Raw genomic sequence first — 55490 nt, 5'->3', positions numbered from 1 at the left:
ACCTCCGCCGACCAGGCGCCCACGCTGGCGCGCCAGCTGTCGGCGTCGCTGCAGCAGTTCCTGGGCGACAACTTCAGCGTGCAGGCGACCGCGCCCATGGAGCAGGTCACGATCGGCCCGGTCACCGGGCTGCCGGCCACGGCCCAGCACGACTTCACGCAGGCCATGCACACCGTGCTGCGGGTGATCCGGATCCCGGTGGCGCCGCAGGGCGGCGCGGTGCGCGCCGACGTGGCCGTGGCGCTCGGCCCGAAGCAGCCGTCCGGCCGCCCGGTCACGCTGAAGGTCACCCTGCTGGGCGGCGGCGGCCAGAAGGTGTTGCACACCGCCGAGATGAATTCCATGCTGGTCGAACCGGTCACGGCCGACCAGTGGCAGGTGCTGGGGGAGGCCGCCGTGTTCCGCGTGGCCGACCACCTGCGCGAGCTGCTGGGCGGGGGCCTGCAGGCCTCCGCGGCCGCCGACACCCTCGCCCTCACCCAGGGCAACACGCTCAAGCTGGATCGACGCTGGACCGGCCCGGCGCCCTCCACGGCCCAACCTTGAACGGCATCCGAGAGTCAACCCCGATACCCATGTCCAAGACTGTCATCACCCTGCTGCGCGGCGCCCTCGCCGCCATCCTGCTGGCGCAGGGCGCGCTGGCCTTGGCGCAAGCCGCTCCGGCCGCCGCCCCGGCCGATGGGCCGCACGGCGCCGCACCTGTCCGCACGCCCGCGCCGGCGGCGAATGCCGTGGCCAGCGACGCCGGCAGCGTCCGCGCCCTGATCGTGGCCGACCAGGAAGCCACCATTTCCTCGCAGTTCGCCGGTCGCATCACCAGCATGCCCAAGCAGGTCGGCGACACCTTCGCCGCCGGCGAGCTGCTGGCCGGCTTCGATTGCCAGGAGCGCCAGGCCAACGTCAAGGCGGCCCAGGCCGAGGTGCTGGGCGCGCGCGAGACGCACCTGGCCAAGCTCAAGCTGCAGAGCCTGGGTGCGGTCAGCGAGCTCGACGTCACGCTGGCCGCTGCCGCCGCCGAGAAGGCCAGGTCGCAACTGGCGCTGGCGCAGGCCCAGGAGAAGTACTGCTTCGTGCACGCGCCGTATGCCGGCAAGGTGGTGCGGGTGCGTGCCAAGGCCTTCGAGTCGGTGCAGCTGGGCCAGCCGCTGCTGGAGATCGTCAACCTCGCCAGCCTGCGCGCGCAGCTGTTCGTGCCTTCGTCCTGGGTGCGCTGGATGAAGCCGGGCAAGGCCTTCACGCTGGTGGTGGACGAGACCGGCCAGTCCTACACGGCGCGCGTCAGCAAGATCAGCGGCCGCATCGATGGCGCCAGCCAGACGGTGGAGGTGCTGGCCCGCTTCGACAAGCTGCCGGCCAACGTGCTGCCGGGGATGATCGGGAAGGCCAGCTTCCCGGAGGCGAGATAGCGGCCGATGGAATCCCTGGATCCGGCCCAGGCCCTGCTTCGCTACGAAGCCGAGCTGGTGGCCGCAGGGTCGGCCGCCGAGGCCGCCTTCGTCGCCGTCAACCGGCTGGGCAGCATCCTGCCATTCCGGTTGGCGGTGCTGCTGCGGCCCGACCCCGTGCGCCATGCGCGCGTGGCGGCCGTCTCGCACCTGTACGAAGTCGACGAGAACGCCCCCTTCGCGCAGTGGCTAGGGCGCCTGGCCCGGCACGCGGGCCGGGAGGAACTGGCCGTGCTCGACGCCGCCGGACTGCCGCCCGACCTGGCGCAGGACTGGGGCGAATGGCTGCCCGAGCACGCAGTGCTGTGCCGGCTGGCCACTCCGGCCGGCGCGCTGGTCGGCTGGCTGCTGGTGGCGTTCGAGCGGGCACCCCAGGAGGCCGAGCAGGCGCTGCTGCAGCTGGCGTCCCGGCAGGTGGCCCTGGTGCTGGGGGCCTGGCAGGCCCGCCGCTGGTTCGGCATCGGGCAGCTGCGGCGCGTTTTCACGCCCAAGGTGGCGCTGGGCGTCGCGCTGGCGATTGCGCTGCTGATGCTGGTGCCGGTGCGGCTGTCCTCGCTGTCGCCGGCCGAAGTCTCGGCGCTGGTGCCGGCATCCATCGCGGCGCCCACCGAAGGCGTGCTGGCGAAGTTCCACGTGCCGCCCAACACCCTGGTCAAGGCCGGCGACCTGGTCGCCTCCATGGACGACACCGTGCTGCGCAACCGGCATGCGGTGGCGCTCAAGGGGCTGGAGATCGCGCGCGCCGAACTGGCCCGCGCCGGCTCCAAGGCCTTCGGCGATGACCAGAGCCGGGCCGACCTGCTCACGCTGAAGGCGCGGGTGGACGAGAAGCAGGCCGAGGTCGCCTACACCGAGGACCTGCTGGACCGCATCCAGCTGCGCGCCCCGCGCGCCGGGCTGGTGGTGTATTCCAACCCGGACGAGTGGATCGGCCGCACCCTGGTCACCGGCGAGCGCGTGGCGACCGTGGCCGACCCGTCCCAGGCCGGGCTCACCATCCACGTGCCGGCCGAGGACGCCATCGCGTACGAGCGCGGCGCCGAGGTGCGCTTCTTCCAGAACGTGGCGCCGCTGCAGGCGCTGGATGCGCGCGTCACCGAGATCGGCTACGAGGCCGAGCAGACGGTCGATGCCGGCCTGGCCTACGTGCTGCGCGCGGAATTCGAGCCCGGCACCGAGCTCCCGCGCCTGGGCGTGCGGGGCACCGCCAAGATCTATGGCGAGCAGGTGCCGCTGGGCTACTACCTGCTGCGCCGGCCGCTGGCCTCGCTGCGGCGCCTGGTGGGGGTCTAGGTGAGCGCCGTTCCCGCACTGGCGACGGGCGGCGCGCCGCCCGATCCCGCCGACCTGCCGCTGCCGCGGCTGCGCAGCGACCTGCACATCCAGCGGGTGGGGAGCTTCCGCGACGGCTCGCCGCGCTTTCGCATCCACGACCCGCTGCGCAACCGCTACTTCGAGCTCGGCCTGGTGGACGTGGACATCCTCACCCACTGGCGCGCCGGCGAGTCGCCGCGCGAATTGGCGGCGCGCATGGAGGAGGAGGGCGCCACGGCGGTCGATGCCGACGAGGTGGTGGCGCTGCGCGCGCTGCTGATGCGCTACCAGCTGGTCGCCGCCGACGACGGCGGTGGCTTCATGATGCTGCGAGACATGTGGCGGCGCAGCCGGGTGCACTGGCTCAGCTGGCTGCTGCACAACTACCTGTTCTTCCGCATCCCGCTGGTGCGGCCCGATGCCTGGCTGGTGCGGCAGCTCCCGTGGGTGCGCGCGCTGGTCTCGGCGCCGGCCCTGTGGCTGCTGGCGGCGCTGGCGGTGGTGACCCCGGTGCTGCTGGCACGCGAATGGAACGCCTGGACCGAGTCGCTGGCCGGCATGCTGACCTTCGACGGCATCGTGGCCTCGGCGGCGGCGGCCTTCTTCGCCAAGATCCTGCACGAGCTGGGCCATGCCTTCGTCGCGCGGCACCACGGCGTGCGGGTGCCGGTGATGGGCGTGGCGTTCCTGGTGCTGCTGCCCATGCTGTACACGGACACCAGCGACAGCTGGAAGCTGCAGGACCACCGGGCGCGCTTCCGCATCGCCGCCGCCGGCATGGCCATCGAGCTGGCCCTCGCGCTGCTGGCCCTGTTCCTGTGGACGCTGACACCGCCGGGCGGCCTGCGCTCGGCGCTGTTCTTCCTGTCCACCACCTCGCTGCTGCTGACGCTGTCGATCAACGCCAGCCCCTTCCTGCGCTTCGATGGCTACTTCCTGCTGTCGGATGCGCTCGATTTCCCCAACCTGCACGAGCGCAGCGGCGCGATGGCGCGCTGGTGGATGCGCCGCGTGCTGTTCGGGCTGCGCGTGCCGCCGCCGGAACACCATTCGCGCGCGATGGCGCGCTTCCTGGTGGTGTTCGCCTACGTCACCTGGCTGTACCGGCTGGTGGTGTTCCTCGGCATCGCGCTGCTGGTCTACTACGCCTTCTTCAAGCTGCTGGGCATCGTCCTGATGCTGGTCGAGCTGGGCTGGTTCATCGCGCGGCCGGTGCTGAGCGAAGCCGGCGAGCTGTGGAAGATCCGCTCGCAGCTGCGCCCGCGCTGGTGGCGGCTGGGCGGCCTGCTGCTGCTGCTCGCCGGCGGCTTCACCCTCTGGGCCTGGACTGCCGAATCGCGCTCCTCGGGGCTGTTCATGGCGGCCGAAGAGACCCGGCTGTTCGCGCCCTCGCCGGCCCGCATCGCGCAGGTGGCGGTGGAGCCGGGCCGGCGCGTGCAGCCGGGCGACCTGCTGGTGCAGCTGGAAGCGCCCGACCTGGCCTTCCGGGCGCAGTCGGCCCAGGTGCGCATCGAGCGGGCCCGGGGCGAACTGGCGCGCATCCCGGCCAGCGAACGCCAGCGCGAGCGCAACCAGGTGCTGCAGGAGGAACTGGCCCAGGCCCTGTCCGAGCTGCAGGCGATCCAGGAGGAATCCGCGCTGCTCACCATCCGCGCCGGCCACGCCGGTCGCGTGGTGGACATGGCGCCCGACCTGCTGCCCGGCCGCTGGGTGCATCCGCGCCGGCTGCTGGGACGCGTGGTGGCTACCGGCCACGGCCAGGTGCGGGCCTGGGTGACCGAGACGCAGGTTCGGCGGCTGTCGATCGGCGAGGAGGTGCGCTTCGTTCCGCGCCTGCCGGAGCACGAGCGCGTGACGGGTCGCATCGTGCGCATCGACCGCACCGGCTCGCGCATCCTGCCGCACGCGATGCTGGGGAGCCAGCACGGGGGCGACCTGGTCGCCAGCCAGAACACGCGCGGCGAATGGGAGATGCGCCAGGCGCTCTACCAGGTCGACGTGGAGACCGATGCGCCGGCGCCGCGCCGCCTGCTGGCCGGCCACCTGCACGTGCCGACCGGGCCGGGCGAGGCGGTGGTCGCCTCGCTGCGGCAGTTCCTGACGGTGCTGGTGCGGGAGTCGGGCTTCTAGCGCGCGGCCTGCCGCAGCTTGAAGCGCTGCAGCTTGCCGGTCTCGGTGCGCGGCAGGCTGGGCAGGAACTCGATCTCGCGCGGGTACTTGTAGGGCGCGATGGTCGCCTTCACGTGGTCCTGCAGCGCCTTGACCAGCTCGGGGCCGGGTTCGTGGCCCGGCTTGAGCACGCAGAAGGCCTTGACGATCATCCCGCGGTCCTCGTCCGGCTTGCCGACCACGCCGCATTCGGCCACGGCCGGGTGCCGCAGCAGGGCGTCCTCGACCTCCGGCCCGCCGACGTTGTAGCCGGCCGTGATGATCATGTCGTCGGCGCGCGCCTGGTAGAAGAAGTAGCCGTCGGCGTCCTGCACGAAGGCGTCGCCGGGGAAGTTCCAGCCGCCCTGCACGTAGTTGGACTGGCGGGCATCGTCCAGGTAGCGGCAGCCGGTGGGGCCGATCACCGCCAGCTTGCCGACCGTGCCGCGCGGCACCTCCTGGCCCTCGTCGTCCACCACCTTGGCCTGGTAGCCCGGCACCACCTTGCCGATGGCGCCCGGGCGCACGTCGGCGCCGGCCGAAGAGATGAAGATGTGGAACATCTCGGTGGCGCCTATGCCGTCCAGCATCTCGATGCCGGTGGCCTGCTTCCACAGCTGGCGGGTGGCGTCGGGAAGGCCCTCGCCGGCGCTCACGCACTGGCGCAGCGTGGGCACGCCGTGCTGCCTGGCGAAAGGCGCCATCTGCCGGTAGAAGGTCGGCGCCGTGTAGCAGATGGTGGCGCCGACCTCGCCGATCAGCTTGACCATGGCCTCCGGCGTGTACGGGATGTCGGGGAAGTAGACCGAGGCGCCGGCCCACATCGGAAACACCAGCAGGCCGCCCAGGCCGAAGGTGAAGGCCAGCGGCGGCGAGCCCATCACGATGTCGTCCGGCGTGGCCTTGAGCACGTGGCGCGGCCACGCCTCGCAGGATGCCAGCACGTCGCGGTGCGAGTGCACGGCAGCCTTGGGCTTGCCGGTGGTGCCGGAGGTGAAGGCCAGCAGCGCGATGTCGTCGGCGGCGGTGGGGCAGGCGGCAAAGTCGCCCGGCTTCTGCGCCGCACGCACCGCCAGCGAGCCGGCCTGGTCGGGGGCGTTGAACAGGACGATCTCGCGCAGCCCGGGCCGCCCTTCGCGCGCCAGCTGCAGTTCGTCCACCAGCTTGGCGTCGCACAGCGCGACCGCGGGCTGGGCCTTGTCGATGATCTCGCCCAGTTCGCGCGCCCGCAGCAGCGGCATGGTGGCGACCGCCACCATCCCGGCCTTGACCACCGCCAGCCAGGCCAGCGCCATGCCGATGGAGTTGCCGCCGCGCAGCAGCACCCGGTTGCCGGGCACCAGCCCCAGGTCCTCGACCAGCACGCGGGCGATGCGGTCCACCCGCTCGCGCGCATCGGCGTAGGTCAGCGTGATCTTGGGCGAGCGCAGCATCGGCCGGTCGGCCCAGCCCTTATCCGCGGCCTTGTCGAGCAGTTCCTCGACCAGGTTCAGGCGGTCGGGCAGGCGCAGCTCCGGCAGGTCGTAGCGCATCTGCGGCCACTGCTCGCGCGGGGGCAGGCGGTCATGGACGAAACAGTCGGTCTGGGCGGACATCGGTCTTTCCTGTGGCAATCACTGCGGCTGCTGGCCGCTGTCGAGCGCGTGCTCCTTCACCTTGCCCAGCAGCCGGTACAAGGTGGCGAGGTCTTTGTCGGTCAGCGAGGAGAAGGCCTGCACGATCCATTCCTCGTGCTGCCGGGCCATCTCGTTGAACAGCTTGCGCCCGCGGGGGGTCAGGCGCACCCGGTAGGCCCGGCGGTCGCCCTCCACGTCGACCCGGTCCACCAGCCCCTCCTGCGCGAGCTGGTCGGTGATGCCGGTGACGTTGCCGCCGGTGACCATCATGCGACGCGACAGCTCGTTCATCTTCAGGCCCTCCGGGGCGCGCTCGAGCTGCGCCATCAGGTCGAAGCGCGGCAGGGTGGTCTCGAAGCGCTCGCGCAGGCGGGTGCGCAGTTGCTTTTCCACCAGCTGGGTGCAGGTCAGCAGGCGCAGCCACAGCCGCAGCGCCTCGGGGTGCTCGCTGTGCGCCCGCGCTTCCATGTCCATGGGCGTGTCGAAGGAGTGGAGGTCTAAATAGTTTAAACCTCAACTAATTGCTGTCAATGGAAAGATGCGCGGCCGTCCTACAGCTGAGCAGTTGACCGTGGCGTTTTCGGGTGGCAAGGTCCGGTCCGTGCCCATCTGCCAGGAGCTGGAACCATGGAACCCCTGGAAAAGAAGATCGCTGCGCAACTCGAGTCGTTGCCCGTGCGCGTCGCATTGGTGCTGCCCGGCGCCAGGCGGCTAGGCGCGGCCCAGGCCGACGTGACGCTGACGCTGTCCGACTGGTCGGCGCTGGCCGTGCTGGCCGCCGGCCAGATCGGCAAGCTGGCCGAGGAGATCGTGGAAGGCCGGGTCGAGGTGCAGGGCCGCATGCGCGACCTGATGGCTGCCGCCGCCCACCTGCTGCCCGGCAGCCCGGTCGGCAGCGACACCCGCTGGTGGACCCAGGCCATGCGCCACGCGAAGTCGCTGGCGGCGCACGCCTCGCCGCAGAAGGACGCCGAGAAGATCCAGTTCCACTACGACGTCTCGGACGACTTCTACGCGCTCTGGCTGGATCCGCGCCGGGTCTATTCCTGCGCCTACTACCGCGACACCGGCATGTCGCTGGCGCAGGCGCAGGAGGCCAAGCTCGACCACATCTGCCGCAAGCTGGCGCTGCGCGCCGGCGAACGCTTCCTCGACATCGGCGCCGGCTGGGGCGGGCTGCTGATGTGGGCGGCCGAGCACTACGGCGTGGACGCCACCGGCATCACGCTGTCGAAGAACCAGCACGCGCACGTGAACCGGCTGATCGAGGAGAAGGGCCTCCAGGGCCGGGTGCGCATGGAACTGCGCGACTACCGCGAGCTGGACGAAGGCCAGGGCTACGACAAGATCGCTTCGGTCGGCATGTTCGAGCACGTGGGCAGCGCCAACATGCCCGTGTACTTCGGCAAGATCCAGCGGCTGCTCAAGCCGGGCGGGCTGGTGATGAACCACGGCATCACGGCCGGCGGGGTGGCCACTTCGCAGCTCGGCGCGGGGATGGGCGACTTCATCGAGAAGTACATCTTCCCGGGCGGCGAACTGCTGCACGTCAGCCACGTGCTGCGCGAGCTGTCGCTGGCCGGGCTGGAGATGGTGGATGCGGAGAACCTGCGCCCGCACTACGCCCGCACGCTGTGGGCCTGGTCGGACGCGCTGGAAGACCGCCTCGACGAGGCACGCAAGGTGCTGGAGACCACGGCCAGCGAGCGCAACGCGGGCAAGGTGCTGCGTGCCTACCGCCTGTACCTGGCCGGCTGCGCGATGAGCTTCGAGCAGGGCTGGATCGCGCTGCACCAGGTGCTGGCGACGCGGCCCGACGGCACGCCCGAAACGGGCTCGCTGCGCGGCGCACAATCGGTCTACCCGTTCAACCGCGGCTACATCTACGCAAGCTGATGCTCTACAAGTTCAAAAGCAAGGCCGCCGGCGACCTGATCATGCTCGAGCCCAACGGGCGGCGGGTGCTGCAGATCATCGGCAAGGACCCTGGCCCCAAGGGCATCATCGAGCCCGACCAGATGCCGGCCGCCATCCAGGCGCTGGAAGCGGCGATCCTGAAGGAGGAGGCCGAGCAGCAGGAGGCGATCGCCGACGCCAGGGCCAAGGGCCAGGTGCCGCCGACCTTCGCCGAGGTCTCCCTGCGCCAGCGCGCGCTGCCCTTCATCGACATGCTCACCCGCTGCCAGAAGGCCGGCGCGGACATCGTTTGGGGAACGCCCTAGCGCGGGGTGCCGCGGCGGCTGCATTCGCCGCCGCGATCACCCTCAGTCCACTTTCGCGCCGGAGGCCTTGACCACCGGCTGCCACTTCTTCAGCTCGGCGTCGATGTGGGCGGCGAAGGCCTGCGGGGTGTTGCCGCTGGGGATGGCGCCCTGGGCCAGCAGCTTCTCCTTCAGCTCGGGCGCGTTGAGTGCCTTGGACACTTCCTGCTGGATGCGGTTGGCGATCGAGGGCGGCAGACCGGCGGGGCCGAGCAGGCCGAACCACGAACTGGCCTCGTAACCCTTGAGGTTGCCGGCCTGTTCCACCGTGGGCACGCCGGGCAGGGCCGCCGAAGGCTGGGCACTGGTGACCGCCAGCGCCTTGAGCTTGCCGGCCTTGATGTGCGGCATGGAGGCGGGCAGGTTGTCGAACATGACGTCCATCTCGCCGCCGATCAGCGCCATCAGCGCCGGGCCCGAGCCGCGGAAGGGGAAGTGCACCATGTAGGTCCCGGTCATCGCCTTGAACAACTCGCCGGCCAGGTGGATCGAGGTGCCGTTGCCGCTGGAGGCCATGTTCAGCTTGCCGGGATTGGCCTTGGCGTAGCGGATGAAGTCCGCCACCGAGTTGATGTTGTTCTCGCGCGCCTTCTCCACCGGCACCACCATCACGTTGGGCACCGCGGCCACCAGCGTGATCGGCGTGAAGTCCTTCTGCGGGTCGAAGGGCATGCGCGCGTACAGCCACTTGTTGATGCTCTGGGTGCCGACGGTTCCCATCAGCAGCGTGTAGCCGTCCGGCGCCGCCTTGGCGACCAGGTCGGCGCCTATGTTGCCGCCGGCGCCGGGCTTGTTGTCGACCACGAAGGACTGGTTGAAGGCCTTGCTGAGCTCCACCGAGATGGCGCGCGCCAGGATGTCGGTGGTGCCGCCGGGCGCGAAGGGCACGACGATGCGCACCGGCTTGCTGGGCCAGTCGGTCTGGGCCCAGGCAGGCGCGGCCAGGGCCGTGGCAGCGGCGGCGCCCAAGGCCAGGACGTGGCGGCGTGCGAGGCGGGTGGGATTCATGGGGCGGGTCTCCTGCTTGGATGAAGCTGTCGCGGGAGGCGCATGATGCCATCGAGCCCCCGTTGGCGTGAGTCACGTTTGTTCGGGGGTGCGCGGCGCGGTTGGTCGTCGCCGGGCAACAAAAAAAGCCGCCCGGAGGCGGCTTGCTGGCATGGCGGATGCAGTGGTTCGCGTCAGTCGGCGTACACGCCGGCGGCACGGATCACGGGAGTCCACTTGTTGATTTCCGAGGCCACGAACTTCTTGTGCTCGGCCGGCTCGACGCGCTTGTCATTGACGATCACCGCGCCCAGCTCGTTCTGGCGACGCACGAAGTCCGGGTCCTTCAGGGCGACCTTGAGCGCGTCGTTGAGCTTCTTGAGCACCGGCGCCGGCACGCCCTTGGGCGCGTACAGGCCGTGGAAGATGTTCACTTCGAAGTCCTTGAGCCCGACCTCCTGAAGCGTGGGCAGGTGCTTGAGCGCCGGGGTGGTCAGGCGCTGGCGCGTGGTGACGCCGAAGGCCTTGACCTTCTTGCCCTCGATCTGCGAGCTGGTGTTGGTGGTCTGGTCGCACATCAGGTCGACCTGGCCGCCGATCAGGTCGGTCATGGCCGGCGCCGTGCCCTTGTACGGGACGGTGGTCATCTCCAGCTTCAGCGCACTCTGGAACAGCAGGCCGCACAGGTGCGAGGCGGCGCCCAGGCCGGCGTTGGCCAGGTTGATCTTGCCCTTGTTGGCTTCCAGCCACTTGGCCAGTTCGGCGTAGTTGCTGGCCGGCAGTGTCGGGCGGCCGATCAGCGTCATCGGCACTTCGTTGACCATGCCGAGGTACTCGAAGTCCTCCAGCGTCTTGTACGGCAGGTTGCGGTACAGGGCCGGCGAGGTCGCGATGCCGATGTGGTACAGCAGCAGCGTGTGGCCGTCGGCCGGGGCCTTGGCCACCTTGTTGGCACCGATGGTGCCGCCGGCGCCGGCTGCGTTCTCGACCACCACGGTGGCGCCGTTCAGCGGCTTGCGCAGCGCCTCGGCCAGCTGGCGGGCCACGAGGTCGGTGGGGCCGCCGGCGGCGAACGGCACGACGATGGAAATCGGCTTGGTGCCGGGGAAGTCCTGGGCGCCGACACTGGCGGCAGCCAGGAGGGCCAGGGGCACGGCGGACTTGAGCAGCAGCTTCATGGGGGCTCCTTCGGGAATGGAGCGCCATGATGGCAGTGGCCCGCAAGCATTTCGTCGCGGGAACTACGTAGCGCCGTGCTGATCCCGCCCCTGTGCCGCGCGGCGGTTGATGCGCATCAACCTGCCGCGCGATCAGCGGTAGCTGCGAGCGTCCTCGATGACCTTGCCGTCGTTGGGCAGCGCGCCGGGCGCCAGGCACTCGACGTCGCCGCGCAGCTTGGTGACCTCGCGGATCGCCTCGGCGATGCGCTCGTCCAGCCCCTGCGGCCAGGACGCCGCTTCGACTTTGAGCGTCATCTGGTCGTTGGCCATCTCGCCGCTGACCACCAGCCGGGCCTTCACCACTTCCGGGAAGCGGCGGGCGATGTCGGCCACCTGGCCGGGATGCACGAACATGCCGCGCACCTTGGTGGTCTGGTCGGCCCGGCCCATCCAGCCCTTGATGCGGGCGTTGGTGCGGCCGGTCGCGCAGGTGCCTGGCAGCATCGCGGACAGGTCGCCGGTGCCGAATCGGATCAGGGGATAGCCGGGGTTTAGCGTGGTGACCACGACCTCGCCGACCTCGCCCTCGGCAACCGGGTCGCCGGTGCCGGGCCGCACGATCTCGACCAGGATGTCCTCGCTGAGCACCAGGCCCTGGCGGGACGAGGTTTCATAGGCGATCAGCCCGATGTCGGCGGTGGCGTAGCTCTGGTAGACGTCCAGCCCGCGTTGCGCGAACCAGTCGCACAGGCTGGCCGGCAGCGCCTCGCCGCCGGTCACCGCCTTGCGCAGGCTGCCCACGTCGGTGCCCGTCTCCTGCGCCTTCTCCAGCAGGATGCGCAGGAAACTGGGCGTGCCGGTGAAGGCGGTGGGGCGCAGTTCGGCGATCGCCTGCAGCTGCTGCTCCGTCTGGCCGATGCCGGCCGGGAACACGCTGCAGCCGACCGCGTGCGCGCCGGATTCCATGATGAAGGCGCCCGGCGTCATGTGGTAGCTGAACGCGTTGTGCACCAGGTCGCCGGAGCGGAAGCCGGCGGCGAACAAAGCGCGCCCGGTGCGCCAGTAGTCGCGGGTGCCGCCCTCGGGTTCGTAGATCGGCCCGGGCGAGGAGAACACGCGCGGCATGGCCGGCCCGCGCACCAGCGCGGAGAAGCCGCCGAACGGGTCGCGGCCGACATGGGCGCGCTGGCGCTCCAGCAATTCGTGCTTGCGCGTGACCGGCAGGCGGGCCAGCGCCTCGCGCGAGGTGACGGCGCCCGCGTCGACGCCCTCGAGGATCGCCGCCATCGCAGCCGAAGCCTGCTGAGCATGCGCCACCTGCCGGGGCAGCGCACGCAGCAGGGCGGCCTCTCGCTCGGCCGGATCGCGCGTTTCCAGCGCGTCGAAGAACTCGCTCATCGATCGTCCTTGCTTTCAGTTCTCCAAGAGGGCATGCCTACTGCATCGCCGCAGTGCCCGCCGCGGAATCCCAGTGCCACCGCGGATCCGGCTCCGCCGGTCCGCTGGTGGCGCCCCCTGGGGGAGGCGCCGGAGGCGCTTCGGGGGTCACGCCAACCAGCGCTTGCGCCGCTTGTAGCTCTTGACGTCACGGAAGCTCTTGCGCTCGCCGCCGCCCACGCCGAGGTAGAACTCCTTGACGTCCTCGTTGCTGGCCAGTTCCTGCGCCGGCCCGTCCATGACGATGCGGCCACTCTCCAGGATGTAGCCGTAGCTGGCGTACTTGAGCGCCATGTTGGTGTTCTGCTCGGCCAGCAGGAAGGTGGTGCGCTCCTTGGCGTTGAGGTCCTTCACGATCTCGAACACCTCCTCCACGATCTGCGGCGCCAGGCCCATGGAGGGTTCGTCCAGCAGCACCATGCTGGGGCTGGCCATGATCGCCCGGCCGATGGCGCACATCTGCTGCTCGCCGCCGGAGGTGTAGGCCGCCTGCGAGGTGCGGCGCGTCTTCAGGCGCGGGAAGTAGGCGTAGACCTTCTCCAGGTTGGCGGCGATCTCCGCCTTGCTGGCGCGCGTGTAGGCGCCGGTCAGCAGGTTCTCCTCGATGGTCAGGTGGGCGAAGCAGTGCCGGCCTTCCATCACCTGCACCACGCCGCGGCGCACCAGTTCGGCCGGCGACAGGTTCTCGATGCGCTCGCCGCGCAGTTCGATCGAGCCCTTGGTCACCTCGCCGCGCTCGCCCTTGAGCAGGTTGGACACGGCGCGCAGCGTGGTGGTCTTGCCGGCGCCGTTGCCGCCAAGCAGGGCGACGATGCCGCCTTCGGGCACCTGCAGCGAGACGCCCTTGAGCACCAGGATCACGTGGTTGTAGATGACCTCGATGCCGTTGACGTTTAGAACGACAGTCCGCGGCTCCAAGCCTGCCTGCGCAGGCTTGGACGGACTGTCGCAAGCCGGCCTCTGGCCGGCGTCGGCCTTCGATGTGGATTCCATGATAGGGATGGCTGTAGGGAGGGCTGGGATGGGGGCGCTGGCGGCGTGCACCCACCTCAGGCCTCCCCCCGAGGGGGGGAGGGGAAACTACGACGTCAGGTCAGCCTGCCGACTGGCACTCCGACGGGTTGCGGCGCTGCAGCTTCTTGTCGGCCAGGTACTTGTCGGCACCGGCCTTGACCATCGGCTTGAGGATCTGCTCGTCGGCCTGGTACCAGTCGCTGGTGAAGTTCCACTTGCTGCCGTCCCAGGTGTGGATGCGCGCCCAGGTGGAGCCCTGGTGGTCGGTGCAGCTGGTGGACAGCGGGCGCATCACGCCGTTGAAGCCCAGCGCGTCGAGTCGCTTCTGGTCCAGGTTCAGGTTCTCCAGGCCCCAGCGCACCTGCTCGGGGGTCATCACCTTGCCCTTGCCGAAGCGCTCCTGCGCGCGGCGCACGGCTTCGTGGCTGAGCATCTGGATGATCACGCCGCGGGTGTACAGCACGTGGCCGACTTCGTCGCGCGGGCCGGTGCCCTGGCCCTTGTCGTGCACGTACTTCAGGATGTCCTGGATCACCTTGGGCTGCTGGCTGCTCGGGTTCAGTGCCAGCGCGTTGTAGCCCTTGGCGCCCGCGCCCACGTCCTTGACGTCAGGCTCGGCACCGGCCCACCACACGCCGTACATCTTCTCGCGCGGATAGCCGGTGGCCTGCGCTTCCTTCAGGGCGGTGGAGTTCATCACGCCCCAGCCCCACAGGAACACGTAGTCCGGGCGCTGCTGGCGCACCTGCAGCCAGGTGGCCTTCTGTTCCACGCCGGGCGCGGTGACGGGCAGCAGGCTCAGCTCGAAGCCGTGCATGCGGGCGCGCTCCTGCAGCAGCGGGATCGGCTCCTTGCCGAACGGCGAGTCGTGGTAGACCAGCGCGATCTTCTTGCCCTTGAGCTTGTCCAGGCCGCCTTCCTTCTTGGCCACGTGCTGGACCAGGATGTCGGCGCCGGTCCAGTAGCTGCCCATCAGCTCGAAGTTCCAGGGGAACGCCATCCCGTCGGCCGAGATCGACAGGCCGTAGCCCAGCGTCAGCAGCGGGATCTTGTCGTGCAGGGCCTTGTCGGTCAGCGCGAACGTGATGCCGGTGGACTGCGGGTCGAACAGCGTCACGCCGGGACGGCTCTTGAGGCGCTCGTAGCACTCCACGCCGCGGTCCGTGGCGTAGCCGGTCTCGCACTCTTCCCAGGTGAGCTTGACGCCGTTGATGCCGCCGTCGCGCGCCATGATCATCTTCAGGTAGTCCTGCTTGCCATTGGCCCAGGGCGTGCCATTGGGCGCATAGGGGCCGGTGCGGTAGGACAGCAGCGGGAAGAACTGCTCCTTGGCCTGGGCCATCGCCGCGGGGGCCGAAGCCAGCGCGGTGCCGGCCACGAGGGCGGCCGTGAGGAGGGAACGAAGCTTCATGGGATGTCTCCTTCTGAGGTGAAGCGAACGGAAAGCGTCAGTGGAACCCGGGAAGGGCGGCCGGCGCATCGGTGAATGCGAGCAAGGGATTTGCCTGCATCGGCGATCAGTGGGGGAAGGGCCACAGGCGCAGCTTCTGCTTGCCGGTGGACCACAGACGGGCCAGGCCGTGCGGCTCGACGGCCAGGAACCAGACGATCAGCGCGCCGAAGATCATCAGCTCGGCGTGCGACACGGCGGTGGTCGAGAACTCGACGCCGATCAGGCCGGCGAGCACCGGCAGCACCTGGTTCAGCAGGATCGGCAGGATCACGATGAAGGCGGCGCCGAAGAACGCGCCCATGATCGAGCCCAGGCCGCCGATGATCACCATGAACAGCAGCCGGAACGACAGGTCGACCGAGAACGCGGCCGGCTCCCAGGTGCCCAGGTAGACGAAGGCCCACAGCGCGCCGGCCACGCCGACGATGAAGGAGCTGATCGCGAACGCGCTGAGCTTGGCGTACATCGGCCGGATGCCGATCACGGCGGCGGCCACGTCCATGTCGCGGATCGCCATCCACTCGCGCCCGATGGCGCTGCGCACCAGGTTCTTGGCCAGCAGGGCCATGACGACCAGGATGGACAGGCAGAACCAGTAGCGGCTCGCCGCGCTGTCGATCGACATGCCCAGCACCTGCAGGTTGGACACGCCCACCGATCCCGAGGGCGAGTCGTTCAGCAGCCACTTGACGCGCAGGAACATCCAGTCGGAGAAGAACTGCGCTGCCAGCGTGGCGACCGCCAGGTACAGGCCCTTGACCCGCAGGCTGGGCAGGCCGAACAGGACGCCGAACGCGGTGGCGCACAGGCCCCCCAGCAGCAGCGCGGGAATCAGCGGCAGGCCGGGGATGCGCACGAAGAAGTTGTAGGCACCGTAGGCGCCGACCGCCATGAAGGCGCCGGAACCCAGCGAGATCTGTCCGCAGTAGCCCACGAGGATGTTCACGCCCAGCGCCGCCAGCGACATGATCAGGAACGGCAGCAGGATGGCCCGGAACAGGTAGTCGCTGGCGAAGGCGGGCACCACGACGAAGGCGACGACCAGCAGCAGGATGATGAACAGGCGGTCCTGCTGGATCGGGAAGATCTGCTGGTCGGCGCGGTAGCTGGTCTTGAACTGGCCGTTTTCTCTGTAAAGCATGGTTTCAGTCAGTTGGGGTCAGAGCACATTTGCTTCGCAAATCGTGGTCTGGCCCGCAAAGGAATCACACTCGGTCGATGATCTTCTCGCCGAACAGGCCTTGCGGCCGGATCAGCAGGAAACCGAGGGCCAGCACATAGGCGAACCAGATCTCGATGCCGCCACCGACCATCGGGCCGATGTAGACCTCGGACAGCTTCTCGCCGACACCGATGATCAGCCCGCCGATGATGGCGCCGGGCACGGAGGTCAGGCCGCCGAGGATCAGCACCGGCAGCGCGCGCAGCGCCACCGTGGTCAGCGAGAACTGCACGCCCAGCTTGCTGCCCCAGATCATCCCGGCCACCAGGGCCACGATGCCGGCCACGCACCAGACGATCACCCAGATGCGCGACAGCGGGATGCCGATCGACTGCGCGGCCTGGTGGTCGTCGGCCACCGCGCGCAGCGCGCGGCCGGTGGAGGTCTTCTGGAAGAACACCGTCAGCAGCGCCACCAGCGCGGCGGCAATGAGGGCGGCGATCAGGTCTTCCTTGTTGATCAGGATGCCGCCCTCGAACGCCTGCTCGAACGCGATCACCGGATCCTTGGGCATGCCGATGTCGATCGAGTAGATGTTGCTGCCGAACAGGGTCTGGCCCACGCCTTCCAGGAAGTAGGCGATGCCCAGCGTGGCCATCAGCAGCGTGGCCTCGCCCTGGTTGACCAGGTGGCGCAGCACCAGCAGTTCCACGAACCAGGCCACCACGAACATGATGGCGCCGGCGATCATGAAGGCCGCCACGTTGGCGACGATCTTGCTTTCGATCCCGGTCCAGCCCGGGATCCATTCGGCGAAGCGGGCCATGGCGAGGGCGCCGAACAGCACCATCGCGCCCTGGGCGAAATTGAAGACGCCGGAGGCCTTGAAGATGAGCACGAAGCCCAGCGCCACCAGCGAGTACAGCATGCCGGCCATCAGGCCGCCGAGCAGGGTTTCGAGGAAGAATCCCATCGCGTCTTGTTCCTAATGCGCGGTGCCGAGGTAGGCGTTGATCACGTCGGGGTTGCGGCGCACCTCGTCGGGCGGGCCGTCGCCGATCTTCTTGCCGTAGTCCAGCACCACCACGCGGTCGGAGATGTCCATCACCACGCCCATGTCGTGCTCGATCAGCACCACGGTCGTGCCGAATTCGTCGTTGACGTCCAGCACGAAGCGGCACATGTCCTGCTTTTCTTCCAGGTTCATGCCGGCCATGGGCTCGTCGAGCAGCAGCACCTGCGGCTCCATGGCCAGCGCGCGCCCGAGGTCCACGCGCTTCTGCAGGCCGTAGGGCAGCTGGCCGACCGGCGTCTTGCGGAAGGCCTGGATCTCCAGGAAGTCGATGATCCGCTCGACGTACTCGCGATGGCGGATCTCCTCGCGCTCGGCCGGGCCTATGCGCAGCGCCTGCAGGAACAGGTTGCTGCGGATGCGCAGGTTGCGGCCGGTCATGATGTTGTCCAGCACGCTCATGCCCTTGAACAGGGCCAGGTTCTGGAACGTGCGGGCGATGCCCATCTCGGCCACCTGGCGGCTCTTCATGTGGCTGAAGGTCTGGCCGCGGAAGGTGATGCTGCCCTGCTGCGGCTGGTAGACGCCGTTGATGCAGTTCAGCATGGAGCTCTTGCCGGCGCCGTTCGGGCCGATGATGGCGCGGATCTCGTGCTCGCGAACGTCGAACGAGATGTCGGTCAGCGCCTTCACGCCGCCGAAGGACAGCGAGATGTTCTTCACGTCCAGGATCACCTCGCCCAGCTTGCGGGCGGGCGCTGCCGGCGCCTGGTCCTGTTCCTGCTCCAGCACGGAAGCCGCGTCGGTCATCATGTTCATGCCGCCACCTTGACGGGGTCGAAGGTGCGCGCATCCATGATCTTCAGCGTGGCGCTGACCTTGCCGGTGCGGCCGTCCTCGAATTTCACCTGGGTCTCCAGATACTGCTCGGTCTTGCCGCCGTACAGCGCGTCCACCAGCGGCTGGTACTTCTCGGCGATGAAGCCGCGGCGGACCTTGTTGGTGCGGGTGAGCTCGCCGTCGTCGGCGTCCAGCTCCTTGTGCAGCACCAGGAAGCGGCTGATCTGCGAGCCGGCGAGCTTGTCGTCGGCCGCGAGGTCGGCATTGACCTTCTCGACGCACTCCTTGACCAGGCCGTAGACCTCGGGCTTCTGCGCCAGGTCGGTGTAGCCGGCATAGGGCAGGTTGCGCCGCTCGGCCCAGTTGCCGACCGCCTCGAAGTCGATGTTGATCATCACGCAGACCTTCTCGCGGCCGTCGCCGTAGGCCACGACTTCCTTGATGTGCGGGAAGAACTTCAGCTTGTTCTCCACGTACTTCGGCGCGAACATCGCGCCGTCGTTGGCGCCGCCCTTGATGCGGCCGACGTCCTTGACGCGGTCGATGATCTTGAGGTGGCCCTGCGCGTCGATGAAGCCCGCGTCGCTGGTGTGGTACCAGCCGTCGTTGGACAGCACCTCGGCGGTGGCCTGCGGATTCTTGTAGTAGCCCTTGAGCAGCCCGGGCGAGCGCACCAGGATCTCGCCGTCGTCGGCCACCTTGATCTCCACGCCGTCGATCGGCACGCCCACGGTGTCGGCCCGGGCCTGGTCGTCCGGCTGCAGGCAGACGAACACCGCGGTCTCGGTGGAGCCGTACAGCTGCTTGAGGTTGATGCCGATGGAGCGGTAGAAGGTGAACAGGTCGGGGCCGATCGCCTCGCCGGCGGTGTAGGCCACGCGCACGCGCGAGAAGCCCAGGTTGTTGCGCAGCGGACCGTAGACCATCACGTCGCCCAGGCGGTACAGCAGCCGGTCGGCCAGGCCCACCGGCTGGTGGTCCATCAGCGCCGGGCCGACGCGGCGCGCCAGCTTCATGAACGCGTGGAACATGCCCCGCTTGAGGGCGCCCGCGTCCTCCATGCGGATCATCACGGTGGTGAGCAGGCCCTCGAACACGCGCGGCGGGGCGAAGTAGTAGGTGGGGCCGATCTCCTTGAGGTCGATCATCACCGTGCTGCCCGACTCGGGGCAGTTGACCACGTAGCCGCAGGCCAGCCACTGCGCGTAGCTGAAGATGTTCTGGCCGATCCAGGCCGGCGGCAGGTAGGCCAGCACCTCCTCGCGCTCGGTCAGCTTGTCGAAGTCGGCGCCGGCCTTGGCCCGGTCGAGCAGCGTGCGATGGGTGTGCACCACGCCCTTGGGATTGCCGGTGGTGCCCGAGGTGAAGAACATGGACGCCACCTCGTCGGGCGCGGCCTTGTCCACTTCGCCCTTGAAGAAGCCGGGGTTGCGGGCCGCGAACGCCTCGCCGGCCTGCGCCAGCGCGTCGAGCGAGGCCAGCCCCGGCTCGCTGTAGTTGCGCAGGCCGCGCGGGTCGTCGTACCAGATGCCCTGCAGCAGCGGGCACTGCGGCCGGATCTCCAGCAGCTTGTCGACCTGCTCCTGGTCCTCGGCGAAGGCGAAGCGCACTTCGGCATTGGTGATCGGGAACACGCATTCGGCCGCGACCGCATCCTGGTACAGCGGCACCGGAATGGCGCCCAGCGACTGCGCGGCCAGCATGGTGGCGTACAGGCGCGGGCGGTTTGCGCCGATCACGATCATGTGTTCGCCGCGGCGCAGGCCGGCTTCATGCAGGCCGCACGCGAGGTGTTCGACCAGCCGGGCGAGGTCCGACCAGGTGAAGGTTTGCCAAATGCCGTATTCCTTCTCGCGCATGGCCGCCGCAGCCGGACGCTGCGCGGCGTGCTGGAGCAGCAGGCGGGGGAAGGTCGTGTCCATCCAGGTCCTCGAAAACCGGCGAAGGCCGGCCTGAATGGCAGGAATGCTAGGGTTGACTTTGACGTCGGCTTGTCTTTGCGACGACAATTTTCGGGATTTCCCTTGCAAGTAATTACCCGCATGAAGGCCGAACAGCTCACGCTGCACCAGCGCCGCCGCCGCCCCACCGGCGCCGAGCTGGCCGGAATTCCCTGGCTGCGGCTGCTGCAGGCGCAGGAGTACGAGCGGGCCGTCAGCCAGATCACGGTCGGCGACGCGCGGCCGGGCGATTTCGTCTGCCGCGTCGGGCGGCCGGTGACCTACTGGTTCGGCGTCATCGAGGGCCTGCTCAAGATGAGCACCGACAGCGAGCAGGGCCAGACCATGACCTTCACCGGCGTGCCGCCGGGGGGCTGGTTCGGCGAGGGGACCGCCCTCAAGCGCGAGATCTACCGCTACAACATCCAGCCGCTGCGCAACAGCGTCGTGGCGGGGCTGCCGGTGGACACCTTCCACTGGCTGCTGGACCACTCGATCGGCTTCAACCGCTTCGTCATGAACCAGCTCAACGAGCGGCTGGCCCAGTTCATCGCCGCGCTGGAGATCGACCGCATGGCCAACCCCGACGTGCGGGTGGCGCGCAGCCTGGCCGCGCTGTTCAACCCGGTGTTGTACCCGGGCGTGGGCCAGGTGCTGCGCATCACCCAGCAGGAGCTGGCCTACCTGGTCGGGCTGTCGCGGCAGCGCGTCAACGAGGCGCTGCGCGCCCTGCAGGCGCAGGGGGCGATCCGCATCGAATACGGCGGGCTGCGCATCCTGGAGTTGGAGGCGCTGCGCAACAGCGGCCACGACTCGACGGCGGCCGGCCGATAATCGCCGCCCTCATGAGCGATCCTGCCGGCCAGCCCGCCACCACCCGGTTGAACAAGCGCATGGCCGAACTGGGCCTGTGCTCGCGCCGCGAGGCCGACGACTGGATCGCGCGCGGCTGGGTGCGGGTGGACGGGCAGGTCGCGCCCATGGGCCTGCAGGTCGCGCCGGGCGCGCGCATCGAGGTGGACCCGCGCGCCCGGGGCCAGCAGCGGCAGCAGGTCACCATCCTGCTGCACAAGCCGGTCGGCTACGTCAGCGGCCAGGCCGAGGACGGCTACCAGCCGGCCGTCACGCTGGTGCAGGCCCGCAGCCACTGGCCGGGCGATCCCGCGCGCATCCGTTTCGCGCCCGCGCAACTGCGCGGTCTGGCCCCGGCCGGCCGGCTGGACATCGATTCCACCGGCCTGCTGGTGCTGACCCAGGATGGCCGCGTGGCGCGCCAGCTGATCGGCGAGGACTCCACCATCGACAAGGAGTACCTGGTGCGCGTGAGCTACGGCACGGTGGCGCGCGAGGTGCAGGCCGCCTTCCCGGCCGCCCAGCTGGCCCGGCTTCGCCACGGACTGAGCCTGGACGGCCGTCCGCTCAAGCCCGCGCAGGTCGACTGGCAGAACCCGGAGCAGCTGCGCTTCGTGCTCAACGAGGGACGCAAGCGGCAGATCCGGCGCATGTGCGAGCTGGTCGGGTTGAAGGTCGTCGGCCTCAAGCGAGTGCGGATCGGGCGGGTGCGGCTGGGGGAGCTGCCGCAGGGGATGTGGCGGTACCTGGGGGAGGGGGAGCGGTTCTAGGGACGGGACGGCTAACGATCGGCTAACTCTGTTTGAATATCCTGCCGCGGTTCGCGGCTCTTTGTGGGGCTGCGGTCCCGTCATGGAGTCCTGATGCGCATCCTGCTGGTCGAAGACGACGAGATGATCGGCCAGAGCCTGCAGAAGGCCCTGGAGACCAACGGCTGGTCGGTCGATTGGGTCAAGGAGGGGCTGCTGGCGCAGAGCGCCATGGCCGATGGCGGCTACGCCTGCGTGCTGCTCGACCTCGGGTTGCCGCGCCGCGACGGGCTGGAGGTGCTGCGCATCGCCCGGTCCCAGGGCGACACCACCCCGGTGCTGGTGCTCACGGCGCGCGACGGGCTGGACGAGCGCATCACCGGGCTGGACATCGGGGCCGACGACTACCTGGTCAAGCCTTACGAGTTCCGCGAGCTGCTGGCCCGCATGCGCGCCGTGATCCGCCGGCGCGACGGGGCGGCCCACTCCATCATCGGCGGCGAGGCGCTGCAACTGGACATCACCACCCGCGAGGCACTGGTGCAGGGCGAGCGCCTGCCGCTGTCCGCGCGCGAATTCGCGCTCCTGCACGCGCTGCTGGAGCGGCCCGGCGCGATCCTCTCGCGCGACCAGCTGGAGAACCGGATCTATGGCTGGGGCGAGGAGGTGAGCAGCAACGCAGTCGATGTCCTGATCCACGGCATGCGCCGCAAGCTGGGTGCCGACGTGATCCGCAACGTCCGCGGATTGGGCTGGCGCGTCGCCGCGTCCCAGCCGGTCCGCAAGGAGGTCACGTGATGCGCATCCTCTCGGCCGGACCCATGTGCTCCCTGCAGCGCGCGCTGATGTACTGGCTGGTTCCCCTGTTCCTGCTGGTCGGCGCCGCTTCGGCGGCGGTGTCCTACTGGACGTACAACCGCATGGTCGCCTCCTTCATGGACGACCAGATGCAGCAACTGGGCGAATCCATCGCGCACCACGGCGACCGGCTGGTGCTGCCGCCGGTGGCGCCCGATCGGATCCACACCTGGGGCAGCTACATCGTGCAGGTCTGGAACGCCGAGGGGGGGCTGGAATCGACAGCCCTGCCGGGCCTGGCCGCGCCGGCGCCTAGCGACACCGGATTCCGCGACGCCCACTTCGGCGACCACGACTGGCGCATCTACGACCTGATGCCGTCGCGTGCGGACGGCAGCCGCATCCAGGTCCTGCAAAGCGGCGAATTCCGCCGCAAGCTCGCGGTCGAGCGTGCCGGGGCGGCGATCGCGCCGGTGCTGATCCTGCTGCCGCTGGCGCTGCTGATCCTTTGGGCGCTGGTGCGGACCCTGTCGCGCGAAGTGCAGGCGATCGGCCGCCAGGCCGCGCAGCAGGACGAGAGCAGCATCAGCGAACTGCCACTGGCCCGGGTGCCGCGCGAGATCGAGCCGCTGGTGGTGTCGTTCAACAGCCTGCTGGCGCGCCTGCGTGACGCCTTCGACACGCAGCGCCGCTTCGTGCAGGACGCCGCGCACGAATTGCGCACGCCGATCACGGCGGTGGCGCTGCAGCTGGAGAACCTGCGTTGCGACCTGCCGCCGGGCGCCTGCAAGGACAGCTTCGCGCAGCTGCAGGCTGGGGTGGCCCGGGCGCAGCGGCTGGTGGACCAGCTGCTCAAGCTCTCGCGCCACGAGGCCCGGGAGACGCGGGAGCCGGCGGTCGCCATCGACCTGCAGGCCCAGGTGCACCAGTGCATCGACGGGCTGATCGCGCTGGCCGACCAGCGCCACATCGACCTCGGCATGGTGGTGGACGAACCCGCCGCAGCCGCCCTGGCCCTGCGCTGCCCGGCGAGCGACCTGCGCAGCGTGCTGGACAACCTGATCGAGAACGCCTTGCGCTACACGCCCGAAGGCGGCGTGGTCGACGTGCGCCTGACGGCCAACGCGCAAGGCCCCGTGATCGAGGTCATCGACAACGGCCCGGGCATCCCGCCGGACCAGCTAGGGCGCGTGTTCGATCGCTTCTTCCGCGTGCCGGGCAACGGCGTGCGCGGCAGCGGGCTGGGCCTGTCGATCGCGCAGAACGCGGCGCAGCGCTGCGGACTGCGCATCGTGCTGCGCAACCGGGAGGATCGCAGCGGGTTGGTCGCGCGCGTGGAGCGCATCGCTGTTGCGAGTGGCCTGTCGGCTGCGCGGCCGTTGGCGGCCGCGCAGGCGTCCTAATCGCCAGCTAAGGAAGGTCTAAGAGCCAACTCAGAGTGGTTTCCTACAGTGGACACACGGTCGATGCAGCGAGATGGACAGCCCGCAGAGACCGCGACAAGGACCCTGTCCGCTCTTCACTGAAAGGAAACCGCATCATGAACGCCAAGTCCCTCTTCGCCGTCGCGGCCGTTGCCGCCGCCTTCTCCGCCGGTGCCAGCGCCGACGAGTTCTACGGCTCCGACCGTGCCATCCAGTTCGAAGGCCAGCGCACCCGCGCCGAAGTGCAGGCCGAAGCCGCGCAGGTCGCGCGCAACCGCAACACCGAGCCGGCGGGCTCGCGCGTCGCGGCGCCGATCCGCTCCACGGTCGACGTGCAGGCCCTGCGCGCCGAGACCGCGCAGGCCGTGCGCCTGGGCCTGATTCCGCGCGGCGAAGCCAGCCGCAGCTGACGCGCCCCCGCTCCCATGAAGAAGCGCCCCGCATGCGGGGCGCTTTTCTTCGTGGGTGGCCGGAAGGGCGGGCGGATGCGCGCGCCCAAGGGGCGCTGCAGCGGCGGTGTCCGGGACGGGGTCGGGGGAAAAGAACTACCGCGGGGGTGTCATTTTCCCTACGAGGGGCCAGGGCCCGATTTCTAGCATGACTCTCATCGCCCTCTGCCCAACCGCCCCGTGGTCCACGTTGTCCGCCAGTTCCTTTTCCTGCTCGCCTGCCTGTCCTTTGGCGGGCTGGCGAAGGCCGACACCTTGAACCTCACGGTCAGCGCGATCATCCTTCCGCGCGTCAGCGTGCAGGTGCTGGCGTCACCGCCTGCGCTGCAGGTCACCGAACGGGACGTGGCCAAGGGCTACGTGGACGCGCCCGTGCCGCTGTCCTTGCTGGTGAGCAGCAACACCTCGCGCGGCGTGCTGCTGATGTTCACGTCGGGCAGCGAGCTGGTCACGCACACTCGGGTCAGCGGGCCGCAGGGGGACGTGCAACTGGGCTCTGCCGGCGGCGCCGTGTGGGTCCGCGATGCCCAGCCCCGCCTGCACCTGGCGCTGCAGTTCCGCTTCTATCTCTCGGCGGAGACGGCGCCGGGCCACTACGCCTGGCCCCTGCACGTGGCGGCAGAGTCTTGAACCGGCGTCAGGGCGTGAGCGTCAGCACCACGCTGTCGCTGTAGTCGCCCGCATAGACGTTCTGCTGCGCCGGCAGCCGTCCGTAGATCGTGAACGTGCTGACCGCGGTGGCGCCGTTCTCGATCGTGAGCGAGTTCGTCATCGTGTCGACTCCCGGAGTGAAGCCCCACACCGCGGTACGGGAGACGTCCCGGAACAGGCCGTAGTTGAGGTAATCCACGGGTGCCGAGGTCCGCACCATGCGGCGGGCGCTGACGGAACCCGAACTGCCGGGGCTGATGGCCAGCGAGATGTCCAAGGTGCGAGGCCCGCCGTTGCGGGTGCAGCTGACCTGGACCGTGGTCAGGCTGTCGCTGGCCGCGAGGGACAGGCCGTCGTAAGGCGCGAAAACCAGCGAACCGCCGGCGTTGAGGCGGCACGTTGTCGTCTGGGCCATCGCGGCCTGCTGCGCACAGAAAGCGAGGACGAGAGATACGGCAAGCCGGCTAGTCACAAGTGACACCTTCCTTCAGCTCGATCACCACTTCGGGATCATCGGGCAGTTCGAGTCGGCAGGATAGCTTGCGACCATCGACGTCCAGCGTGCCCGCGTACCGTCCCGGCTCGGCATTCTCGAGGTAGAACTCGCCCGCGGGCGACGTCTCGATCCGGACGGTTTCCGTCGCGCCTACGCGCGCCATCGGGAACGCGCGCGACCGGATCGGATCGCCAGGCCCCGGCCCTGCGTTGGCCAGACCGATGAACGCCCGCTGCCGGCGGCCGCCGAAGTCGACGACCGAGCCACTCTTGAACGCGGGGGCGATGGACATGCGCTTGTGCGCGATGCCGTATTGCATGGGGAGTTGCCTGTCGTTGATCGACACGTCCTGCCGGCCGTAGGCACCGACCTGGGGAATGACTAGGTTGCCTTGCTCATCGCTCTTGCCCTGCCACTGGTTGTTCAGGTAGATGTCCACGCCAGGCTCCGGCACGCCCAACCGGGCCAGCGCGAAGCTGTCGTTGACACGGCGGGAGAGGCCGGCGAACCCGTCGACCGCCACCACCGCGCCGGATATGCCGAGCTCGACGAAGCGCGCGCGCCCGCCGGTCAGCTGGGAGCTCCCGTTGAAATCCAGGCTGAAAGGGCGCAGGTTCCAGTTGGCCGACGCGTAGCCGAAATGGGATGCGTGGTCGCCGAACTGGCTCTGGGTGCCGGCGCGCCAGCCCACGCCCTCGCCATCCGTGAGCTGCCGTCCCGCCTCCAGGTTGAGGGTGCCGTTGCCGGGGCCGCCGCTCGCCGACGTGCTCGCCCAGACCTGGCCGTCGAGGTCGAAGCGAAGGTACAGGTTCACTCCCCACTCGCGCGGACCGGCGCCTGTGCGCCGGATGACGTACTCGGTCTGAAGCGAGGCGCGGCGGCTGAACGAGGTCACCATCCGCACGGCCATGCTGTTGCGGCCGCCCAGCGCGTCGCTGACGCGCGTGGCGTCGGCGGACAGGCTGGTCGTCGGGGTCAGTCGCACCGATGCGCCCAGGCGGTCCTCGCGACGGATCGCGGGCATGCCCAGGTAGCTCGAATACGTGCGAAAGCCGTCCCCGAAGCGACGGTGCCCGAGGAACAGGCCCAGGGTGGGGCCTTCCCATGTGTAGCGTGCGCCCCAGCCCAGCGCGGTCCGCTCGTTGATGCGGTCGGTGCTGTAAAGGAGGTCGGCGGAGATCAGCCCGAGCCGGTCGGCGCGCAGCGTGGCACCGGCGCTGGCCGCCGTGAAATCCCGGTTGCCCTCGGCGGTGCCCGAGGCCGTCAGCCAGTCGGTCACCCCGTAGCGGTGGAAGCCCTGCCAGGCCGCCTCGCGGTAGCGCAGTTGCAGGTCCGACCCGATTTCCGAGCGGCGGCCGAGGAAGTAGCTGTACTCCTGCTGCCCGCGGGCCAGGACGCGGTCGGTGAAGAGGAAGGGCTGCTCGACGACCTGGGTGCGTCCGCTGGCGTCGGTGACGGTCACCTGCACCGACCGCGAGCCGCCCCAGTACAGCAGGTTGTCCAGGGCGACCGGCCCCGGGCCGACCTGCGCCCGATAGACCGTGCTGCCGTCGACAGAGACCGCCACCTCTGACGGGGTGGGCGCGAAGACCTGCAGGTGGGGCGACGGCTGGTACACCACGTCGGGCGTGATGGCGAACAGCTTCGCGAACGACACCCCGGCGCCGGTGAAGGCCGACAGCGTCCCGCTGGCGCCGACCACCGTGTCGCCGACGATCAGGCGGGTGCCCTCGCGGCGGTCGTCGATCAACAGCTGGGTCGGCCCGCGTACGAAGCCGCCGGGCTGGCCCGGCTCGCGGGTGCGTGCCAGCGCCTCCTGCCGCAGCAGGACGTCGCCCATGCGGACGTTCAGGTCCGTGCTCAGTCGCAATTGCAGCGGTGCGGCATCCCCCGTGTCCCGTACGCTGGCCCGGTAGTTGACGATGACGCTGTTGGCGGGTGTTTCGATCGGCAGCGGCTCGGGCCGGTTCGCCAGGTCGATGCGGGTGCCGCCGTAGCTGGTGGCCGGGAATTCCAGGTCCAGCGCCAGCTCCTCGATGTGCAGCTCGATCCGCCGGGATCCCAACTCGCGCAGGGACAGGTAGCGGTCGCCCGCGAAGGCATGCGCCGGAACCCCTTCCGGCGGCTGGATGGCCAACCGCTGGACATCCTGCTCGCGAATGAGGAAGTCCCCGCCGGCCGCGCGCAGCAGGAGGAACTCGCCGCGTGGAACGCCGTTGGAGCGGATGGTCAGGATCAGCTCCTCCACCTGGCCGCCGGCCATCGCGACTGCAGCAGGTCCCGGAGGAGCGACCTGCGCCGCGGCGCTGCCCATCGCCATCGCGGCTAGGGCCAGCTGCAGGAGCAGGACGATGCGGCGGTTTGCCGGCCCCCGGGTCATGGGTGTCGAACGGTGCTGCAGCCCCGCTGCAGCGACAGGGTCAGCCGCACCGGGATGGGTCGACCGCGAGTTCCCGCTCGAAACTGATGCCTTCGCCCTCGCCGCGCACCAGCAACTTCCTGGCGTTGCGGCACACGTCCTTCGGGATGTCGGCGGTGTAGGTTCGCGAGGTGCCGGCCAGCGAATACCAGCCGGCGATGTCCTGCTGGAACTGGCCGCCGTCGCTGACCGTCAGGCGATTCAGGCGCAGGAACTTGTTGCCGGGGTTCGACACGGCCTGGCGGAGCTGCCCATTCACGAGCGAGGGCGGCGCGGCCTCGAGTTCCGGCTTGCCGGCCGCCGGGGGCACGAAGATCGGCACGCCGAAGCGGAAGTAGAAGGTCACGGCGGTCGTCGTCTGGGCGCCGGGGTCGGGCATCTCCTCGATGAACAGGCGGTACGCCCGCTCGGTCCCCACCGCGGGGCTCTTGGCCCCCACCCGCACCAGCCGCTTGGCCCCCGGCTCGATGTCCATTTGCCGGGGAAAGTAGATCAGGTCGCTCGAGTCCTTGTAGACGTCCTTGCCGGCGGCGTCCTGCGTCCACTCCATCAGCTTGATGCCCACGCGCAGTCGGGCCGGCGAGTCGTTGGTGACCGTGATGGTTTCGCTCAGCGCCCCGGCCTTCAGTTCGGCGCGGATCGGCGTGACGGAGAAATCCGCGGCCGAAGCGGTGGCGCAAAGGAGCGGGAACAGGGCCGTCGCAAGAATGGCGCGGGCGTGCCGGGACAACGAGCGGTAATGCTGGGACATGGGTCGCCACTGTGGGGGCGCACCGGGGTGCGCGTCAAGGCGTGATCGTCAGCACCACCGTGTCCTGGTACGCGCCCGCGAGCACGTTCTGGAACTGGAACGGTTGGATGGTGCCGGTCACCGTCAGCGTCTGTGTAGTGCCCTTGGTCACCGTGGCAGTCGCAGGTGACCAGCTGAGCGAATAGGGCAGGAATTCGGTGGTGGTGACCGTGTGCCGCATCCGGCGCGCACCTGCGCCGCTCGCATGAAGACCGTCGTTGGCGCTGATGAAGAACGTCGCCAGTGTGCTGGCGCCGTTGCAGACAAACGTCATCGATGCGGTGGCCGTCACATCGCCACCGCCGGCGGGGTCGATGTTGCCGAACGGCAGTGTGAGCGCCTTGGCGTTGAACAGGCAGTTGTTCTTGCTCTCGACGGTCGCCCCGACACCCACGGCGCCGGTCCCTGCGCTCCATGCAAGAGGAGCACAGGCCAGCAGGCACAGGGCGGCGGAACCGCCCCTACGCCAGGCCAGCGCCAGACGGGAACGCATCCGACCGTCAGGGATCTGTTGGCACCCACCCACCCGGCGCCATTACGGCGCGATGGTGACGGCGACGGTCTGGGTGTAGCTGCCGGCCGGCTTGTCCTCATAGGCCCCGGCAGGGATCTCGCCGTTCAAGGTCAGGTTCACCGGCGTGCTGAAGCCCGTCGCCGCGCCCGGATTAGTCCATTTCACCGTGTAGGCGATGGTGTCGGTGCCTTTGGCGAGCAAGCCGCTGAAACCGGTCGAGCCGTCGGTTGCACCGCCTACGCTGACCGTAGGAGTGACTCCGTTGGTGCACGCGTAAACGGCGGTGGACGTTTTCGGCACTGCGCCGCCGGTGATCTGGTCAAGGGATCCGAACGGCATCGGAGCGACCGACGTGAGCGAGCAAGCGCCAGTGATGCTGGCCGTGGCCACCATGTCCAGGGCGAACGCCGAAGACAGGGGAAGGGCGGCGACGGCAATGGCTGCCGCAATGCGGATCCGGGCAAGTTGAGACATGGCAGTCCTTTCAGTGGGAGGCGGGTTGGTTTTCAGGGGCTGATCTCGATCGGCACCGATTGCGTGTAGGTGCCCGCGGAGACGTTCTGGTAGTTGGCACCGCCCGGCATCGAGCCGATCAGCGGCACGTCGATCGGCGTGACGCCGCTGCCCAGGCCGCTACCGGCCGTGGTCGGCGGGGTCCAGTTGATCGTGTAGGTGATGGTGTCCGTGCCGTTGCTGAGAACGCCGTTGAACGGCCCGCTGGTCAGGGTGCCGACCTTGAAGCTGCCGGGCGGGGTGCCCTTGGTGCAGCGGTAGGTGACGTTGACGGCGGGCGGGTTCACGACCGGGGCGGTGGCCTGGTTCAGGGTGCCGAAGTCCAGCGTGGGGACGGACACCAGCTTGCAGACGCCGACCACCGTGGCCGTCACCGTCATCGTGGCGGTGTCGGACGCCCACGACAGCAGCGAGCAGCTGGACAACGCCGCTGCTGCAATCCACCGTGAAAGCGTCCTGGAACTCATCGTTTGGTTCTCGTGTTGCCTAAGCTGCCCTAAGCAAAATCCTTAATCCGTGCCCTAAATGTATCTGCGGCTGTTACGAGTTGCAAATCGGCTAGCCCCTCTAATCAAGCACTTACGTGCCAATTGCGATGAGTTTCCGGGATTTCAGTCGCTTTTTGTTACATACACGCAACGATCCCGGCCGCTGACGCTGGATGGCCGGTTGGGCGGCGCGGATCAGCGGTGATCCCGGCCGGCAGTCGGCTCGCTGGAGCCGGTCGTCGTCCGGAGCCGCGGAAGGGCTATCAGGGCCTGTTTTCGGCCTGGATGGTGAGGGTCATGCCCTGCCCCGCCGATCCCTCGACCGCTGCATGGATCGGCCAACCCAGGGCGTCGCGGCGCACCCCGGACTTGAACCAGGGCGGCGCGGATCCGCGGCTATCCCGGCCGGATCGCTCCACGGTGAGCGTCAGCTCCTCGATGGCCGCAAGAGGAAAATTCGTCGACGTCCTCGAGGACGCAGGGAGGTGGGGCGACAGTTCAATGAACATGATTCGAGCGCTCGGCAGGACTGTAACGAACTGTGATCGAGCCACTCGCCGGAATGCTGCTCGTGACAGTCGGACGGCGAAATAAGTCACGGGTCGACGCAGGTCGTGTGGGCCGCCAGACCCGTCGCGCAAGGGTCCGATCAGCCGGGCCGCTTGAAATTTCCCGTCGCGCCCACATGCTGTGCTCGCGTTTTCCGCTTCAAACCGACGACATGCCCCAGAACAAGCAAACCCTCTCCTTCCAGGCCGAAGTCGCGCAACTGCTGCACCTGGTCACCCATTCGCTGTATTCGAACAAGGAGATCTTCCTGCGCGAGCTGGTCTCCAACGCCTCTGACGCCTGCGACAAGCTGCGCTTCGAGGCCCTGAACGACAACGCGCTGTATGAAGACGCGCCCAATCTCGAGGTGCGCATCAGCTTCGACAAGGCGGCGAAGACCCTCACCATTGCCGACAACGGCATCGGCCTGTCGCAGCAGGAGGCGATCGACAACCTGGGCACTATCGCCAAGAGCGGCACCCGCGAGTTCATGGGCCGGCTCACGGGCGACCAGAAGGCCGACGCGCAGCTGATCGGCCAATTCGGGGTCGGCTTCTATTCGGGCTTCATCGTGGCCGACCGCATCACGGTGGAATCGCGCCGCGCCGGCCTGCCGGCCGGGCAGGGCGTGCGCTGGACCAGCACCGGCACCGGCGACTTCGAGGTGGAGGCGATCGAGCGGCCGCAGCGCGGCACCGCCGTGACGCTGCACCTGAAGGACGACGCCACCGAGTACCTCTCCACCTGGAAGCTCAAGTCCATCGTCGGCAAGTACTCCGACCACATCTCGCTGCCGATCCTGATGCGCAAGGAGGAGTGGAAGGAAGGCGAGGACAACAAGGGCGGCGAGATGGTGCTCACCGACGAGTGGGAGACCGTCAACCAGGCCAGCGCGCTGTGGACCCGTCCGAAGAAGGACATCACGGACGACCAGTACAAGGCCTTCTACAAGCAGATCAGCCACGACCACGAGGACCCGCTGGCCTGGAGCCACAACCGGGTGGAGGGCTCGACCGAGTACACGCAGTTGCTGTACATCCCGGCGCGTGCGCCGTTCGACCTGTGGAACCGCGAGAAGGCCGCCGGTGTCAAGCTGTACGTCAAGCGCGTCTTCATCATGGACGACGCCGAGGCGCTGATGCCGGTCTACCTGCGCTTCGTCAAGGGCGTGATCGACTCGGCCGACCTGCCGCTCAACGTCAGCCGCGAACTGCTGCAGGAAAGCCGCGACGTGCGGGCCATCCGCGACGGCAGCACCAAGCGCGTGCTATCCATGCTGGAGGAGATGGCCAAGGCCGAGAAGGACGACAGCGCCACGGCCGAGGACAAGGCCCGCTATGCGAAGTTCTACGCCGAGTTCGGCGCCGTGCTGAAGGAAGGCCTGGGCGAGGACTTCGCGAACCGCGAGCGGCTGGCCCGGCTGCTGCGCTTCGCCTCCACCCAGTCGGACGCGGTGAGCGTGTCCCTGGCCGACTACAAGGCGCGCATGAAGGAAGGCCAGGAGGCCATCTACTACATCACCGCCGACACGCTGGCCGCGGCCCAGAACAGCCCGCAGCTGGAGGTGTTCCGCAAGAAGGGCATCGAGGTGCTGCTGATGACGGACCGGGTGGACGAGTGGGCGCTCAACTACCTGCACGAGTTCGACGGCACGCCGCTGCAGTCGGTGGCCAAGGGGGCCGTGGACCTGGGCAAGCTGCAGGACGAGGCCGAGAAGAAGGCGGCCGAGGAAGCGGCCGAGGCGTTCAAGCCGGTGCTGGCCAAGCTCAAGGAAGCGCTCAAGGACAAGGCCGAGGACGTGCGCGTCACCTCGCGCCTGGTCGATTCGCCGGCCTGCCTGGTGGTCAGCGACGGCGGCATGAGCATGCAGCTGGCCCGCATGCTCAAGCAGGCCGGCCAGAAAGTGCCCGAGACCAAGCCGGTGCTGGAAGTGAACCCCGAGCACCCGCTGGTCAGGAAGCTGGACGGCTCGGTGCATTTCCACGACCTGGCGCAGATCCTGTTCGACCAGGCGCTGCTGGCCGAAGGCGGGATGCCGGAGGATCCGGCGGCCTACGTCAAGCGTGTCAATGCGCTGCTGGCCTAGGCAGGCGCCTACCGCACGACAGGAAGCCGGCGGGCAGCGGACCGCTGGCCGCACCGACCACAATCACTCCATGAAGATCCGTGCCGTGATCGCCGCCACGCTGCTCGCCGTTGCACTGGCGGGCTGTGCCTCGCCCGGCGTCGGGGTCGGCATCGGCGTGCCGGTCGGCCCGGTCACCATCGGCGTGGGTGGCGGCAGCGGCGGCCTCAACGTCGGGGTGGGTACCGGTGTCGGTCCGGTCGGGGTCGGCGTGGGCGTCAACCAGCGTGGCCAGGTCACCGGTGGCGCCGGCGTGGGCGCCAGCGTGCCGATCGGCGGCGGGCCGGTGCGCGCTGGCGTGGGCATCGGCACCGGAACCGTCATCTACGACCCCGCCGATCACCTGGCTCCGGTGGTGCCGCCGCCGGCCGGAACGGTGCCGCCCAGCTCGTCCCAGCAGGTCGCGCCCTGAGCGCGCGGGTGCTTCAGGCCACCAGCGGCGGTTCCGCCATGGCCTCCAGCTGCTCCTCCAGCATCTGCACCTGGCCCTTCCAGTAATCGCTGCTGCCGAACCACGGGAACGCGGCCGGGAAGGCCGGGTCGTCCCAGCGCCGCGCCAGCCAGGCGCTGTAGTGGACCAGGCGCAGGGTGCGCAGCGGCTCGACCAGGGCGAGCTCGCGCCGGTCGAAGTCGCGCACTTGCTCGTAGCCATCCAGCAGGGCGCCGAGCTGCCGCTGGCGCTGGGCCCGCTCGCCCGACAGCAGCATCCACAGGTCCTGCACCGCCGGACCGGTGCGGGTGTCGTCGAGGTCGACGAAGTGCGGTCCCTGGCCCGGCGTCCACAGGATGTTGCCGGGGTGGCAGTCGCCGTGCAGCCGCAACAGCTGCCACTCGGATCCATAGTTGCCGTCGGCCCCGCCGAGCGCCCGGGCCACCGCCTCCAGCGCCTGCTCGCACACCGCGCGCCAGGCCGACTGCACGTCCAGCGGGATCGATTCGTGCTGCAGCAGCCAGTCGCGCGGCTCGCGGCCGAAGCTGTCCAGGTCCAGCCGCGGTCGCTGCTCGAAGGGCCGCGCCGAGCCCACCGTGTGGATGCGCGCCAGGAAGCGGCCGATCCACTCGAGCACCTCGCCGTCGTCCAGCTCGGGTGCTCGGCCGCCGCGCCGCGGGCTGACGCTGAAGGCGAAGGGGCCGTGCCGGTGCAGCGTGCCGCCCTCCAGCACCAGGGGAGCGACCACTGGAACCTCGGCGGCTGCCAACTCGCAGGCGAAGGCGTGCTCCTCGGCGATGGCCGCATCGCTCCAGCGGCCCGGCCGGTAGAACTTCACCACCACCTGTTCGCAGCCCTGCACCGGCTCTTCCAGCTCGACCTGGTAGACCCGGTTCTCGTAGGAGCTCAGCGCCAGCAGGCGGCCGTCGCCGTACAGGCCGACGCTGGCCAGGGCGTCGAGCACCGCGTCCGGGGTCAGCGCTTCGTAGGGATGGGCAAGGGTCATCGGCGGATTGTCCGCCGCGCCGCCCGGCGGCCTCACTTCAGATTGATCTGCACGTCGATGTTGCCGCGCGTCGCATTGGAATAGGGGCAGACCTGGTGGGCGGCGTCGAGCAGCTGGCGCGCCTGGCCGGCGTCCATGCCGGGCAGGCTGACGTTCAGCCGGACCGCGATGCCGAACGCCTGGGCCACCGGCCCGAGGTCGACTTCGGCATCGATGGCGGTGTCCTGCGGCAGGGTCAGCTTCTGCCGCGTGGCCACCGCTTTCATCGCGCCGATGAAGCAGGCCGAGTAGCCGGCGGCGAACAGCTGCTCGGGGTTGGTGCCCTGGCCGCTGCCGCCGGGCGAGCTCAGGTTCACTTCGATCCGGCCGTCGTCGCTGCGCGCGTGGCCGCCTTCGCGGCCGCCGGTGGTGTGGGTACGGGCGGTGTAGAGCACCTTGTCGACTTGCTTCATGGTTGGCTTTCTCGGACGTGCGGCTTGCGCCGGGGAATGGGAGCCCCGAGTCTGCGACATCCGCCGGCGTCCGTTCGGCGAGGGGCTTTTTGCAGCAACTGCCGAGACAGCGAGCGCGACAGGAAACCGTGACCGTGCCGTCCGGGGCGACGTCGCTGCCGATGCCACGCATGATGCTGGGACGCAGGGCCGCGTCGCGCGAGCCGACGATCACCGACACGCCCCGGGCCATGAAGGCCAGGGTCTCGGGCGGCAGTTGCACGGGCGGCGTGGCGCTCACCGGAACCTCCGCCGGGTCAGCACCAGTGCCGCCCCGAAGGCCGCCACGGCATAGCCGGCAAGGGCGAGCAGGTGCAGCAGCGGACGCTGGGGCCACTGGTCCATGAACAGCGGCCGCACCAGCTCCACCGCATGCGTCAGCGGCAACCAGTCCGAGGCCGCGCGGAGGACGCCGGGCAACTGCTCGCGCGGGAAGAACACGCCGGACAGGAACATCATCGGCGTCACGAACAGGGTGAAGTAGTAGGTGAAGAAATCGTAGCCCCGGGCCAGCGCGTTGAAGATCAGCGCGATGCACGAGAAGGCCACCGCGGCGAACGCCAGCAGCGGCAGGGCCGCCAGCAGCTTGGGGCTGTGGCTGATGCCCAGCGCCAGCATCACCAGCAGGATGGCGACCACGGTGAACAGGGCCTTGAAGGCGGCCCAGAGCATCTCCGCCAGCACGATGCTGTCCAGGCTGACGGGCGCGTTCATGATCCCGTCCCAGGTCTTCTGCACGTGCATGCGCGAGAACGCCGAGTACAGCGCCTCGAACGAGGCCGCGTTCATGGCGCTCATGCAGACCGACCCGCTGGCGAGGAACAGGATGTAGGGGACGGCCCGGTCGCCGACCTGCACCTGGCCGACCAGCGCGCCCATGCCGTAGCCGAAGGCCACCAGCCACATCAGCGGCTCGGCGATGTTGCCGACCAGGCTGGGCACGGCCAGCTTGCGCCACACCAGCAGGTTGCGCAGGAACACCGGCCACCAGCGCAGCGACAGGTCGGGGGGATGGCACAGCCCCGTCCGCATCAGCCCTCCTGCCGGATCTGGCGCCCGGTCAGCTTGAGGAATAGGTCCTCCAGGTTGGCCGGGCGATGCAGGGTGCGCAGGCGGGGCTCGCGCGACAGCGCCTGCAGCAGCGGCCCGGCCCCGCGCGTGTAGAAGAACACGGTCTCGCCGCTGACTTCCACCCGCTCGGCGAACGCGCGCGCGTCCGAGTGCGCCAGCGCCGACGCACCCTGGCCGTAGGCCTCCACCACGTCGGGCTCCAGGTGCCGGGCGATCAGCTCGCGCGGCGCGCCTTCGGCGATCTTGCGGCCGTGGTCCATCACCAGCAGGCGCGAGCACAGGCGCTCGGCCTCGTCCATGAAGTGGGTGGTCAGCAGGATGGACTTGCCCTGTTGCAGCAGCACTTGCAGCCGCTCCCACATCAGGTGGCGGGCTTGCGGGTCCAGCCCGGTGGTGGGTTCGTCCAGCAGCAGCAGGTCGGGGTCGTTGACCAGCGCACGCGCCAGCGACAGCCGCCGGCGCATGCCGCCGGACAGCTCCGCCGGCTTCACATCGGCCTTGTGCGTGAGGGCGGCGAACTCCAGCAGGCGCGGGATGCGCTCGCGCACCACGGCGACCGGCAGGCCGAAGTAGCGCCCGTAGACCATCAGGTTCTCCGCGCAGCTGAAGTCCGGGTCGAGCGAGTCGAACTGGCTCACCACGCCGAAGCGCGCCTTGATCGCCATCGCGTCGCCCGGCATGGACAGGCCCATGGCGGTGATTCGGCCCTCGTCGGGTGCGGTCAGGCCCAGGCACATGCGCAGGGTGGTGGTCTTGCCGGCGCCGTTGGGACCGATGATGCCGAGGCACTCGCCCCGCGCGATGCCGAAGGACAGCCCGTCGACGACCGGCGTGTCGCCGTAGCGTTTGCGGAGCTGGTCGACATCGAGCAGGGGCGCGGCCATGGGCCGCGCCATTGTGTCGCAGCGACCGGCGCCCGCGGTGTCCCGCTTAGAATTTTTGGCTCCCCTCCTGCAAGGCCCACGTGTTCCCGCCCCTGTCCATCCAGCAGCAATACCTGCTGCCCAAGAAACTGCTCACCGTGCTGATGGGCAAGCTGGCCGGCTGGCGCGGCGGTGCGCTGACCCACGCCATCATCCGGCGCTTCGTCGCGCACTACGGCGTGAACATGGCCGAGGCGGCCGACTCGCGCATCGAGTCGTACGCGACCTTCAACGACTTCTTCACCCGGCCGCTGCGCGAGGGCGTGCGCCCGATCGCCGATGCGCCGCTGGTCTGCCCGGTGGACGCGGCGATCAGCCAGTTCGGCCCGATCGAGCACGACCAGATCTTCCAGGCCAAGGGCCACAGCTACTCCACCACCGCGCTGCTGGCCGGCGACGCCGAACTGGCGCGCCGGTTCGACCACGGCCACTTCGCGACCCTGTACCTGGCGCCCAAGGACTACCACCGCATCCACATGCCCTGCGACGGGCGGCTGGTGAAGATGATCTACGTGCCCGGGGACCTGTTCTCGGTCAACCCGCTCACGGCGCGCCACGTGCCGGGCCTGTTCGCACGCAACGAACGCGTGGTGTGCGTCTTCGACACCGCCTTCGGGCCGTTCGTCAACGTGCTGGTGGGCGCCACCATCGTCGGCAGCGTGGCCACCGTGTGGCACGGCACCGTGAACCCGCCCCGAACGCGCGACGTGCGCCAATGGGACTACGCCGGCCGCGACATCGTGCTGCGCCAGGGGCAGGAGATGGGCCGCTTCCTGCTCGGCTCCACCATCGTGATGCTGTTCCCCAGGGACGTGGTCAGCTTCCACCCCGACTGGGCGCCGAGCAGGTCGGTGCGGCTGGGGGAAGCGATGGGAACGATCGCGGGCGCGACGAGTCCGCTCTGATCGCACTGCGGCGGCGAGCCGGATCGGCCAGCCGAAGGCGCGTTGCCCGCGTTACTGAAACGCCACCTCGTCGAACGCCCTCAGCTTGCGGCTGTGCAGCCGCTGGCTGCCGCCGGCGCTGAGGATCTCCACGGCGCGCATGCCGATGCGCAGGTGCTGGTCGACCCGCTCGCGGTAGAAGTGGTTGGCCATGCCGGGCAGCTTGATCTCGCCGTGCAGCGGCTTGTCGCTCACGCACAGCAGGGTGCCGTAGGGGACGCGGAAGCGGAAGCCGTTGGCGGCGATGGTGGCGCTTTCCATGTCCAGCGCCACCGCGCGGCTCTGGCTGAAGCGGCGCTGCGGCTCGTTGCCGGGCAGCAGCTCCCAGTTGCGGTTGTCGGTGCTGGCCACGGTGCCGGTGCGCATGATGCGCTTGAGGGCCGCGCCCTCGCACTGCGTCACGTCGGCCACGGCCTTCTCCAGCGCCAGCTGGATCTCGGCCAGGGCCGGGATCGGCACCCACACCGGCAGCTCCTCGTCCAGCACGTGGTCCTCGCGCACGTAGGCGTGGGCCAGCACGTAGTCGCCCAGCTGCTGGCTGCTGCGCAGGCCGGCGCAGTGCCCCAGCATCATCCAGGCGTGCGGGCGCAGCACGGCGATGTGGTCGGTGATGGTCTTGGCGTTGGCCGGCCCCACGCCGATGTTGACCATGGTGATCCCGTGGTGGTCGGGCCGCATCAGGTGGTAGGCGGGCATCTGCGGCAGCCGCGCGGGCGCCGTGCCCCAGCTCGCTTCCGGCGGCGTGCCCGGTGCGCCCGCGCCCAGCCCTGCGCGCCGCGTGACCACGTTCCCCGGCTCCACGAAGGCGCTGTACGCGCTGTCGGCGCGAGCCATCTCCTCGTGTCCCAGCCGGACGAACTCGTCGATGTAGAACTGGTAGTTGGTGAACAGCACGAAGTTCTGGAACCAGTCGGGCGCGGTGCCGGTGTAGTGCCGCAGCCGGTGCAGCGAGTAGTCCACGCGGGCGGCGGTGAACAGCGACAGCGGGTGCGCATCGCCCGGCTGAGGGCGCCAGGTGCCGTTGGCGATGCCGTCGTCCATCGCGCCGAGGTCGGGCAGGTCGAACTGGTCGCGCAGCAGGGCCTGCCGCTCGGGGCTGAGCGAACCTTCGATGTGGTCGTTCTCGGCGAACGAGAAGTGCACCGGGATTGGTTGCGTGCTGGTGCCCACTTCCAGGTCGACGCCGTGGCTTTGCCGCAGCAGCCGGAACTGCTCCAGGTAGTAGTTGCCGTACAAGTCGGGCCGCGTCAGCGTGGTCTCGAAGCGGCCCGCCCCGCTGACGAATCCGTAGCTCAGGCCCAGGTTCTCCAGCACCTCCTGCGGCACCGCCGTCTCGGTGTGGATGCGCACGAAGGGATAGCAGGCCCGCACGTGGCCGGGCAGCGTCTCGCCCGCCACGAAGCGCTGCATCGCATCGCGAAGATGCCCGATCTGCTGCGCGTAGATGGTGCGGACCTGGGCCAGCGTGCTTTCCGGATCGCTGTGGCGCGTGGGCGCGATGAACGGCGGCATGTGCGGCATGAAGCCTATTGTGCACAGGGCTGCATGGCGCTTCGGCCGTGCCCTTCGGCGGGGTGAGTCTGCGTCCTACAAGGTGTAACGAACGAACCTGACGTTACACATTTGGCCCAACGGCGACAGTCACTCGCACTGCAAGCGAACCCATAACTTGAACAGGAGTGAGCCCATGACGACAGCAGCCTTGGCATCGAATCCCTTCGCCCTCATGACGGATCCGACCGCCGTGCGCGAAACGATCGACAAGTCCGAGCAGCTCTCGCGATTGAGCCAGCGCCAGTGCCATCCCCTCGACCGGGCGGTGATCCGCAGCGCCAGCGCCGAACTCGCCGCCTACGATTCCAAGATCGACCGCACCACCATCTACCTGCCGCCGGAAGAGGACTCCAAGCCGTCCTCGCTGACCCGCAGCTACGGCCGCCCGTACAACTGAGGCCCCGCCTTCGCGGCGACGACGCCGTGCCACCACCCGGTGGCACGGCGTTTTCATTTCCGGGGGCGCGCCTTCCTCAGCGAACCGGCTCGCGCATCGTCACGAATTCCTCGGCCACGGTGGGGTGGATACCGATGGTGGCATCGAACACGGCCTTGGTCGCGCCCGCTTTCATCGCCACGGCGAAGCCCTGCACCACCTCGCCTGCGTCCGGGCCAACCATGTGCAGGCCGACGACGCGATCGGTGGCCTTGTCCACCACCATCTTCATCAGGCAGCGCTCGCCGCTGCCGGTGAGCGTATGGCGCAGCGGACGGAAGTCGCTGCGATAGACCGCGACCTGGCCGAAGCGCTCGCGGGCCTGCGCTTCGGTCAGGCCGACGGTGGCGATGTTCGGGTGCGTGAAGACGGCGGTCGGGATGTACTCGTAGCCCATGCGGCGGCGACCGTCGCCGAACAGGTGGTCGACCACCGCCATGGCTTCGCCGAGCGCCACCGGCGTCAGTTGCAGGCGCGCGGTGACGTCGCCCACCGCGTAGACCGAGGGCACCGAGGTCCGGTAGTGGGTGTCGACCTCGATGGCGCCATGCCGCCCCTGCCGGACGCCGGCCGCCTCCAGCCCCAGTCCGTTCACGTTCGGGACGCGGCCCGTGGCGAACAGCACGGTATCGGCCTGCAGCCCGCTGCCGTCGTCCAGCGTCAGCTCCAGCCCGGCGCTGCCGCGCTCGATCGCCCGCACCTCGCTGCCCAGGCGCAAGTCGATGCCGCTGCGGATCATCTCGGCGGCGATGAACTGCCGCACCTCGTCGTCGAAGCCGCGCAGGATCTGCTCGCCCCGGTACAGCACCGTGACCTGGGCGCCCAGCCCCTGGAAGATGGAGGCGAACTCGCAGGCGATGTAGCCGCCGCCGACCACCGCCAGCCGCCGCGGGAACGGCTCCAGGTCGAACATGCTGTCGGAGGTGACGCCCAGTTCGGCACCGGGGACGGGCAACAGGGTCGGCGTGCCGCCGGTGGCCAGCAGGATGTGCCGCGCGGCATGCGTCTGCAGCCCGGCCTCGGTGCGCACCCGGACGGTGTGGCCGTCCAGCAGTTCGGCCCAGCCGCGCAGCACCTGCACGCCGGCGTCCGCCAGCAGCTGCTCGTACACGCCGTTCAGCCGCGCGATCTCCGCTGCCCGGTTGGCCTTGAGCCGGGCCCAGTCGAAGCGCGGCTCGCCCACGTCCCAGCCGAAGCCGGCGGCATCGGCGAAATCGTGCGCGTAGTGGGCGGCGTAGGCATACAGCTTCTTCGGGATGCAGCCGACGTTGACGCAGGTGCCGCCCATGGCCGCGGCTTCCGCCAGGGCGACCCGGGCGCCGCGCTGGGCGGCCATGCGCGCGGCGCGCACGCCGCCGCTGCCGCCGCCGATGACGAAGAGGTCGAACCGGGATGTGTCACTCGCCATGGAGACTTCCTTGTGCATGGGGCCGGTGGCATTGTGGTCCGCGATCCGGAAAGCGTGCCGCCGCGGGGTTTCCGCCCGGCGCCCGGCGGCAGGCCCGCCGCTATCATCCGGCCATGACTGCGGCACCGCTCTGGTACCACCGGCTGGGCCACGTGGGCGCAGCCCCGCTGCGCTGGGTCCTGAGCTGGTGGGGCGTGGTCTTCTTCGGCGCCATGCTGCTGGCGCTGGCCCTGTCGCCTTCCAGCTACCGCGACCCTCGCACCCGCCTCGCGCTGGCGCGCCACACCTGGCTGGACACGGCCCCCATCCTGCTCGGTTTCTCCATGCTGTGCGCGCTGCTCACGGTGGTGCTGACCAAGATCGTGGTGGTCACCGCCCGCAGCTACGGCCTGTCGCAGTACGCGCTGGAGATGGTGATCCGCGTGCTGGTGCTCGAGCTGATCCCGCTGACCGCGGCGCTGTTCGTGGCCCTGCGCTGCACCATCCCCAACGGCGCGGCCCTGGCGGAGATGCGGCGCACGGGCCACTTCGGCGTGCTGCGGCGTGCCGGCGTGGAGCCCCTGACGCGCGAGGTGCTGCCGCGCCTGCTGGCCGGCATCTTCTCCACCACCACGCTGGCGGCCCTGAGCTGCGTGGTGGCCGCGGTGGTGGCCTACTTGGCCGTCTACGGCCTCGCCGGAGAGGGGCTGCCCGCTTACACGCGGATGTTCGGCCACGTGTTCAACCCCTCGGTGTCGCTGATCTTCGTCATCAAGACGGTGTTCTTCGGCCTGGCGGTGGCGGTCATCCCGATGGCCTCGGGCGCCAACGAGGACATCGCCACGCCCAGCTCGCGCGAGAGTGCCGCCCTGCAGGGGCTGGTGCGCATGTTCGCCGTGCTGCTGCTGCTGGAATCGCTCTCCCTGGTGGGCAACTACTACTGACCCATGCCGGACACGCCCCTGCAGGATTCGGAACCCTCGGCCGCGCCGCCGGTGCCGCAGCTGGCGCTCAAGGCGCGGCTGCTGCTGCTGTTCACCGTGCTGCTGATCGGCGCCGCCGTCACCTACCTGCTGTACGCCCGCGGTTTCTTCGAGCCGACCCAGACCCTGGTCCTGACCACCGACGACTCCGAAGGCGTGTCGGTGGGAATGGACATGACCTTCTCCGGCTTCCCGATCGGCCGCGTGCGCAAGGTGGAGCTGGGCTCCACCGGCGACGTGCGCATCCTGATCGACGTGGCGCGCAAGGACGCCCACTGGCTGCGCACCAGCAGCGTGTTCACGTTGGTGCGCGGGCTGGTGGGCGGCACGGCGATCCGGGCCTTCACCGGCGTGCTGACCGACCCGCCGCTGCCGGACGGCGCCGAGCGACCGGTGCTGCGCGGCGACGCCACGGCGGAACTGCCGCGGGTGATCGCCTCGGCGCGCGAGGTGCTGGAGAACCTGACGTCCATGACGCGCGAGGACGCGGCCCTGCGGGCCAGCCTGGCCAACGTGCAGGCGGTCACCGAGAAGCTGAAGGGGCCGCAGGGCGCGCTGGGCGTGCTGTTCGGCAACGAGGCGGACGCCCGCCGCCTCATCACCACGCTGGAGCGCACCAACGCGCTGCTCGCGCGCTTCGACACGCTGGCGGCCAAGGCCGACACGCAGGTGTTCGGCCCGGACGGCGTGGTGCGCGAGACGCGCGCGACGGTCGTGCAGCTCAACGGGCTGCTGGCCGACACGCGCGAGAGCCTGAAGAAGGTGGACGCGGTGCTGGTGGAGGCGCAGGCGGTCGGCGCCAACGTGCGCAGCGGCACCGAGGACCTGGGCGCGCTGCGCGGCGAGGTGGAAGCCAGCCTGCGCAAGGTCGAGTCGCTGATCAACGAGATCAACCGCAAGTGGCCGTTCGCGCGCGAGACGGAGATCAGGCTCCCATGAGGCCGGCCATCGTCGCGGCCTCGATGGCGCTGCTGCTGGCGGCCTGCGGCAGCCGCCCGCCCGCACCCGACTGGCAGGTCAATGCCCATGGCGCGCTGGAGCGCTACCAGCAGGCCTGGCTCGCCGGCAACACGCGGGTCGCGAATGCCGAGTTCGACCGGGCGCGGCACGAGTTGTCCGCCACCGGCCGGCCCGGCCTGGTGGCACGGGCCGAACTCACGCGCTGTGCGCTGCAGGTGGCCAGCCTCGACTTCGCCCCCTGCGCCGGATTCGAGGCGCTGCGCGCCGACGCGCCCGCCGCCGAGCGCGCCTATGCCGACTATTTGCAGGGCGCGCCGGCGCCCGCGGAACTGCTGCCGGCGCAGCATCGAGCCGTGGCGGCCGGCGCCGACGCCGCGCAGGTCGCGGCCATCGAGGATCCCCTGTCGCGGCTGGTGGCCGCCGGGGTGGCCGTGCGGGCCGGCCGCGGCTCACCGCAAATGCTGCAGGCGGCGGCCGACACGGCGTCGGCGCAGGGTTGGCGACGACCGCTGCTGGCCTGGCTGGGCGCGCAACTCAAGCTGGCCGAGCAGCGCGGCGAGCACGACGCTGCGGCGCAGTTGCGTCGCCGGATCGCGCTGGCCGGCGGCGAGCGCTGAATCAGCGCCGGCCGGACGGCGTGCGCAGGGTGATCGAGTAGCGCAGCGACTTCGTCGGTGCCACGCTGTGCTGCCAGGACCAGCGCGCCGGGCCGCGCAGCAGGTAGATCGAGCGCGGCGCCAGGGTGAGCTTGAGCACGTCGCTCCGCCGGGTATTGCGGGGCGGGTACGGCCGGAAGCGCATCACGGCCTCGTCCAGCAGCGACACGCCGACCACGTCCTCGAAATCCGGCACGTCGCGGTGCCAGCCCAGCGGGGTGCCGGGGCGGTATTCGGCCACCAGCGCCTGCGTGAAGCTCCCCGGCTCGATGTCCAGCCAGCCGGCCACCCGCGAGCACAGCGGCTGCAGCCATCCGGGGATGGGCTCGGCGGCGCCCAGCCGCTGCGCGCTGAAGTCGTACTGGCCGCCGTAGCTCACGACCCGCCGCAGCGCGGTGTAGCCGCGGTACTGCATGGGCGCCAGCGGCAGCGCTTCGATCGTGTGGATCAGCGCCGACTCTTCGCCGGCGGTGAGGAAGTCCGGCTCATAGCGCATGCCTTCCGGCAACTGCGCGGGAGCAGTGCCGAAGAGATCCGGCTGGAGGGAGGAAGCCACGCTGCCAGTCTCGCCGAAGCGGGGGCGGACGTGTCATGGCTGGCTGCCCTGCTTGCGCCGCTGGCAGCGCCTCGACGGTTCGCTGACAGACGGGGAGGGGAGCCGCCCAAGAGAAAAGCCGGGACGGGCCCGGCTTTTCGATGGATAGGTACCACCGGGGAAGCGCGCCGCGCTTCTCCGGTGGATTTGTTTACGGCTTGGAAGCCGTGGGGAAAGGCCAGGCGGCCTGCGGGTTCAGAGTGGTCTGCGCCGCAGGAGCCGCAGCCGCGGCGGGCGCCGACGCGGGCTTGGCAGCAGGGGCTTTGGCGGCCTTCTTCGCAGGCGCCTTCTTGGCAGCAGCCTTCTTCGCAGGCGCCTTCTTGGCGGCCTTCTTGGCGCCGCCCTTCTTCGCCGCCGCCTTCTTCGCGGGGGCCTTCTTGGCGGCAGCCTTCTTCGCCGGCGCCTTCTTGGCCGCAGCCTTGCGCGCCGGTGCCTTCTTGGCCGCGGCCTTGCGTGCCGGGGCCTTCTTGGCGGCAGCCTTCCTCGCCGGCGCCTTCTTGGCCGCGGCCTTGCGCGCCGGTGCCTTCTTGGCGGCGACCTTGCGGGCCGGCGCCTTCTTCGCGGCGGCCTTCTTGGCCGGCGCCTTCTTCGCAGCGGCCTTCTTGGCCGGTGCCTTCTTGGCGGTGGCCTTCTTGGCCGGTGCCTTCTTGGCCGCAGCCTTCTTCGCCGGGGCCTTCTTCGCGGCGGCTTTCTTCGCAGTTGCCATTTCCATTCTCCTGTTCAAGTTGACATCGATATCAACCAAAGAAGCACTCAGCGCCTGTTGGCGGCACCGAGCGATCCATGGGACTGGGCCTCATGCCCAGCCCCATGAACACCGTGACCCGCAGGGCGCCGGCTCTTGCTGGCCGGTCTGCCGTGCGGGAAAAACCTCGAACCCAACGACTTCGCAGTTGCCGTCAATCCCAGGAAAGCGCGCCACCCGACTGGTATTCGATCACGCGGGTTTCAAAGAAATTGCGCTCTTTCTTCAGGTCAATCATCTCGCTCATCCACGGGAAGGGGTTCTCCTCGTTGGGGAACAGCGCTTCCAGGCCGATCTGCGTGGCGCGCCGGTTGGCGATGTAGCGCAGGTAGCCCTTGAACATGGAGGCATTGAGGCCCAGCACGCCACGCGGCATGGTGTCCTCGGCATAGCGGTACTCGAGTTCGACGGCCTTCTGGAACAGGCCGCGGATCTCGGCCTTGAATTCCGCCGTCCACAGGTGCGGGTTCTCCAGCTTGAGCTGGTTGATCAGGTCGATGCCGAAGTTGCAGTGCATCGACTCGTCCCGCAGGATGTACTGGTACTGCTCGGCAGCACCGGTCATCTTGTTCTGCCGGCCCAGCGCCAGGATCTGGGTGAAGCCGACATAGAAGAACAGGCCTTCCATCAGGCAGGCGAAGACGATCAGGCTCTTGAGCAGGGTCTGGTCGGCCTCCGGCGTGCCGGTGCGGAAGTCGGGGTCCATGATCGCCTCGATGAAGGGGATCAGGAACTGGTCCTTGTCGCGGATCGACGCCACCTCGTTGTAGGCGTTGAAGATCTCGCTCTCGTCCAGGCCCAGCGACTCCACGATGTACTGGTAGGCGTGGGTGTGGATCGCCTCCTCGAAGGCCTGGCGCAGCAGGAACTGGCGGCACTCGGGCGCCGTGATGTGCCGGTAGGTACCCAGCACGATGTTGTTGGCGGCCAGCGAGTCGGCCGTGACGAAGAAGCCCAGGTTGCGCTTGATGATGCGGCGCTCGTCCTCGGTCAGCCCGTTCGGGTCCTTCCACAGGGCGATGTCGCGGTTCATGTTGATTTCCTGCGGCATCCAGTGGTTGGCGCAGGTCGCGAGGTACTTCTCCCAGGCCCACTTGTACTTGAACGGCACCAGCTGGTTGACGTCGGTCTGGCCGTTGATGATGCGCTTGTCGGCGGCCAGCACGCGGCGGTGGCTGGGGGCCTCGGCGCTGCGGGTGGCGATGGGCGCGGGCTGTGCCAGCGGCGCGCGCATGCCGTCGTCGAGGGTGCGCAGCGCGGGAGTGGGGGAAGGTTGGAAGGCCGCCGTTGCCAGCGGTGAGGGGGCAGCCGCCTCGCGGTTCCAGGGTGAACCGCTGCTCGGCGGGATCTGCGGTGCGGGCTTGACGTCGTCGTCCCAGGTCAGCATGTGTCTTCCAGTGCTCGGATTATCCGGGCAGTGATGCGGTGTTTCAAAGTGTCCGCTCGCATCACGCCGCGATTGTGTTGCTCGTTTGCATCGGCGTCCTGTCGGAGAACGCCGACACCTCTCTTGATTCGCGCGCGCAGAAATTCAACTGCGATCGGCGTTTCGCGCGATGCACGAACACGCGTGGCGAAAACGGGGTGCCACCGCGAGTCCGGCGTCGCGATCCGCGGGTGGCGCTCCCTCGAGGGGATGGCGCCACCGGCACTCCAGGGGTGGGACCGTTACTGGCACGCTTCGCACGTCGGGTCGTCGATCGCGCAGAACTTGATGTCGGTGGCGGGCACCGCCGCCATCTGCTGCTGCGCGGCCGCAGCGGCGGCGTCGAGCGCCGACATGCCGCCGCTGCTCGCGGCCATGCCGCCGTTGCCGGCACCGTTGGCCACCGCGTTCAGCCGGCCCGACTGCACGGTGGACTTCTCCGCGTGCGTGGCGCTGATGGTGCGCAGGTAGTAGGTGGTCTTCAGGCCGCGCACCCAGGCCAGCTTGTAGGTGTCGTCCAGCTTCTTGCCGGAGGCGCCGGCCATGTAGATGTTGAGCGACTGGGCCTGGTCGATCCACTTCTGGCGGCGCGCGGCGGCCTCCACCAGCCAGACCGGCTCGACCTCGAAGGCGGTCGCGTACAGCGCCTTGATGTCCTGCGGCACCCGGTCGATCGGGCGCAGCGAGCCGTCGAAGTGCTTGAGGTCCATGACCATCACGTCGTCCCACAGGCCCAGGCGCTTGAGGTCGCGCACCAGGTAGTGGTTGATCACCGTGAACTCGCCCGACAGGTTGGACTTGACCGACAGGTTGCCGAAGCAGGGCTCGATCGAGGCGTCCACGCCGATGATGTTGGAGATCGTGGCGGTCGGGGCGATGGCCACGCAGTTGGAGTTGCGCATCCCGTCCTGGGCGATCTTGCGGCGCAGCGCATCCCAGTCCAGGCTGGCCGAGCGGTCGACCTCGACGTAGCCGCCGCGGGCCTGGGCCAGCAGGTCCAGCGTGTCGGGCGGCAGGATGCCCTGGTCCCACAGCGAGCCCCGGTAGCTGGAGTAGCGGCCGCGCTCGCGCGCCAGCTCGGTCGACGCCCAGTAGGCGTGGTAGCAGATTGCCTCCATCGAGCGATCAGCGAATTCCACCGCCTGCTCCGAGGCGTAGGGGATGCGCAGTTCATAGAGCGCGTCCTGGAAGCCCATCAGCCCCAGGCCGACCGGGCGGTGGCGCAGGTTGGAGTCGCGCGCCTTCTTGACCGCGTAGTAATTGATGTCGATGACGTTGTCCAGCATGCGCATGGCGGTGGACACCGTCTTCTTCAGCTTCTCGTGGTCGATGCCGCCGTCCTTCAGGTGCTGCAGCAGGTTGACCGAGCCCAGGTTGCAGACCGCCGTCTCGGTGTCGCTGGTGTTGAGCGTGATCTCGGTGCACAGGTTGGACGAGTGCACCACGCCGGCGTGCTGCTGCGGGCTGCGCACGTTGCAGGCGTCCTTGAACGTGATCCAGGGATGCCCGGTCTCGAACAGCATCGACAGCATCTTGCGCCACAGGTCGGTGGCGGCCACCACCTTGCTGGGCTTGATCTCGCCGCGCCGAGCCTTTTCCTCGTAGGCGACGTAGGCCTTCTCGAAGTCGGCGCCGAACAGGTCGTGCAGCTCGGGCACGGAGGAGGGCGAGAACAGGGTCCACTCGCCCTTTTCCATCACCCGGCGCATGAACAGGTCGGGGATCCAGTTGGCCGTGTTCATGTCGTGGGTGCGGCGGCGGTCGTCGCCGGTGTTCTTGCGCAGCTCCAGGAACTCCTCGATGTCCAGGTGCCAGCTCTCCAGGTAGGTGCAGACCGCGCCCTTGCGCTTGCCGCCCTGGTTGACCGCCACGGCGGTGTCGTTGACCACCTTCAGGAACGGCACCACGCCCTGGCTCTCGCCGTTGGTGCCCTTGATGTGGGAGCCGAGCGCACGCACCCGGGTCCAGTCGTTGCCCAGCCCGCCCGCGAACTTGGACAGCAGCGCGTTCTCCTTGATCGACTCGTAGATGCCGTCCAGGTCGTCCGGCACCGTGGTCAGGTAGCAGGACGACAGCTGGCTGCGCAGCGTGCCGCTGTTGAACAGGGTCGGCGTGGACGACATGAAGTCGAAGCTCGACAGCACCTCGTAGAACTCGATGGCGCGCGCCTCGCGGTCGATCTCGTTCAGGGCCAGGCCCATGGCGACGCGCATGAAGAAGGCCTGCGGCAGCTCGATGCGGGTCTTGCGCACGTGCAGGAAGTAGCGGTCGTACAGGGTCTGCAGCCCCAGGTAGTCGAACTTCAGGTCGCGCTCGGCCTTCAGCGCCGCGCCCAGCCGCCTGAGGTCGTACTGCAGCAGCTCGGGGTTGAGCAGCTCGGCCTCCACGCCCTTCTTCACGAAGCCGGGGAAGTAGTCGGCGTAGGCCTCGGCCGCCGCGGCCGGCATCACGTCGCGGCCCAGGACCTCCTTGAAGATGGTGTGCAGCAGCAGGCGCGCGGTGGCGTAGGTGTAGTCGGGATCCTTCTCGATCAGCGTGCGCGCCGCCAGGATGGAGGCCTTGTAGACCTCGTCGATCGGCACGCCGTCGTACAGGTTGCGCAGGGTCTCGGCGACGATCGGGTCGGGCCGGACGTCGGCCGACAGGCCGGCGCAGGCGTTCTCGATCAGCGCCTTCAGCTGCGCCACGTCCAGCGGCACGCGCTGGCCGCCGTCCAGGACGTGCAGCACCGGCGCCTCGGCCACTTCGGGCGCCGCCTGGCGGGCGCGCTCCTGCGCGCGGCGCTCCCGGTACAGCACGTAGGCGCGGGCGATCTCGTGGTGGCCGCCGCGCATCAGGCCCAGCTCGACCTGGTCCTGCACGTCCTCGATGTGGAAGGTGCCGCCGCCCGGGCGCGAGCGCACCAGCGCGCGGATCACCTGCTGCGTGAGCGAGTCCACCGTCTCGCGCACGCTGGCCGAGGCCGCGCCCTGGGTGCCGTGCACGGCCAGGAAGGCCTTCATCATCGCGATGGCGATCTTGTTCGGCTCGAAGGGAACGACGGCGCCGTTGCGGCGGATGATCTGGTAGTGCGCCAGCGGGTGGGCGGATGCCTCGGGGGCGGCGGAGCCACCGAAGGACGGGGTGGAATGCGGGGGATTGCTGGCGACACTGGTGGCTTGCATGGGTCGTTCCTTCTTGCTGCGGTTGTTCTGGGAAGGGCGCGAGTGTAATCGCGCGACATTCGTCAAGGACACTATAGATAGTGCCTCGGGTGAGATCAAGCCACTAGCTATAGTGGTTGACCCGTGGACAAGAGGTGGAAGGGATGTGGACAGCTTGTGCGTTTCGCACGCTGCACCGCGCGCAAGCGCGCGCCATCCGGGCAACGAAACAGCTCGTTACGAGATGATCGGCGGGAACGTGGACGCGTCCCACGCGAGGCTGGCCTGCAGGCGCGCCCAGTCGAATCCCGCACCGGGATCGTGCTTGCGACCCGGCGCGATGTGCTCGTGTCCGGCGACATGGCGGATCGGATAGCGCTGCGCGAGCGCGGCGCACAGGCTGGCCAGCGCCTCGTACTGCGCCGGCTCGAACGGGCCGCCCTCGATGCCTTCCAGCTCGATGCCCACCGAGTCGTCGTTGCAGTTGTCGCGACCGCGCCAGCTCGACGCACCGGCATGCCAGGCGCGGTCGTCGCAGCTGACGAACTGCCAGACCTCGCCGCCGCGGCGCACGTAGAAGTGCGCCGACACCTGCATGCCCTCGATCGACTTGAAGTAGGGGTGCGCGTCCCAGTCCAGCCGGTTGGTGAACAACGCCTGCACTTCCTCGCCGCCGAAGCAGCCGGGCGGCAGGCTGATCGAGTGCAGCACCAGCAGGTCGATCACGGCGCCGGGCGGCCGCGCACCGAAGTTGGGCGAATCCAGCCGACGGGCGAAGCGGTACCAGCCGCCCGACCAGAGCGCGTCCTCAGGCGGCGGATTCATTCGGCTCGTCACCGGGTGCGGCGATCGCCAGCCGGGCGATGCGGTAACGGATCTGCCGCAGGCTCAGGCCCAGGCGCTGGGCCGCGGCGGTGCGGTTGAAGCCGGTCTCCTGCAGCGCGCGCACCAGGATCTCGCGCTCCTGCTGGTCCAGCCAGCCCTGCAGGTCGTCGGGCATGGGCGGCTGGCCGGCGGCCGAAGGTTCCGGGGTCGCCGCGGCATTGACGGTCGTGGGCGTTTCCGCCGGTGCCGGCGACGGTGCCGCGGCCGGTGCGCAGACGATGGCATCGATCTGCAGCGTCTCGCCGTCCGACAGCGCCACCGCCCGGTGCAGCAGGTTCTCCAGTTCGCGCACGTTGCCGGCAAGCGGATGGGCCGCCAGCTGCTCCAGCACCGCGTCGGACAGGTGCGGCACCGGCATGCCCGATTCCTGCGCGATGCGGGCCAGCAGCGCGTCGCACAGCGCCGGCAGGTCCTCGCGCCGCTCGCGAAGGGCGGGCAGCACGATCTCGATCACGTTCAGGCGGTAATACAGGTCCTGCCGGAACCGGCCCGCCGCGACGTCGGACGCCAGGTCGCGGTGGGTGGCGCTGACGATGCGCACGTCGACCGCGTCCTCCTGGGTCGAGCCGAGGGCGCGCACGTGGCGCTCCTGGATCGCGCGCAGCAGCTTGGACTGCATGGCCAGCGGCAGGTCGCCGATCTCGTCGAGGAACAGCGTGCCGCCGCGCGCGGCCTGGAAGTAGCCCTCGCGGTCGGCAGCGGCGCCGGTGTAGGAGCCCTTGCGGGCGCCGAAGAACTCGGCTTCCAGCAGCGACTCCGGGATGGCGCTGCAGTTGACCGCGACAAAGGGGCCGTCGCTGCGGTGGCTGCAGGCATGCAACGCGCGCGCTGCCAGCTCCTTGCCGGTGCCCGACTCGCCGCGCACCAGCACCGGCGCCATGCCGCGGGCGACCTTGGCGATGCGCTCCTTGACCTGCTGCATCGCCGCCGAGGTGCCCACCAGCCGCTCGAGCGCGGACTGCGCCGAGGATGCCGCCGTTGCGGCCGCGGCCCGCTCGCTGCGCGGCGCCGGGCCGCGCAGTGCGGCGCGGGCCGGCGCTTGCCGGTCGTGGATGGCCGATGCGACCACGCTGCGGAACTGCTTGAGGTCCACCGGCTTGGTCAGGTAGTCGAACGCGCCGGCCTTGAGCGCCTCGACCGCGTTCTCGGCGGAACCGTAGGCCGTCATCACGATGCAGCGCTCGCTGCGCTGCTGCGCCAGCATGCGCTGCAGCAACTCCAGCCCCAGGCCATCGGGCAGCCGCATGTCGGTGATCACCGCGTCGAAGCGTCTCTCCTGAAGCTGCTGCCAGGCGTCGGCCAGGGTGGCGGCGGAGTCGACCCGGTAGCCCTCGCGCAGCAGCGTGAGCTCGTAGAGCGTGCGCAGGTCCGGCTCGTCGTCGACGACCAGGACCTGAGCGACCGGTGCGGCGGACGGTTGGTTCACGCCGCTATTTTGGCAAAGGGCGCGGACGTGCCCGAGGTGCCCGCCGTGCGGAATGCCACGAAAAAGGCGTTGCCCTCCCGCCGGTCGCCACTGGGCGCGCGTGCGCGCCGGTAGCCGATGCGGGCACCGTGGCGGCCGCACAACTCGCGGCAGATGTACAGGCCCAGCCCGCTGGAGCGGCTCTCGGACGAGAAGAAGGGTTCGAACAGGTGGCGCTCGACGGCTGGCTCCAGCGCGGCGCCGTCGCTCCACACGGTGAGCGTGGGCTCCACGCCCACGGCGGTGGCGACCTGGATCGCGTCGGGCGCTGCGGAGGCATAGCGCAGCGCGTTGTCCAGCAGGTTGACCAGGATGCGCCGCAGGTGGTGTGGCGAGAAATCCACTCGCAGCCCCGGCGCGGCCAGCACCAGCTGCAGCCGCTCCCCGCTGCGCGTCTGTGCGGCCCAGTCCTGGCAATGGGCGCGGACCGCCGCATCGAGCTCCAGCCGCGCCTGCGACGGGTCGATGGGCTGGTGCTGCACGCGCGCCACGTCCAGGATCTCCTCCACGATCTGCGACAGCCGCTGGGCGTTCTGGCGCACCAGCGCGCTCAGCTGGCGCTGCGCCGGCTCCTGCAGTTCCTCCTCCAGCAGCTCGTTGGCCTGCGAGATGGCTGCGAGCGGGTTGCGGATCTCGTGCGCCACCGCGGTGGACATGCGGCCCATGGCGGCCAGCTTCTCGGTGCGCAGCCGCGCCTCCATCTCGCGCAGGTCCTGCAGGAAGATCACGCACAGGCTGTCGCTGGCCGGCTCGTCCGCCGTGGCCAGCCGGGTGCGGGCATACATGTGCCGCGCGGGCGAATCGCCCTGCTGCAGCACGAGGTCGGACAGCTGCGCCTGCCGGGTCTCCAGGGTGCGGCGCGCCATCGCCGCCAGCGGCGCCCAGGCCGCGCGGTCGGCCAGCCGCAGCGGCTCGCCGCCGGCCGTGGCCTGCGCATCCAGCAGCTCGCGCGCCGCCGGGTTGGCGGCCTGGACCTCGCCGCCGGCATCCACCACCAGCACGCCCTCGGCCAGCGCGTCGATCACCAGCTGGTTCACCTGCACCTGCATGCGCGCCACCTTGCGGCTGCGGCGCGCGGCCGCTTCCTCCCGCTCCAGCCGCAGCGCCAGCTGGTGCGCCAGGAAGGCGAGCGCGAAGTAGCCGATGCCGGTCAACCCGGCCTGCACGAAATGGGGTGCGATGTCGCCCGACTGCAGCGCCTGTAGCCAGGCCTCGGCCAGCAGCAGCAGCGCGACCGCAGCCGCCGTGCCCAGCGCGAGCGAGGTCGAGCCCAGCACCGAGGCCATCAGGACCGGTACTGCGAACAGCGGCGCGTAGTAGATGCCGCCGGCTTGCAGGTACTGCAGGCAGGCGAACACCAGCAGGTCGACCCCGATGCTGGACACCCACTGCGGATCGAAGGCGACGCCCGGCCGCGCGGGGCGGGCGAGCAGCCGCACCGCGAGCGTGGCGGCCAGGTAGGTCACGCACATGCCCAGCAGCCAGCCGGACACCGGGGTCGTGCCGGCGATGCTGGCGCCGGCCAGCAGGATCAGCAGGGCCAGTGCCACGCCGACCCGGGCGGTGGCGAAGCCCAGCCAGAGGCGGACGAAAGCGGAGTCCTGCGAAGCGGCGTCGCCCGGGCCGACGGCGGCGGGATCGGCCGTCACGCTCAATTGCCGCCGATGCGGCGGTGCTCGGCGCAGCAGTAGAGGCGGCCGCTGGCGCCCGGCACCGCATCGGGCCGCGGCAGGTGCACCGAGCAGACCGGGCAGCGCACCATGTCCTGCGGCAGCGCCGGCGTGTCGCGCCGTCCGCGCTGGATGTCGCGCGTGCGGGCGCCGCGCCACAGCAGGTAGGCGATCACGATCACGGCCAGGACCAGCAGGTACTTCATGCCGCCGTCCGCCCCAGCACGACCTCCAGCACGAAGCGCGATCCCACGTAGGCCAGCAGCAGCAGCAGCGACCCGCCGTACAGCACGCGCACCGCGGTGCGGCCGCGCCAGCCGAAGCGCGCCCGCCCGAGCAGCAGCAGCGCGAAGGCGCCCCAGGCCAGCACCGAGAACACGCTCTTGTGGTCCCAGCGCCAGGCGCGGCCGTACAGGTCCTCGCCGAACACGATGCCGGCCAGCAGCGTCGCCGACAGCAGCACGAAGCCGGCGGTCACGAAGCGGAACGTGAGCCGCTCCAGCGTGAGCAGCGGCACGCCGGCATGCGGTTCGGCGGCCTGCCGCATCATCTGCTCGCTGCGGCGCATCAGCCAGGCGTGCACGACGGCCGCCGCGAACAGGCCGTAGGAGGCGATGCCCAGCGCCCAGTGCAGCGGCAGCAGCGGCGAGATCTCCGGGTGCAGCGGCGCGCCGGGGAAGACCAGCGCCAGCAGCACCGCCACCGAGCCCAGCCCCGCCAGCGCCCAGCGCGCCTGCATCTGCGGGAACAGCTCGCGTTCCACGGCATACACGGTCAGCACCAGCCAGGCCGTGACCGAGAGCGCCGGCGCGAAGCCGAAGCGCGGCGACTCGCCCAGCAGGGTCCAGCCGAGCACCAGCGCGTGCAGCAGCCAGGCCGCCAGCAGCGCCCAGCGCGCGGCCCGCTGGCTCAGTCGGGTGGCCGCGGCCGCCGGCACCGCGTAGGCCGCGGCGGCGGCCAGCGAGAGCACGGTGGTGGCGGGGCCACTGGCTAGAATCATGCTTCGCAGTTTAGCCCGTGGCCCTTGGGCCTCCCTTGCCCGCCGCAGCCTCCGCGGCACTTCCATGGCCTCCGCTCTCTCCGACAAACTCTCCCGCCTGGTCAAGGAAATGCGCGGCCAGGCGCGCATCACCGAAGCCAACGTGCAGGACATGCTGCGCGAGGTGCGCATGGCCCTGCTCGAGGCCGACGTGGCGCTGCCCGTGGTGCGCGACTTCGTCGCCCGCGTGAAGGACAAGGCGCTCGGCCAGGAGGTGGTGGGCTCGCTGAACCCCGGCCAGGCGCTGGTGGGCATCGTCAACCGCGAGCTGGTCGCCACCATGGGCGAGGGCGTATCGGACATCAACCTGTCGACCCAGCCGCCGGCGGTGATCCTGATGGCCGGCCTGCAGGGCGCCGGCAAGACCACCACCACGGCCAAGCTGGCCAAGCTGCTGATCGACAAGCGCAAGAAGAAGGTGCTGACGGTGTCCGGCGACGTCTACCGGCCGGCCGCCATCGAACAGCTGAAGACGGTCACGAAGCAGGCGGGTGCGGAGTGGTTTCCGAGCACGCCCGACCAGAAGCCGCTGGACATCGCCCGCGCCGCGCTGGACCACGCCCGCAAGCAGTACTTCGACGTGCTGATCGTCGACACCGCCGGCCGGCTGGCGATCGACGAGGCACTGATGCGCGAGATCCGCGAGCTGCACGCCGCGCTCAAGCCGGTCGAGACGCTGTTCGTGGTCGATGCCATGCAGGGCCAGGACGCGGTCAACACCGCCAAGGCCTTCAAGGAAGCGCTGCCGCTGACCGGCATCGTGCTGACCAAGATGGACGGCGACTCGCGCGGCGGCGCCGCGCTGTCGGTGCGGCAGGTCACCGGCGCGCCGATCAAGTTCGCCGGGGTCTCCGAGAAGATCGACGGGCTGGAGGTGTTCGACGCCGAGCGCCATGCCGGGCGCATCCTCGGCATGGGCGACATCGTCGCGCTGGTCGAGCAGGTCACCGCGGGCGTGGACCTGCAGGAAGCGCAGAAGCTGGCCGCCAAGGTCAAGAGCGGCGCGGGCTTCGACCTCGACGACTTCCTGGCCCAGATCCGGCAGATGAAGCAGATGGGCGGGCTGTCCACC

53 protein-coding genes (1 of these 53 running past the window's edge) are annotated in these 55490 nt (G+C 69.6%); 20 read left to right on the top strand and 33 right to left on the bottom strand.

The window, feature by feature from the left end; genetic code table 11:
• The 4 genes in view from VEC03_RS06440 to VEC03_RS06425 are tightly spaced (at most 29 nt apart) and all read left to right on the top strand, a layout consistent with a single transcriptional unit that may run on beyond the window.
• Window positions 1-546, top strand: the 3' end of a protein-coding gene (locus VEC03_RS06440) for a TolC family protein (protein ID WP_324913697.1). It extends 1434 nt beyond the left edge of the window; only the last 546 of its 1980 coding nucleotides appear in the window; the start codon falls outside the window, past its left edge; the stop codon is at window positions 544-546.
• 29 nt (window positions 547-575) lie between these two features.
• On the top strand, window positions 576-1409 hold the full coding sequence (locus VEC03_RS06435; RefSeq protein ID WP_324913695.1) for an efflux RND transporter periplasmic adaptor subunit: 834 nt from the start codon (window positions 576-578) through the stop codon (window positions 1407-1409).
• Window positions 1410-1415: 6 nt separating this feature from the next.
• Window positions 1416-2741, top strand: a complete 1326-nt coding sequence (locus VEC03_RS06430) for an efflux RND transporter periplasmic adaptor subunit (RefSeq protein WP_324913693.1) — start codon at window positions 1416-1418, stop codon at window positions 2739-2741.
• Window positions 2742-4892, top strand: a complete 2151-nt coding sequence (locus VEC03_RS06425) for an efflux RND transporter periplasmic adaptor subunit (RefSeq protein ID WP_324913691.1) — start codon at window positions 2742-2744, stop codon at window positions 4890-4892.
• On the opposite strand, the gene VEC03_RS06420 is transcribed toward VEC03_RS06425, so the two are convergent.
• Complete coding sequence (locus VEC03_RS06420) at window positions 4889-6505, bottom strand: AMP-binding protein (RefSeq protein ID WP_324913690.1); 1617 nt, start codon at window positions 6503-6505, stop codon at window positions 4889-4891. The genes VEC03_RS06425 and VEC03_RS06420 overlap by 4 nt on opposite strands.
• An 18-nt stretch (window positions 6506-6523) precedes the next feature.
• The gene (locus tag VEC03_RS06415) at window positions 6524-7000 is read right to left on the bottom strand and encodes a MarR family transcriptional regulator (protein WP_324913688.1); all 477 of its coding nucleotides are present in this window, start codon (window positions 6998-7000) and stop codon (window positions 6524-6526) included.
• 153 nt (window positions 7001-7153) lie between these two features.
• On the opposite strand from VEC03_RS06415, the gene VEC03_RS06410 reads away from it, so the two are divergent.
• A complete protein-coding gene (locus VEC03_RS06410; RefSeq protein ID WP_324913686.1) occupies window positions 7154-8422 on the top strand; it encodes a class I SAM-dependent methyltransferase in 1269 nt (422 codons plus the stop codon).
• The gene (locus VEC03_RS06405) at window positions 8422-8748 is read left to right on the top strand and encodes a DUF1840 domain-containing protein (RefSeq protein WP_324913684.1); all 327 of its coding nucleotides are present in this window, start codon (window positions 8422-8424) and stop codon (window positions 8746-8748) included. The genes VEC03_RS06410 and VEC03_RS06405 overlap by 1 nt, the downstream gene beginning before the upstream one ends.
• A 42-nt stretch (window positions 8749-8790) precedes the next feature.
• Here VEC03_RS06405 and VEC03_RS06400 read toward each other — a convergent pair whose 3' ends face one another.
• From VEC03_RS06400 to VEC03_RS06360, 9 genes are all read right to left on the bottom strand, one after another.
• On the bottom strand, window positions 8791-9795 hold the full coding sequence (locus VEC03_RS06400; RefSeq protein WP_324913682.1) for a tripartite tricarboxylate transporter substrate binding protein: 1005 nt from the start codon (window positions 9793-9795) through the stop codon (window positions 8791-8793).
• Between the two features lie 173 nt (window positions 9796-9968).
• On the bottom strand, window positions 9969-10952 hold the full coding sequence (locus VEC03_RS06395) for a tripartite tricarboxylate transporter substrate-binding protein (RefSeq protein WP_324913680.1): 984 nt from the start codon (window positions 10950-10952) through the stop codon (window positions 9969-9971).
• 132 nt (window positions 10953-11084) lie between these two features.
• Window positions 11085-12332 (bottom strand): phenylacetate--CoA ligase family protein, encoded by a 1248-nt coding sequence (locus VEC03_RS06390; protein ID WP_324913678.1) that lies wholly within the window; start codon window positions 12330-12332, stop codon window positions 11085-11087.
• A 147-nt stretch (window positions 12333-12479) separates the two neighbouring features.
• Window positions 12480-13289, bottom strand: coding sequence for an ABC transporter ATP-binding protein (locus tag VEC03_RS06385; RefSeq protein ID WP_324913677.1), 810 nt, complete (start codon window positions 13287-13289; stop codon window positions 12480-12482).
• Window positions 13290-13464: 175 nt separating this feature from the next.
• On the bottom strand, window positions 13465-14796 hold the full coding sequence (locus VEC03_RS06380; protein WP_324913675.1) for an ABC transporter substrate-binding protein: 1332 nt from the start codon (window positions 14794-14796) through the stop codon (window positions 13465-13467).
• A 106-nt stretch (window positions 14797-14902) separates the two neighbouring features.
• Complete coding sequence (locus tag VEC03_RS06375; protein ID WP_324913673.1) at window positions 14903-15979, bottom strand: branched-chain amino acid ABC transporter permease; 1077 nt, start codon at window positions 15977-15979, stop codon at window positions 14903-14905.
• A gap of 64 nt (window positions 15980-16043) precedes the next feature.
• Entirely contained in the window at window positions 16044-16973 is a 930-nt protein-coding gene (locus VEC03_RS06370; RefSeq protein WP_324913672.1) for a branched-chain amino acid ABC transporter permease, read from the bottom strand.
• A gap of 12 nt (window positions 16974-16985) precedes the next feature.
• Window positions 16986-17822 (bottom strand): ABC transporter ATP-binding protein, encoded by an 837-nt coding sequence (locus tag VEC03_RS06365; protein ID WP_324913704.1) that lies wholly within the window; start codon window positions 17820-17822, stop codon window positions 16986-16988.
• Window positions 17823-17827: 5 nt separating this feature from the next.
• Complete coding sequence (locus tag VEC03_RS06360) at window positions 17828-19774, bottom strand: AMP-binding protein (RefSeq protein WP_324913670.1); 1947 nt, start codon at window positions 19772-19774, stop codon at window positions 17828-17830.
• A 120-nt stretch (window positions 19775-19894) separates the two neighbouring features.
• Here VEC03_RS06360 and VEC03_RS06355 point away from each other — a divergent pair, with 120 nt between their 5' ends.
• The 6 genes from VEC03_RS06355 to VEC03_RS06330 all read left to right on the top strand — a co-directional run bounded on the left by VEC03_RS06355 (window position 19895) and on the right by VEC03_RS06330 (window position 24694).
• Window positions 19895-20626, top strand: coding sequence for a Crp/Fnr family transcriptional regulator (locus VEC03_RS06355; protein WP_324913668.1), 732 nt, complete (start codon window positions 19895-19897; stop codon window positions 20624-20626).
• An 11-nt stretch (window positions 20627-20637) separates the two neighbouring features.
• Window positions 20638-21414, top strand: a complete 777-nt coding sequence (locus tag VEC03_RS06350) for a pseudouridine synthase (protein WP_324913666.1) — start codon at window positions 20638-20640, stop codon at window positions 21412-21414.
• Window positions 21415-21507: 93 nt separating this feature from the next.
• Window positions 21508-22191: a response regulator gene (locus tag VEC03_RS06345; protein ID WP_324913664.1), complete on the top strand. Its 684-nt coding sequence runs from the start codon at window positions 21508-21510 to the stop codon at window positions 22189-22191.
• A complete protein-coding gene (locus tag VEC03_RS06340) occupies window positions 22191-23594 on the top strand; it encodes an ATP-binding protein (protein WP_324913662.1) in 1404 nt (467 codons plus the stop codon). Before VEC03_RS06345 ends, VEC03_RS06340 begins: the two co-directional genes overlap by 1 nt.
• Window positions 23595-23731: 137 nt before the next feature.
• Complete coding sequence (locus VEC03_RS06335) at window positions 23732-24025, top strand: DUF4148 domain-containing protein (RefSeq protein ID WP_324913660.1); 294 nt, start codon at window positions 23732-23734, stop codon at window positions 24023-24025.
• 219 nt (window positions 24026-24244) lie between these two features.
• Complete coding sequence (locus tag VEC03_RS06330) at window positions 24245-24694, top strand: hypothetical protein (protein ID WP_324913659.1); 450 nt, start codon at window positions 24245-24247, stop codon at window positions 24692-24694.
• A gap of 7 nt (window positions 24695-24701) precedes the next feature.
• Here VEC03_RS06330 and VEC03_RS06325 read toward each other — a convergent pair whose 3' ends face one another.
• The 7 genes from VEC03_RS06325 to VEC03_RS06295 all read right to left on the bottom strand — a co-directional run bounded on the left by VEC03_RS06325 (window position 24702) and on the right by VEC03_RS06295 (window position 30444).
• On the bottom strand, window positions 24702-25130 hold the full coding sequence (locus tag VEC03_RS06325; RefSeq protein WP_324913657.1) for a spore coat U domain-containing protein: 429 nt from the start codon (window positions 25128-25130) through the stop codon (window positions 24702-24704).
• 49 nt (window positions 25131-25179) lie between these two features.
• Entirely contained in the window at window positions 25180-27474 is a 2295-nt protein-coding gene (locus VEC03_RS06320) for a fimbria/pilus outer membrane usher protein (RefSeq protein WP_324913655.1), read from the bottom strand.
• A gap of 157 nt (window positions 27475-27631) precedes the next feature.
• A complete protein-coding gene (locus VEC03_RS06315; protein ID WP_324913654.1) occupies window positions 27632-28381 on the bottom strand; it encodes a fimbrial biogenesis chaperone in 750 nt (249 codons plus the stop codon).
• A 34-nt stretch (window positions 28382-28415) separates the two neighbouring features.
• Complete coding sequence (locus VEC03_RS06310; RefSeq protein WP_324913652.1) at window positions 28416-28913, bottom strand: spore coat protein U domain-containing protein; 498 nt, start codon at window positions 28911-28913, stop codon at window positions 28416-28418.
• 42 nt (window positions 28914-28955) lie between these two features.
• A complete protein-coding gene (locus tag VEC03_RS06305; protein ID WP_324913650.1) occupies window positions 28956-29408 on the bottom strand; it encodes a spore coat protein U domain-containing protein in 453 nt (150 codons plus the stop codon).
• Window positions 29409-29440: 32 nt separating this feature from the next.
• Window positions 29441-29914, bottom strand: a complete 474-nt coding sequence (locus VEC03_RS06300; protein ID WP_324913649.1) for a spore coat protein U domain-containing protein — start codon at window positions 29912-29914, stop codon at window positions 29441-29443.
• A 284-nt stretch (window positions 29915-30198) separates the two neighbouring features.
• A complete protein-coding gene (locus tag VEC03_RS06295) occupies window positions 30199-30444 on the bottom strand; it encodes a hypothetical protein (RefSeq protein ID WP_324913647.1) in 246 nt (81 codons plus the stop codon).
• A gap of 212 nt (window positions 30445-30656) precedes the next feature.
• Between VEC03_RS06295 and htpG the strand changes: the two genes are divergently transcribed.
• Entirely contained in the window at window positions 30657-32570 is a 1914-nt protein-coding gene (htpG, locus tag VEC03_RS06290) for a molecular chaperone HtpG (RefSeq protein ID WP_324913646.1), read from the top strand.
• A 70-nt stretch (window positions 32571-32640) separates the two neighbouring features.
• On the top strand, window positions 32641-33021 hold the full coding sequence (locus VEC03_RS06285; protein WP_324913645.1) for a hypothetical protein: 381 nt from the start codon (window positions 32641-32643) through the stop codon (window positions 33019-33021).
• Between the two features lie 13 nt (window positions 33022-33034).
• Here VEC03_RS06285 and VEC03_RS06280 read toward each other — a convergent pair whose 3' ends face one another.
• From VEC03_RS06280 to VEC03_RS06265, 4 genes are all read right to left on the bottom strand, one after another.
• Window positions 33035-34045, bottom strand: a complete 1011-nt coding sequence (locus VEC03_RS06280; protein ID WP_324913643.1) for a serine/threonine protein kinase — start codon at window positions 34043-34045, stop codon at window positions 33035-33037.
• Between the two features lie 32 nt (window positions 34046-34077).
• The gene (locus VEC03_RS06275; protein WP_324913642.1) at window positions 34078-34497 is read right to left on the bottom strand and encodes an organic hydroperoxide resistance protein; all 420 of its coding nucleotides are present in this window, start codon (window positions 34495-34497) and stop codon (window positions 34078-34080) included.
• 276 nt (window positions 34498-34773) lie between these two features.
• Window positions 34774-35568: an ABC transporter permease gene (locus VEC03_RS06270; RefSeq protein WP_324913641.1), complete on the bottom strand. Its 795-nt coding sequence runs from the start codon at window positions 35566-35568 to the stop codon at window positions 34774-34776.
• Window positions 35568-36491 (bottom strand): ATP-binding cassette domain-containing protein, encoded by a 924-nt coding sequence (locus VEC03_RS06265; RefSeq protein ID WP_324913639.1) that lies wholly within the window; start codon window positions 36489-36491, stop codon window positions 35568-35570. Before VEC03_RS06265 ends, VEC03_RS06270 begins: the two co-directional genes overlap by 1 nt.
• A gap of 143 nt (window positions 36492-36634) precedes the next feature.
• Here VEC03_RS06265 and asd point away from each other — a divergent pair, with 143 nt between their 5' ends.
• Window positions 36635-37435, top strand: coding sequence for an archaetidylserine decarboxylase (asd, locus tag VEC03_RS06260; RefSeq protein ID WP_324913702.1), 801 nt, complete (start codon window positions 36635-36637; stop codon window positions 37433-37435).
• A gap of 51 nt (window positions 37436-37486) precedes the next feature.
• On the opposite strand, the gene VEC03_RS06255 is transcribed toward asd, so the two are convergent.
• The gene (locus VEC03_RS06255; protein ID WP_324913637.1) at window positions 37487-38995 is read right to left on the bottom strand and encodes an AMP nucleosidase; all 1509 of its coding nucleotides are present in this window, start codon (window positions 38993-38995) and stop codon (window positions 37487-37489) included.
• 166 nt (window positions 38996-39161) lie between these two features.
• On the opposite strand from VEC03_RS06255, the gene VEC03_RS06250 reads away from it, so the two are divergent.
• Complete coding sequence (locus VEC03_RS06250) at window positions 39162-39425, top strand: hypothetical protein (protein ID WP_324913634.1); 264 nt, start codon at window positions 39162-39164, stop codon at window positions 39423-39425.
• Window positions 39426-39501: 76 nt separating this feature from the next.
• On the opposite strand, the gene gorA is transcribed toward VEC03_RS06250, so the two are convergent.
• Complete coding sequence (gene gorA, locus VEC03_RS06245; RefSeq protein WP_324913632.1) at window positions 39502-40872, bottom strand: glutathione-disulfide reductase; 1371 nt, start codon at window positions 40870-40872, stop codon at window positions 39502-39504.
• Window positions 40873-40985: 113 nt separating this feature from the next.
• On the opposite strand from gorA, the gene VEC03_RS06240 reads away from it, so the two are divergent.
• From VEC03_RS06240 to VEC03_RS06230, 3 genes are read left to right on the top strand one after another with little or no spacing between them, the layout of a single operon-like run.
• Entirely contained in the window at window positions 40986-41795 is an 810-nt protein-coding gene (locus tag VEC03_RS06240; protein WP_324913630.1) for an MlaE family ABC transporter permease, read from the top strand.
• Window positions 41796-41798: 3 nt separating this feature from the next.
• Window positions 41799-42773: an MlaD family protein gene (locus tag VEC03_RS06235; protein ID WP_324913628.1), complete on the top strand. Its 975-nt coding sequence runs from the start codon at window positions 41799-41801 to the stop codon at window positions 42771-42773.
• Entirely contained in the window at window positions 42770-43411 is a 642-nt protein-coding gene (locus tag VEC03_RS06230; protein ID WP_324913626.1) for a hypothetical protein, read from the top strand. The genes VEC03_RS06235 and VEC03_RS06230 overlap by 4 nt, the downstream gene beginning before the upstream one ends.
• Window position 43412: 1 nt before the next feature.
• Here the strand turns inward: VEC03_RS06230 and VEC03_RS06225 are convergent, their stop codons facing one another.
• The 9 genes from VEC03_RS06225 to VEC03_RS06185 all read right to left on the bottom strand — a co-directional run bounded on the left by VEC03_RS06225 (window position 43413) and on the right by VEC03_RS06185 (window position 54379).
• On the bottom strand, window positions 43413-44006 hold the full coding sequence (locus VEC03_RS06225; RefSeq protein ID WP_324913624.1) for an alpha-ketoglutarate-dependent dioxygenase AlkB: 594 nt from the start codon (window positions 44004-44006) through the stop codon (window positions 43413-43415).
• Between the two features lie 190 nt (window positions 44007-44196).
• Complete coding sequence (locus tag VEC03_RS06220; protein WP_324913622.1) at window positions 44197-44751, bottom strand: histone H1-like DNA-binding protein; 555 nt, start codon at window positions 44749-44751, stop codon at window positions 44197-44199.
• A gap of 193 nt (window positions 44752-44944) precedes the next feature.
• Window positions 44945-46177: a ribonucleotide-diphosphate reductase subunit beta gene (locus VEC03_RS06215; protein ID WP_324913619.1), complete on the bottom strand. Its 1233-nt coding sequence runs from the start codon at window positions 46175-46177 to the stop codon at window positions 44945-44947.
• A gap of 281 nt (window positions 46178-46458) precedes the next feature.
• Complete coding sequence (locus tag VEC03_RS06210) at window positions 46459-49380, bottom strand: ribonucleoside-diphosphate reductase subunit alpha (protein WP_324913617.1); 2922 nt, start codon at window positions 49378-49380, stop codon at window positions 46459-46461.
• A 216-nt stretch (window positions 49381-49596) separates the two neighbouring features.
• Entirely contained in the window at window positions 49597-50184 is a 588-nt protein-coding gene (ampD, locus tag VEC03_RS06205; RefSeq protein ID WP_324913615.1) for a 1,6-anhydro-N-acetylmuramyl-L-alanine amidase AmpD, read from the bottom strand.
• Window positions 50168-51670: a sigma-54 dependent transcriptional regulator gene (locus VEC03_RS06200; protein WP_324913613.1), complete on the bottom strand. Its 1503-nt coding sequence runs from the start codon at window positions 51668-51670 to the stop codon at window positions 50168-50170. Before VEC03_RS06200 ends, ampD begins: the two co-directional genes overlap by 17 nt.
• Window positions 51667-53358: a PAS domain-containing sensor histidine kinase gene (locus VEC03_RS06195; RefSeq protein WP_324913611.1), complete on the bottom strand. Its 1692-nt coding sequence runs from the start codon at window positions 53356-53358 to the stop codon at window positions 51667-51669. The genes VEC03_RS06200 and VEC03_RS06195 overlap by 4 nt, the downstream gene beginning before the upstream one ends.
• A 2-nt stretch (window positions 53359-53360) precedes the next feature.
• A complete protein-coding gene (locus VEC03_RS06190) occupies window positions 53361-53585 on the bottom strand; it encodes a PP0621 family protein (RefSeq protein WP_324913609.1) in 225 nt (74 codons plus the stop codon).
• On the bottom strand, window positions 53582-54379 hold the full coding sequence (locus VEC03_RS06185) for a cytochrome C assembly family protein (protein ID WP_324913607.1): 798 nt from the start codon (window positions 54377-54379) through the stop codon (window positions 53582-53584). Before VEC03_RS06185 ends, VEC03_RS06190 begins: the two co-directional genes overlap by 4 nt.
• A gap of 64 nt (window positions 54380-54443) precedes the next feature.
• Between VEC03_RS06185 and VEC03_RS06180 the strand changes: the two genes are divergently transcribed.
• Window positions 54444-55490: signal recognition particle protein (locus VEC03_RS06180; protein WP_324913605.1), on the top strand; the 1047-nt coding region annotated here is incomplete at its 3' end.

The sequence above is a fragment of the Ramlibacter sp. genome, from assembly GCF_035627355.1.
Classification (GTDB): domain Bacteria; phylum Pseudomonadota; class Gammaproteobacteria; order Burkholderiales; family Burkholderiaceae_C; genus Ramlibacter.
This window is presented reverse-complemented; position numbering and strand designations above follow the sequence as displayed.

Bases quoted from the DNA above. Each gene is read 5' to 3' on its own strand.
- VEC03_RS06435 (WP_324913695.1), top strand. From the start codon at position 576: ATGTCCAAGACTGTCATCACCCTGCTGCGCGGCGCCCTCGCCGCCATC.
- VEC03_RS06430 (WP_324913693.1), top strand. From the start codon at position 1,416: ATGGAATCCCTGGATCCGGCCCAGGCCCTGCTTCGCTACGAAGCCGAG.
- VEC03_RS06420 (WP_324913690.1), bottom strand. From the start codon at position 6,505: ATGTCCGCCCAGACCGACTGTTTCGTCCATGACCGCCTGCCCCCGCGC.
- VEC03_RS06415 (WP_324913688.1), bottom strand. From the start codon at position 7,000: ATGGACATGGAAGCGCGGGCGCACAGCGAGCACCCCGAGGCGCTGCGG.
- VEC03_RS06410 (WP_324913686.1), top strand. From the start codon at position 7,154: ATGGAACCCCTGGAAAAGAAGATCGCTGCGCAACTCGAGTCGTTGCCC.
- VEC03_RS06405 (WP_324913684.1), top strand. From the start codon at position 8,422: ATGCTCTACAAGTTCAAAAGCAAGGCCGCCGGCGACCTGATCATGCTC.
- VEC03_RS06400 (WP_324913682.1), bottom strand. From the start codon at position 9,795: ATGAATCCCACCCGCCTCGCACGCCGCCACGTCCTGGCCTTGGGCGCC.
- VEC03_RS06395 (WP_324913680.1), bottom strand. From the start codon at position 10,952: ATGAAGCTGCTGCTCAAGTCCGCCGTGCCCCTGGCCCTCCTGGCTGCC.
- VEC03_RS06390 (WP_324913678.1), bottom strand. From the start codon at position 12,332: ATGAGCGAGTTCTTCGACGCGCTGGAAACGCGCGATCCGGCCGAGCGA.
- VEC03_RS06380 (WP_324913675.1), bottom strand. From the start codon at position 14,796: ATGAAGCTTCGTTCCCTCCTCACGGCCGCCCTCGTGGCCGGCACCGCG.
- VEC03_RS06375 (WP_324913673.1), bottom strand. From the start codon at position 15,979: ATGCTTTACAGAGAAAACGGCCAGTTCAAGACCAGCTACCGCGCCGAC.
- VEC03_RS06370 (WP_324913672.1), bottom strand. From the start codon at position 16,973: ATGGGATTCTTCCTCGAAACCCTGCTCGGCGGCCTGATGGCCGGCATG.
- VEC03_RS06365 (WP_324913704.1), bottom strand. From the start codon at position 17,822: ATGACCGACGCGGCTTCCGTGCTGGAGCAGGAACAGGACCAGGCGCCG.
- VEC03_RS06360 (WP_324913670.1), bottom strand. From the start codon at position 19,774: ATGGACACGACCTTCCCCCGCCTGCTGCTCCAGCACGCCGCGCAGCGT.
- VEC03_RS06355 (WP_324913668.1), top strand. From the start codon at position 19,895: ATGAAGGCCGAACAGCTCACGCTGCACCAGCGCCGCCGCCGCCCCACC.
- VEC03_RS06350 (WP_324913666.1), top strand. From the start codon at position 20,638: ATGAGCGATCCTGCCGGCCAGCCCGCCACCACCCGGTTGAACAAGCGC.
- VEC03_RS06345 (WP_324913664.1), top strand. From the start codon at position 21,508: ATGCGCATCCTGCTGGTCGAAGACGACGAGATGATCGGCCAGAGCCTG.
- VEC03_RS06340 (WP_324913662.1), top strand. From the start codon at position 22,191: ATGCGCATCCTCTCGGCCGGACCCATGTGCTCCCTGCAGCGCGCGCTG.
- VEC03_RS06335 (WP_324913660.1), top strand. From the start codon at position 23,732: ATGAACGCCAAGTCCCTCTTCGCCGTCGCGGCCGTTGCCGCCGCCTTC.
- VEC03_RS06325 (WP_324913657.1), bottom strand. From the start codon at position 25,130: ATGGCCCAGACGACAACGTGCCGCCTCAACGCCGGCGGTTCGCTGGTT.
- VEC03_RS06320 (WP_324913655.1), bottom strand. From the start codon at position 27,474: ATGGCCGGCGGCCAGGTGGAGGAGCTGATCCTGACCATCCGCTCCAAC.
- VEC03_RS06315 (WP_324913654.1), bottom strand. From the start codon at position 28,381: ATGTCCCAGCATTACCGCTCGTTGTCCCGGCACGCCCGCGCCATTCTT.
- VEC03_RS06310 (WP_324913652.1), bottom strand. From the start codon at position 28,913: ATGCGTTCCCGTCTGGCGCTGGCCTGGCGTAGGGGCGGTTCCGCCGCC.
- VEC03_RS06305 (WP_324913650.1), bottom strand. From the start codon at position 29,408: ATGTCTCAACTTGCCCGGATCCGCATTGCGGCAGCCATTGCCGTCGCC.
- VEC03_RS06300 (WP_324913649.1), bottom strand. From the start codon at position 29,914: ATGAGTTCCAGGACGCTTTCACGGTGGATTGCAGCAGCGGCGTTGTCC.
- VEC03_RS06295 (WP_324913647.1), bottom strand. From the start codon at position 30,444: ATGTTCATTGAACTGTCGCCCCACCTCCCTGCGTCCTCGAGGACGTCG.
- htpG (WP_324913646.1), top strand. From the start codon at position 30,657: ATGCCCCAGAACAAGCAAACCCTCTCCTTCCAGGCCGAAGTCGCGCAA.
- VEC03_RS06285 (WP_324913645.1), top strand. From the start codon at position 32,641: ATGAAGATCCGTGCCGTGATCGCCGCCACGCTGCTCGCCGTTGCACTG.
- VEC03_RS06280 (WP_324913643.1), bottom strand. From the start codon at position 34,045: ATGACCCTTGCCCATCCCTACGAAGCGCTGACCCCGGACGCGGTGCTC.
- VEC03_RS06275 (WP_324913642.1), bottom strand. From the start codon at position 34,497: ATGAAGCAAGTCGACAAGGTGCTCTACACCGCCCGTACCCACACCACC.
- VEC03_RS06270 (WP_324913641.1), bottom strand. From the start codon at position 35,568: ATGCGGACGGGGCTGTGCCATCCCCCCGACCTGTCGCTGCGCTGGTGG.
- VEC03_RS06265 (WP_324913639.1), bottom strand. From the start codon at position 36,491: ATGGCCGCGCCCCTGCTCGATGTCGACCAGCTCCGCAAACGCTACGGC.
- asd (WP_324913702.1), top strand. From the start codon at position 36,635: ATGGGCAAGCTGGCCGGCTGGCGCGGCGGTGCGCTGACCCACGCCATC.
- VEC03_RS06255 (WP_324913637.1), bottom strand. From the start codon at position 38,995: ATGCCGCACATGCCGCCGTTCATCGCGCCCACGCGCCACAGCGATCCG.
- VEC03_RS06250 (WP_324913634.1), top strand. From the start codon at position 39,162: ATGACGACAGCAGCCTTGGCATCGAATCCCTTCGCCCTCATGACGGAT.
- gorA (WP_324913632.1), bottom strand. From the start codon at position 40,872: ATGGCGAGTGACACATCCCGGTTCGACCTCTTCGTCATCGGCGGCGGC.
- VEC03_RS06240 (WP_324913630.1), top strand. From the start codon at position 40,986: ATGACTGCGGCACCGCTCTGGTACCACCGGCTGGGCCACGTGGGCGCA.
- VEC03_RS06235 (WP_324913628.1), top strand. From the start codon at position 41,799: ATGCCGGACACGCCCCTGCAGGATTCGGAACCCTCGGCCGCGCCGCCG.
- VEC03_RS06230 (WP_324913626.1), top strand. From the start codon at position 42,770: ATGAGGCCGGCCATCGTCGCGGCCTCGATGGCGCTGCTGCTGGCGGCC.
- VEC03_RS06220 (WP_324913622.1), bottom strand. From the start codon at position 44,751: ATGGCAACTGCGAAGAAAGCCGCCGCGAAGAAGGCCCCGGCGAAGAAG.
- VEC03_RS06215 (WP_324913619.1), bottom strand. From the start codon at position 46,177: ATGCTGACCTGGGACGACGACGTCAAGCCCGCACCGCAGATCCCGCCG.
- VEC03_RS06210 (WP_324913617.1), bottom strand. From the start codon at position 49,380: ATGCAAGCCACCAGTGTCGCCAGCAATCCCCCGCATTCCACCCCGTCC.
- ampD (WP_324913615.1), bottom strand. From the start codon at position 50,184: ATGAATCCGCCGCCTGAGGACGCGCTCTGGTCGGGCGGCTGGTACCGC.
- VEC03_RS06190 (WP_324913609.1), bottom strand. From the start codon at position 53,585: ATGAAGTACCTGCTGGTCCTGGCCGTGATCGTGATCGCCTACCTGCTG.
- VEC03_RS06185 (WP_324913607.1), bottom strand. From the start codon at position 54,379: ATGATTCTAGCCAGTGGCCCCGCCACCACCGTGCTCTCGCTGGCCGCC.